Source organism: Plesiocystis pacifica SIR-1, assembly GCF_000170895.1.
Lineage (GTDB): Bacteria > Myxococcota_A > Polyangia > Nannocystales > Nannocystaceae > Plesiocystis > Plesiocystis pacifica.
On sequence record NZ_ABCS01000080.1, the window covers coordinates 1 to 45,510 of the forward strand.

At 70.1% G+C, this 45,510-nt stretch carries 39 protein-coding genes; 25 read left to right on the forward strand and 14 right to left on the reverse strand.

The features are described 5' to 3' along the window. Positions 1-5: 5 nt before the first annotated feature. Positions 6-641, reverse strand: coding sequence for an RNA polymerase sigma factor (locus PPSIR1_RS44265; RefSeq protein ID WP_006975013.1), 636 nt, complete (start codon positions 639-641; stop codon positions 6-8). A 243-nt stretch (positions 642-884) separates the two neighbouring features. Between PPSIR1_RS44265 and PPSIR1_RS30175 the strand changes: the two genes are divergently transcribed. The 5 genes from PPSIR1_RS30175 (at position 885) to PPSIR1_RS48450 (ending at position 5,386) form a co-directional block, all read left to right on the forward strand. Beyond that, complete coding sequence (locus PPSIR1_RS30175; protein WP_198154648.1) at positions 885-1,466, forward strand: sigma-70 family RNA polymerase sigma factor; 582 nt, start codon at positions 885-887, stop codon at positions 1,464-1,466. Beyond that, positions 1,463-1,822 (forward strand): anti-sigma factor family protein, encoded by a 360-nt coding sequence (locus tag PPSIR1_RS44270; RefSeq protein WP_006975015.1) that lies wholly within the window; start codon positions 1,463-1,465, stop codon positions 1,820-1,822. The genes PPSIR1_RS30175 and PPSIR1_RS44270 overlap by 4 nt, the downstream gene beginning before the upstream one ends. A 30-nt stretch (positions 1,823-1,852) precedes the next feature. Further along, positions 1,853-2,695 (forward strand): exodeoxyribonuclease III, encoded by an 843-nt coding sequence (locus PPSIR1_RS30185; protein WP_006975016.1) that lies wholly within the window; start codon positions 1,853-1,855, stop codon positions 2,693-2,695. 78 nt (positions 2,696-2,773) lie between these two features. Next, positions 2,774-4,660 carry a M2 family metallopeptidase gene (locus PPSIR1_RS30190; RefSeq protein ID WP_006975017.1) on the forward strand — a complete coding sequence of 629 codons (1,887 nt, stop codon included), beginning with the start codon at positions 2,774-2,776 and terminating at the stop codon, positions 4,658-4,660. A gap of 183 nt (positions 4,661-4,843) precedes the next feature. Beyond that, on the forward strand, positions 4,844-5,386 hold the full coding sequence (locus PPSIR1_RS48450; protein WP_157596122.1) for a ParE family toxin-like protein: 543 nt from the start codon (positions 4,844-4,846) through the stop codon (positions 5,384-5,386). Between the two features lie 74 nt (positions 5,387-5,460). Here the strand turns inward: PPSIR1_RS48450 and PPSIR1_RS30195 are convergent, their stop codons facing one another. Further along, positions 5,461-6,411, reverse strand: a complete 951-nt coding sequence (locus PPSIR1_RS30195) for an MDR family NADPH-dependent oxidoreductase (RefSeq protein WP_006975019.1) — start codon at positions 6,409-6,411, stop codon at positions 5,461-5,463. A gap of 54 nt (positions 6,412-6,465) precedes the next feature. After that, positions 6,466-6,888, reverse strand: a complete 423-nt coding sequence (locus tag PPSIR1_RS30200; protein ID WP_006975020.1) for a ribonuclease III domain-containing protein — start codon at positions 6,886-6,888, stop codon at positions 6,466-6,468. A 115-nt stretch (positions 6,889-7,003) separates the two neighbouring features. On the opposite strand from PPSIR1_RS30200, the gene PPSIR1_RS30205 reads away from it, so the two are divergent. After that, on the forward strand, positions 7,004-7,498 hold the full coding sequence (locus PPSIR1_RS30205) for a hypothetical protein (protein ID WP_157596123.1): 495 nt from the start codon (positions 7,004-7,006) through the stop codon (positions 7,496-7,498). Positions 7,499-7,503: 5 nt separating this feature from the next. After that, positions 7,504-8,541 (forward strand): MBL fold metallo-hydrolase, encoded by a 1,038-nt coding sequence (locus tag PPSIR1_RS30210; protein ID WP_157596124.1) that lies wholly within the window; start codon positions 7,504-7,506, stop codon positions 8,539-8,541. A 6-nt stretch (positions 8,542-8,547) separates the two neighbouring features. Here PPSIR1_RS30210 and PPSIR1_RS30215 read toward each other — a convergent pair whose 3' ends face one another. Beyond that, positions 8,548-8,928 (reverse strand): hypothetical protein, encoded by a 381-nt coding sequence (locus tag PPSIR1_RS30215; RefSeq protein ID WP_006975023.1) that lies wholly within the window; start codon positions 8,926-8,928, stop codon positions 8,548-8,550. Between the two features lie 84 nt (positions 8,929-9,012). Between PPSIR1_RS30215 and PPSIR1_RS30220 the strand changes: the two genes are divergently transcribed. After that, positions 9,013-10,626, forward strand: coding sequence for a phytoene desaturase family protein (locus tag PPSIR1_RS30220; protein ID WP_006975024.1), 1,614 nt, complete (start codon positions 9,013-9,015; stop codon positions 10,624-10,626). Here the strand turns inward: PPSIR1_RS30220 and PPSIR1_RS30225 are convergent. Both PPSIR1_RS30225 and PPSIR1_RS44275 read right to left on the reverse strand, forming a co-directional pair. Beyond that, positions 10,613-11,473: a mechanosensitive ion channel domain-containing protein gene (locus PPSIR1_RS30225; protein WP_006975025.1), complete on the reverse strand. Its 861-nt coding sequence runs from the start codon at positions 11,471-11,473 to the stop codon at positions 10,613-10,615. The two genes, PPSIR1_RS30220 and PPSIR1_RS30225, sit on opposite strands and share 14 nt — an antisense overlap. Beyond that, complete coding sequence (locus tag PPSIR1_RS44275) at positions 11,470-16,968, reverse strand: amino acid permease (protein ID WP_006975026.1); 5,499 nt, start codon at positions 16,966-16,968, stop codon at positions 11,470-11,472. The genes PPSIR1_RS30225 and PPSIR1_RS44275 overlap by 4 nt, the downstream gene beginning before the upstream one ends. 201 nt (positions 16,969-17,169) lie before the next feature. Between PPSIR1_RS44275 and PPSIR1_RS30235 the strand changes: the two genes are divergently transcribed. Further along, the gene (locus tag PPSIR1_RS30235; protein ID WP_157596125.1) at positions 17,170-17,769 is read left to right on the forward strand and encodes a hypothetical protein; all 600 of its coding nucleotides are present in this window, start codon (positions 17,170-17,172) and stop codon (positions 17,767-17,769) included. 22 nt (positions 17,770-17,791) lie between these two features. On the opposite strand, the gene PPSIR1_RS30240 is transcribed toward PPSIR1_RS30235, so the two are convergent. The 3 genes from PPSIR1_RS30240 to PPSIR1_RS30250 all read right to left on the reverse strand — a co-directional run bounded on the left by PPSIR1_RS30240 (position 17,792) and on the right by PPSIR1_RS30250 (position 20,271). Next, on the reverse strand, positions 17,792-18,337 hold the full coding sequence (locus tag PPSIR1_RS30240) for a hypothetical protein (protein ID WP_006975028.1): 546 nt from the start codon (positions 18,335-18,337) through the stop codon (positions 17,792-17,794). Between the two features lie 103 nt (positions 18,338-18,440). Continuing rightward, positions 18,441-19,436 (reverse strand): haloalkane dehalogenase, encoded by a 996-nt coding sequence (locus tag PPSIR1_RS30245; RefSeq protein WP_006975029.1) that lies wholly within the window; start codon positions 19,434-19,436, stop codon positions 18,441-18,443. An 82-nt stretch (positions 19,437-19,518) separates the two neighbouring features. Next, positions 19,519-20,271, reverse strand: a complete 753-nt coding sequence (locus PPSIR1_RS30250) for an SDR family oxidoreductase (protein ID WP_157596126.1) — start codon at positions 20,269-20,271, stop codon at positions 19,519-19,521. A 36-nt stretch (positions 20,272-20,307) separates the two neighbouring features. Here PPSIR1_RS30250 and PPSIR1_RS30255 point away from each other — a divergent pair, with 36 nt between their 5' ends. From PPSIR1_RS30255 to thrC, 3 genes are read left to right on the forward strand one after another with little or no spacing between them, the layout of a single operon-like run. Then, positions 20,308-21,225, forward strand: coding sequence for a LysR family transcriptional regulator (locus PPSIR1_RS30255; protein ID WP_006975031.1), 918 nt, complete (start codon positions 20,308-20,310; stop codon positions 21,223-21,225). Between the two features lie 59 nt (positions 21,226-21,284). Next, entirely contained in the window at positions 21,285-22,742 is a 1,458-nt protein-coding gene (locus PPSIR1_RS30260; RefSeq protein WP_006975032.1) for a hypothetical protein, read from the forward strand. 15 nt (positions 22,743-22,757) lie between these two features. Further along, complete coding sequence (thrC, locus tag PPSIR1_RS30265) at positions 22,758-24,134, forward strand: threonine synthase (RefSeq protein WP_006975033.1); 1,377 nt, start codon at positions 22,758-22,760, stop codon at positions 24,132-24,134. Positions 24,135-24,158: 24 nt separating this feature from the next. Here thrC and PPSIR1_RS44280 read toward each other — a convergent pair whose 3' ends face one another. Then, positions 24,159-25,136 (reverse strand): M48 family metallopeptidase, encoded by a 978-nt coding sequence (locus PPSIR1_RS44280; RefSeq protein WP_006975034.1) that lies wholly within the window; start codon positions 25,134-25,136, stop codon positions 24,159-24,161. A 296-nt stretch (positions 25,137-25,432) separates the two neighbouring features. Here PPSIR1_RS44280 and PPSIR1_RS30275 point away from each other — a divergent pair, with 296 nt between their 5' ends. Genes PPSIR1_RS30275 through PPSIR1_RS30285 form a run of 3 tightly spaced genes read left to right on the forward strand, consistent with a single transcriptional unit; the run spans position 25,433 to position 27,571 of the window. Continuing rightward, positions 25,433-26,140 (forward strand): TIGR00266 family protein, encoded by a 708-nt coding sequence (locus PPSIR1_RS30275; protein WP_006975035.1) that lies wholly within the window; start codon positions 25,433-25,435, stop codon positions 26,138-26,140. A gap of 18 nt (positions 26,141-26,158) precedes the next feature. Then, the gene (locus PPSIR1_RS30280) at positions 26,159-26,857 is read left to right on the forward strand and encodes a TIGR00266 family protein (protein ID WP_006975036.1); all 699 of its coding nucleotides are present in this window, start codon (positions 26,159-26,161) and stop codon (positions 26,855-26,857) included. A 27-nt stretch (positions 26,858-26,884) separates the two neighbouring features. Further along, a complete protein-coding gene (locus PPSIR1_RS30285) occupies positions 26,885-27,571 on the forward strand; it encodes a TIGR00266 family protein (RefSeq protein WP_006975037.1) in 687 nt (228 codons plus the stop codon). 139 nt (positions 27,572-27,710) lie between these two features. On the opposite strand, the gene PPSIR1_RS30290 is transcribed toward PPSIR1_RS30285, so the two are convergent. Then, positions 27,711-28,319 carry a hypothetical protein gene (locus PPSIR1_RS30290; protein ID WP_006975038.1) on the reverse strand — a complete coding sequence of 203 codons (609 nt, stop codon included), beginning with the start codon at positions 28,317-28,319 and terminating at the stop codon, positions 27,711-27,713. A gap of 311 nt (positions 28,320-28,630) precedes the next feature. Here PPSIR1_RS30290 and PPSIR1_RS30295 point away from each other — a divergent pair, with 311 nt between their 5' ends. Together PPSIR1_RS30295 and PPSIR1_RS30300 are read left to right on the forward strand one after the other, a co-directional pair. Next, the gene (locus PPSIR1_RS30295) at positions 28,631-31,927 is read left to right on the forward strand and encodes an AMP-binding protein (RefSeq protein ID WP_157596127.1); all 3,297 of its coding nucleotides are present in this window, start codon (positions 28,631-28,633) and stop codon (positions 31,925-31,927) included. A gap of 335 nt (positions 31,928-32,262) precedes the next feature. Beyond that, on the forward strand, positions 32,263-32,988 hold the full coding sequence (locus tag PPSIR1_RS30300) for a potassium channel family protein (RefSeq protein WP_006975041.1): 726 nt from the start codon (positions 32,263-32,265) through the stop codon (positions 32,986-32,988). Positions 32,989-33,599: 611 nt separating this feature from the next. Here PPSIR1_RS30300 and PPSIR1_RS30305 read toward each other — a convergent pair. Next, positions 33,600-34,964, reverse strand: coding sequence for a patatin-like phospholipase family protein (locus PPSIR1_RS30305; protein WP_006975042.1), 1,365 nt, complete (start codon positions 34,962-34,964; stop codon positions 33,600-33,602). 174 nt (positions 34,965-35,138) lie between these two features. Between PPSIR1_RS30305 and PPSIR1_RS30310 the strand changes: the two genes are divergently transcribed. The 7 genes from PPSIR1_RS30310 (at position 35,139) to PPSIR1_RS30340 (ending at position 41,869) form a co-directional block, all read left to right on the forward strand. Beyond that, a complete protein-coding gene (locus tag PPSIR1_RS30310; RefSeq protein WP_045117056.1) occupies positions 35,139-35,996 on the forward strand; it encodes a fasciclin domain-containing protein in 858 nt (285 codons plus the stop codon). A 114-nt stretch (positions 35,997-36,110) separates the two neighbouring features. Beyond that, the gene (locus PPSIR1_RS30315) at positions 36,111-36,635 is read left to right on the forward strand and encodes an RNA polymerase sigma factor (RefSeq protein ID WP_006975044.1); all 525 of its coding nucleotides are present in this window, start codon (positions 36,111-36,113) and stop codon (positions 36,633-36,635) included. Further along, positions 36,632-37,717, forward strand: coding sequence for an anti-sigma factor (locus PPSIR1_RS44285; protein WP_006975045.1), 1,086 nt, complete (start codon positions 36,632-36,634; stop codon positions 37,715-37,717). The genes PPSIR1_RS30315 and PPSIR1_RS44285 overlap by 4 nt, the downstream gene beginning before the upstream one ends. An 80-nt stretch (positions 37,718-37,797) precedes the next feature. Further along, positions 37,798-38,712, forward strand: coding sequence for a serine/threonine-protein kinase (locus tag PPSIR1_RS30325; RefSeq protein WP_006975046.1), 915 nt, complete (start codon positions 37,798-37,800; stop codon positions 38,710-38,712). 299 nt (positions 38,713-39,011) lie between these two features. Continuing rightward, positions 39,012-40,178: an ADP-ribosylglycohydrolase family protein gene (locus tag PPSIR1_RS30330; RefSeq protein WP_006975047.1), complete on the forward strand. Its 1,167-nt coding sequence runs from the start codon at positions 39,012-39,014 to the stop codon at positions 40,176-40,178. A 371-nt stretch (positions 40,179-40,549) separates the two neighbouring features. Further along, complete coding sequence (locus PPSIR1_RS30335; RefSeq protein ID WP_006975048.1) at positions 40,550-41,515, forward strand: hypothetical protein; 966 nt, start codon at positions 40,550-40,552, stop codon at positions 41,513-41,515. A gap of 135 nt (positions 41,516-41,650) precedes the next feature. Further along, on the forward strand, positions 41,651-41,869 hold the full coding sequence (locus tag PPSIR1_RS30340; protein ID WP_006975049.1) for a hypothetical protein: 219 nt from the start codon (positions 41,651-41,653) through the stop codon (positions 41,867-41,869). 33 nt (positions 41,870-41,902) lie between these two features. Here PPSIR1_RS30340 and PPSIR1_RS30345 read toward each other — a convergent pair whose 3' ends face one another. Then, positions 41,903-42,682 carry a purine nucleoside phosphorylase YfiH/LACC1 family protein gene (locus tag PPSIR1_RS30345; protein ID WP_006975050.1) on the reverse strand — a complete coding sequence of 260 codons (780 nt, stop codon included), beginning with the start codon at positions 42,680-42,682 and terminating at the stop codon, positions 41,903-41,905. 28 nt (positions 42,683-42,710) lie between these two features. Here PPSIR1_RS30345 and PPSIR1_RS49655 point away from each other — a divergent pair, with 28 nt between their 5' ends. Then, the gene (locus PPSIR1_RS49655) at positions 42,711-44,678 is read left to right on the forward strand and encodes a pentapeptide repeat-containing protein (RefSeq protein ID WP_006975051.1); all 1,968 of its coding nucleotides are present in this window, start codon (positions 42,711-42,713) and stop codon (positions 44,676-44,678) included. A gap of 15 nt (positions 44,679-44,693) precedes the next feature. Here PPSIR1_RS49655 and PPSIR1_RS48455 read toward each other — a convergent pair whose 3' ends face one another. Then, on the reverse strand, positions 44,694-45,437 hold the full coding sequence (locus PPSIR1_RS48455) for a YbhB/YbcL family Raf kinase inhibitor-like protein (protein ID WP_006975052.1): 744 nt from the start codon (positions 45,435-45,437) through the stop codon (positions 44,694-44,696). Positions 45,438-45,510 lie beyond the last annotated feature (73 nt).

Below are 45,510 nucleotides of genomic sequence, written 5' to 3' on the forward strand. Positions count from 1 at the left end.
TTCAGTCAGGCTGCGGCCGCGGCCTGGCTGAAGCTGCCCAGGGCAGTCGCCAGAGCTTTGTAGCCCCGGTGCGCGCGGACGCGGAGCGTGCCCTCGCGGACCCCGAGCTCCTCGGCGATCTCGGCCATGGTCCGACCCTCGAGCTTGTGCTTGGTGACGACCTCGCGCTGGCCCTTGGGCAGGGACGCGAGCGCCCCGCGGATGCGGGCAGCGATCGACAGCTGGCGCTCGTGCTCGACGACCATGCCCTCGCTGTTGGGCGCGACGTCGGCGAGGCCCTCGAGCAGACGCGCGGTGTCATCCCCGGCGGTGTCGACCTTCACGGCGCGCTCTCGATAGATGCGGCGGACGTGGTCGATGGTGGCGTTGCGGGCGATCGCCGAGTACCAGACGATGACGGCCCGATCGGGGTTTGCGCCCTCGGGCGCGGCGTAGCGCGTGCGTGCTCCGTGGGCTTTCATGAACACGCTCTGAACCAACTCGTCGGCGGTGGCGGGATCGCTGATGCGCGCGCGAACTTGGGCGCGCACCATCGGGCTGACTTTGCGATAGAGGGCGTTGAACGCCCGCTGGTCACCGTCGAGGTAGCGGCCCATGAGCACGGCGAGTCCCTGATAGCGGTCCTGGTTGTTCTGGCTCATGTCCTTCCTCCTCGCTTTCGTGTTCTTTGATGCGAACTTCGGCGAAGGGTTACGAAAAACTCGGGGCCAAAAAATTCGATGACAAAAATCGAAACCCTCGATGGGTCATGTGACAGATCGACCAACTTTCGTGCTACTCAGGCGATGCCGGGCTACCACCGGCATCTCGCGTGAGCGGGGTCACCACCTCGAAGCATGGACACGCCAAGCCCATCGTCCCAGACGCCCGATGACGCGAGCATCGTGGCGGGTCTGCGGTCTGGGGACCCCCGGGCCTTCGAGGCCATGGTCCGGGCCCACGTCGGGCCGCTGCGGGCCGTGGCGCTGCGCCTGCTCCGCAACGAGGAGGACGCCGACGACGCCGTCCAGGAGGCCTTCCTCAACGCCTACCGCAGCCTCGACCGCTTCCGCGGCGACGCGCGCCTGGGCACCTGGCTGCACCGGATCGTCGTCAACGTGGCGCTGGGCCGGCTGCGCAAGCGCGAGAGCGCCAAGCGCGACGGCGAGCAGGTGCAGATCGACGCGCACTTGCCCCAGTTCCACGAAAACGGGATGAGCCAGCGCTTCCATCAGCGCTGGACCGTCGGCGCCGACGAGCTCGTGAGCCGCGCCGAGACCCGCGAGGTCGTCCGCAATACCATCGACAAAGTCCCGGAGCCCTATCGTACGGTGTTGGTCCTGCGCGACATCGAGGAGCTCGACACGGCCGAGACCGCCGAGCTCCTGGGCATCAAGCCGGGCACGGTCAAGGTTCGTCTCCACCGCGCTCGGCAGGCCCTGCGAAACCTTCTCGAGCGCGAGCTCGAACTCACCGGCGAAGCATGAGCGAGCACGATCATCCCAAGGGCGACGGCCACCCCTCCTGCGGGCACGACTACGGCCTGAAGATGAAGGTCCACGGCCTGACCTGCCAGGAGATCAGCCAGTTCATGATGGACTACCTCGACAGCTCGCTCGACGACGGGGCCAAGGACGAGTTCGAGCGCCACGTCGGCGTGTGCCCGCCCTGCCTGCACTACCTCGACGGCTACAAGGACACCGTCGAGCTGGTGCGCCGCTGCGGCAAGGTCGAGCTCGACGCCGAGGCCAAGAAGGTCCACGGCGAAAAGCACGGGCCGCCCCCCGAGGGCTTGATCATGGCGATCCTCGCGGCCAAGCAGGCCATCGACGGCCAGGCTTGACGCGCCCTTCGCCATGGGCAAAGTCCCCGGGTGGCTCCGCCCAAACAGCGCAAGACCAAGACCAAGACCAGTAGCGATGCGCTGACGGTCCTGTCGTGGAACATCAACGGTCTGCGCGCGGCGGCCAAGAAGGGCTTCGGCGCGTGGCTGGCCGAGTGCGGCGGCGACATCGTCGGCGTCCAGGAGATCCGCGCCTTCAAAGAGCAGCTCGACGACGCCACCGCCGAGCCCGAGGGCTGGCACAGCCACTTCCGCTCGGCCGTGCGCCCGGGCTACAGCGGCGTCGGCCTGTACAGCCGGGCGCCCGCCGACAAGGTCGAGGTCGAGCTCGGCGAGGCGCGCTTCGACGACGAGGGCCGGGTGCAGCTCGCTCGCTTTGGTCGGCTGTTCGTCGCCAACGTCTACTTCCCCAACGGCAACGGCCGCGACCGCGACAACTCCCGCGTGCCCTACAAGCTCGACTTTTACCGGGCCGTGTTCGAGCTCGTCGAGCGCAAGCGCCGGGGCGGCTACCGGGTCCTGGTCATGGGCGACTTCAACACCGCCCACGAGGCCATCGACCTGGCCCGGCCCAAGCAGAACGTGAAGACCTCGGGCTTTTTGCCCGAAGAGCGCGAGGAGCTCGACCGGTGGATCCGCGCGGGCTGGATCGACACCTTCCGCAGCCTCGAGCCCGGGCCCGGGCACTACAGCTGGTGGTCCCAGCGCGGGACCGCCCGCGAGCGCAACGTCGGCTGGCGCATCGACTACGTCCTCGCCTCGCCCAACGTCGAGCCCTTCCTGCGCGAGGCCTTCATCTGGCCCGAGGTCCCGGGCTCCGACCACTGCCCCGTCGGCGTGCGCCTCGATCGCGCCGTGCTCGCCCGCGGTTGAGCGAGTTTCGTCCGTCAGGCCGGAGCGACGGGAGTTTTCCCGCGGACGACCCGGCCGCGGGTCGGGTAGCGTCGAGCCATGGTTCGCAGCTCCACCCTCGGCATTGGTCTGGTCGCGCTCTCGCTCGCGGCTCCTCTCTACGCGTGCCAGGCCAAGTCGGGCCCGGCGGCGGAGACGGGCGCCAAGGCTGAGGGCGACGCCGCGAAAGCGGAGGGCGCCGAGGCCAAGCCCAGCGCCGAGGAGGCCAAGGCCTACGTCGCCGAGGTCGACGCGAAGCTGCGCGAGGTGTGGACGGCCGAGTCCAAGGCCCAGTGGGCCCACGCCACCGACATCACCGACGAGCACGAAAAGGCCGTGGCCGAGGCCAGCGTGGCGTCCATGACCTACCTCAACGGGGCCATCGCCGGCGCGACCAAGTTCGCGGGCGTCGAGGCCGACGCGGACACGATGCGCCAGCTCCAGCTCCTGCGCATCGCCTCGAGCCTGCCCGCGCCCGCCGACGAGCAAAAGCGCAAGGAGCTGGCCGAGGTCGCGACCAAGCTCGACAGCATGTACGGCACGGGCAAGTGGGACTGCGAGGACGAGGCCAAGCAAGACTGCAAGGACATGGGCGACGCCGTCGAGGTGCTCGCGACCAGCGACGACTACGACGAGCTGCTGAGGGCCTGGGAGGGCTGGCGGACCATCTCCCCGGCCATGCGGCCCAAGTACCAGCGCTTCGTCGAGCTCTCCAACGAGGGCGCCCGGGACATCGGCTTCGCCGACACCGGCGAGCTGTGGCGCTCGGGCTACGACATGAGCGCGGCGGAGTTCGAGGCCGAGATGGAGCGGCTGTGGCAGCAGGTCAAGCCGCTCTACACCCAGCTGCACTGCCACGTCCGCGCCAAGCTGGCCGAGACCTACGGCGCCGACAAGGTGCCCGCCGACGGGATGATCCCCGCGCACTTGCTCGGTAACCTGTGGGCGCAGGAGTGGCCCAACGTCTACCGGCACATGGAGCCCCACCCGGGCCAGCCCTCCATCGACGTGACCGAGGGCCTCAAAAAGGCGAAGTTCGACGAGCTCGAGATGGTGAAGACCGCCGAGGGCTTCTTCACCTCGCTGGGCCTCGATCCTCTGCCCGAGACCTTCTGGGAGCGCTCGCTCTTCCTCCAGCCCCCGGACCGCGACGTGCAGTGCCACGCCTCCGCCTGGGACGTCGACTTCAACAACGACCTACGCATCAAGATGTGCATCAAGGTCGGGATGGAGGACTTCGTCACGATCCACCACGAGCTCGGGCACAATTATTACTATCACTATTACTACGACAAGCCCGTGCTCTTTCAGCAGGGCGCCCACGACGGCTTCCACGAAGGCATTGGCGACACCCTCGCCCTCTCGGTCACGCCCAAGTACCTCGTCGACATGGGCCTGCTCGACGAGGTCAGCGAGGACCCCAAGGCGGTGATCAACAAGCAGATGGCCGACGGCCTCGAGAAGATCGCGTTCTTGCCCTTCGGCCTGCTCATCGACCGCTGGCGCTGGGGCGTGTTCTCGGGCGAGATCGAGCCTGCGGAGTACAACGCGGCCTGGTGGAAGCTGCGAAACGAGTATCAGGGCGTCGCCGCGCCCGTCGAGCGCACGGAGGACCACTTCGATCCGGGCGCGAAGTATCACATCCCCGCGAACACGCCCTACTCTCGCTATTTCCTCGCCAGGATCCTGCAGTTCCAATTCCACAAGGCCCTGTGCGCGGCGGCGGGCCACGAGGGCCCCTTGCACACCTGCTCGATCTACGGGTCCAAGGAGGCCGGCGAGAAGCTCCAAGCCATGCTGGCCATGGGCTCGAGCAAGCCCTGGCCCGACGCCCTCGAGGCCGTGGCCGGAACGCGGCAAATGGACGCTGGCGCCCTGCTCGAGTACTTCGAGCCGCTCCAGTCCTACCTCGAAGAACAAAACGCCGGCCGTACCTGCGGCTGGTAGTGAAACCCAAGCCCCCAAGGGAATTCCCAAGCTCGCGGGCGAGCGAGGGCCAAACAGTCTGGCGCGGGGGGCGGATCCAATGGCTATGATCTGCTATGCGCACATTGATTGGACGCACCGAGCCATGGCATGCAGCGGCGCTTTGGCGCTATCCAAACGCGAAGCTGAGAATGCTGGCACGTCGTGATCCCTGCGTTTGACCGGGCTGAAGTCGGCTCAGCGGCCAACTGGCCGCCCATGCTCCAACTGGCGCGCGGCTTTTTCCTCATTGCCCACGGGCACGCGGGTAAGCTGGTTTACTTCCCTAAAAAGTGGCCCGCTGCGAGGAAGGCGCAGGTTTGCCAAGTTTCAATGACGTCGTACAACTACACTGCGGAAACGGAGCCCAGGAGACAACGGATGGCTAGAAACAAGGGTAAGAGAGCAAAGGCAGGCAATGAAGAGAAGGCGCGTTGGAAGGCGACCTTCGCCGATGACCCCATCGACCTTCAGCACCTGCCGCAAAAGAGCCTCGTTCTGCGGGCCCGGGCGATCCTCGAAGCCGTGAGCAACGGCGCGCCCTGGCACCAGTTCAACGGCAAACGCCTCCGACACGACCGCGACGTGGTCAGTGTACCCCTCGGACGGCGTTATCGCATTTTGTTCCGCACAGATGACGGCTCCCCCCAGCCCGTCTCGGTCATGTCTCACGAGTCCTACAACGGCACCAAGCCAGGCAATCGCTGAGACCTATCGCACTGCCATCCGGCAGACCGAGCTCAAACGCGCGCTCTCATTGGATATGGGGCGCGCGTTTTAGCTCAAGGCGTGAGCACGACCCGGCCGCGGATCCCCGGCTGTTCGGAGAGGTGCAGACCGTCGCGCCAGTCGTCGAGGCTGACCTGGGCCTCCACGCGTTCACGGAGGTTCAGGGTCACGAGCTCCTGGAGCGAGGCCTGGACGTACTCGGGCCCGGCGGCGCGGGCCCAGCGGTACAGCCAAAAACCGCGGACCTGGATGTCTCGAAACACCAGCTGCGCGACCGAGAGCTGCACGGGCATGCGGCTCACGGCGCCGTAGACGATGAGCTCGCCGGTGGGCGCCATGCAGGTTGCGAGCAGCTCGCTGGCGACCCCGCCGCTGCCGTCGAAGGCCATGCGCGGGCTGGGCAGGCCCAGCTCGGCGAGGCGGTTGGGCAGGCTGGGCTCGCGGACCAGGACGTGGTCGGCCCCGAGGCCCCACAAGTCGGCGATGGGCTCGCGGCTGCCGACCAGGGCGATGCTGTGCATGTCTCGCAGACCCCCCAGAGCGGTCAGGTAGCGGCCGACGGCCCCAGCCCCGGGTGAGTGGATGAACCAGTCTCCGGGCGCGAGGTCGTCGAGGAGCACGGCGGCGGTCAGGGCCTCGATGCGCAGGGTCGAGGACTCCGCCGGATCGCGCCCCGGCGGGATCACGACGAGCTCGGCCACCGGGACGCACAGGCGCTCGCGCCAGGCCCCGCAGCGCACGGGCAGGATGATCATCGAGCCGACCGGCGGACCGCCACAGTCGGGCCCGAGCTCGAGGACTCGGGCGACGCCCTGGACCCCGGGGATGTTGTCGGCGAAGGGCAGGGGGTAGAGGCCGCGCAGGCCCAGCCGGTCGGTCGGTGAGATCGGCGAGGCGAGGACCTCGACGAGGGCCTGCCCCGGCCCCGGTTTTGGCTCGGGCAGCTCGACGAGCTCGAGGACCTCGAGGGGGTGCCCCGGACGGCTGAAGCGAAGGGCTCGCAAGGTCGGGAGTGTCGCATCCTGGCCAGGCTTCGCCCAGCCGCGCAGAGGCCTGAGTCAGTCCCCGAGTTGGGCGTCCACGCGGGCCTCGATGGCCGGGATGATCAGGGCCTCGAAGCGCGCTCGTTGGCCGCCCAGGAGCCACCAGGCCATGAGCGCCTCGAGGGCCGTCGCCGCCCGATACTCGCGCACCGTGCCCCGCCGGTGACCCGCCCCACGCAGCGCCGTGTTGCGCCCGCGCCGGACCACCGCCTCCTCGGCCTCGTCGAGGACACCTGCTGCCAGGAGCTCGGCGAGCAGCTCGGCCTGCGCGCCCGCGTTGACGATGCGCGCCCGGGCCTTGTCGAGGCGGTCGACGGAGTAGTCGCCGCGCCGCGCCAGGCGAAGCCGAACCTCACGCTCGAACTCGGCGTCGCCGAGCCACGCGAGGGTCTTCACGGAGCGCTGGCGCAGGTGTCGGTCGTCGGCCTCCGATTGCACGCTGCATGTTTACTCGGTGAGCTGGATTCCTTCCCGTACAGCGCATCTAAAAACCATTTTTGCGTGTGATTTCAACGGCTTGCGCGGGACATTGGCGATCCCCTAGGCTCCACCCATGGTCCGCCTTGGTCTGTGTCGCGTGGTCTTCGCTGCCTGTTTGTTCGCGCCCTTCGCCCTCGTGGCGACGGCCGGCCCCGCGCAGGCCGAGGAGGCCGACGCGGAGGGCAGCGACAAGGCGGGGGTCGACTCGGCCTACGTCAAGGTCACGCTGACCAAGGGCGAGGACAGCTTCGCGCACCCGGGCTTTCGCGTCGCCATCGATGAAGAGGGCGTGTTCGTGATCAACTGCGACGGCAAGGACCACGAGGTCGTGGTCACGATCCGCGAGGCCAGCGAGACCAACTTCAAGATCGAGGTCGACTACAGCGTCAACGGCAACGAGCAGCTCAGCGAGTCCCTCGACGCGACCGTGGGCACGCCGGTGGAGCTGCGCAAGGGCAAGACCGCCCTCGCCATCGACCTCGACCCGCGCGGGCAAAAGGACACCTCGCGCAAGGACGGCGAGAAGATCCTCGGCCCCGACAGCGACGATCCCCTGGGTGGGATGTGATGCGCGTGCGCGCGCTGACTCCGATCACCCTCGCGCTCGTGGTCTCGCTCGGCTGCGCCGACTCGTCTGGCGACACGGACGAGGCCGGCGACGAGATCGGGGTGACGGACACCGAGGAGGGCTCGAGCGAGGACACGACGAGCTCGGACAGCTCCGACACGGTCACGGACACCGACACGAGCGACACGGGCACGGAGTCGACCACGGGCATGGAGAGCCTGTGCCCGGCGGACATCGAGGCGGCCTTCCCCGAGGCGTGGATCCACGGGGCCGACTGCGCCTTTGAGCCCGACATCCAGGTCCACTGGTACGACTCGGACACGGTGATCCTGCGCCAGTCGCTGTGCACCAACTTCGAGGGCCCGTTCATGTTCATGCTGTTCGGGGAGGACGAGGTCCTGCTCGAGGACACGGGGGCCGGGGGCATCGCCATCGCCGCCACCGTCGACGCCGTGATCGAAGAGTGGCTCGAGGCCAAGGGGCGCGCGAGCATCGAGCGCGTCGTGGTCAACTCCCACGCCCACGGCGACCACGTCCAGGGCAACGGCCAGTTCGTCGGCCAGCCCAACACGGCGGTGGTCGGGACCTCCGTGTCCGAGGTGTCGAGCTTCTTCGGCATTCAAAACTGGCGCGACGACATCGCCAGCTACGACCTGGGCGGCCGGGTCATCGACGTGCTGCCGATCCCCGGGCATCAAAACGCGCACATCGCCTTGTTCGACGCCAGCCGCGGCTGGCTGCTGACCGGCGACACCCTCTACCCCGGGCGCCTGTACATCGCGGACTTCGGCACCTACGTGACCTCGATCCAGCGCATGGTCGACTTCGTCGATGGCAAGGAGGTCTGCGCCGTGCTCGGGACCCACGTCGAGATGACGACCACGCCGGGGGTCGACTTCGAGTTTGGCTCGACCCACCACCCCAACGAGCACGGGCTGTGGCTGGGCCTCGAGCACTTGGTCGAGCTGCGCGACGCCGTGGTCGCGATGAACGGCACGCCCGCCTACGAAGTCCACGACGACTTCATAATCTATCCGCTTTGAGCTCCCTCAGTCGGACCAGCTGCCCAGGAACACGCCGTCGGTGAAGGTGCCGCGGCCCTTGGCCAGGATCTCGCAGCGGGGCATTCGCTTCGAGAGCGCGAGCAGCTCGGCGTAGACCCTGGCTCGGTCGCCGTTGGCGTGGCGCTCGAGGCTTCGCAGCGGGACGAGCAGGTTGCGTAGATTCGGGAGCGCGGCGAGCTCGGTGAGCCCGGCGGGGCCGACGGAGGTCTCGTGGAGCTGCAGGTCTTCGAGGCTACGCACGGCGGCGAGGTGCGGGGCGCAGGCGTCGGTCAGCAGGTGGTCGTCCTCGAGGTGGGCGCGGCGTTCGGGGAAGAAGTGATCGGCGTCGGGGCCGAGGGTTTGGCCAAGAACGACGACGGCAGCCATCACGCCTGATCTAGCATTGCGGCGAGGCTGCGTGGCATTGGCGCCAGGCTGGAAATAACGTCGTTTTTTGGTACATCTGTGGCCATGGCCGGGAACAAGATTGGGAGCTCGTACAAGCAGACCGAGGTCGAGGATCGCTGGGACGCGATCGTCGTGGGCTCCGGCCTGGGCGGGCTGACCTGCGCGGCCTTGCTGACCCGCGCCGGCAAGAAGGTGCTCGTGCTCGAGCGCCACTACGTCATCGGCGGCTTCACCCACGTGTTCAAGCGCAAGGGCTACGAGTGGGACGTGGGCGTGCACTACGTCGGCGAGGTCCACCGCGAGCGCAGCGTGCTCGGCCAGCTCTTCGACGACGTGACCGGCAAGCAGCTGAAGTGGGAGAACATGGGCGAGGTCTACGACCGCATCGTGTTCGGGGACGAGGAGTTCCCCTTCCGCGCCGGGGTCCAGAACTTCAAGGACGGGCTGCGCGAGCACTTCCCCGACGCGGCCGACGGCAAGGCCATCGACGCCTACGTCGACACGGTGTTCGCCGCGTCCAAGGCCGCCCGGGGCTTCTTCGCCGAGAAGGCCGTCGACGGGATCAAGGGCAAGGTCGCCGGCGGCCTGATGCGCCGGCCCTACATGAAGTTCACCCGCCGCACGACCCACGAGGTGCTCAGCGCCCTGACCTCGAACCAAAAGCTCATCGGCGTGCTCACCGGGCAGTACGGCGACTACGGCCTGCCGCCCAAGCGCAGCGCTTTTGCCATGCACGCGTCCGTGGCCAAGCACTACTTCCAGGGCGGGAATTACCCGGTCGGTGGATCCGTGCGCTTCGCCGAGACCATCGCCCCGGCCATCGAGGCCGGCGGCGGGAAGCTGCTGACCAACGCCGAGGTCGCCGAGATCATCCTCGACAAGGGCAAGGCCGTGGGCGTGAAGATGGCCGACGGCCGCGAGCTGCGGGCGCCCATGGTGATCTCCAACGCCGGGGCCGCGAACACCTACGGCAAGCTGCTGGGCTCCGAGGCCAAGTCCAAGCTCGGCTTTCGCCAGGATCTCGACCGCATCGAGCCCTCGGCTGGGCACCTGAGCCTCTACATCGGCCTCGAGCACACCGCCGAGGAGCTGGGCCTGCCCCGGGCCAACTACTGGATCTACCCCGACGGCGCCTACGACCACGACCAGACCGTGGCCAACTTCCTCGCCGACGAGAGCGCGCCCTTCCCCGTCATCTACGTGTCCTTCCCCAGCGCCAAGGACCCGGACTTCCAGAGCCGCTACCCGGGCAAGGCGACCATCGAGATCATCACCCTGGCGCCCTGGGAGCGCTTCGCGGACTGGGTCGACAAGCCCTGGCGCAAGCGCGGCGAGGACTACCAGGCCAAGAAGGACAGGTACGCCGAGCGCATGCTCGAGGTGCTGTTCCGCTACGAGCCCCAGCTGCGCGGCAAGATCGCCTACAGCGAGCTGTCCACGCCCCTGAGCACCCGCCACTTCACCGACTACCAGCACGGCGAGATCTACGGGCTCAACCACGACCCGGGGCGCTTCGAGGGCCGCTTTTTGCGGCCGCGCAGCCCCATCCCCCAGCTCTACCTGACGGGCCAGGACGTGATCACCTGCGGCATCGGGGCGGCCCTGTTCTCGGGCTACCTGACGGCCTCGTCGATCCTCGACCAGAACCTGGTGATGGACGTGCTCAATCGAGCCTGAAGCCCGGCCGCGGCGGGGCGAAGGCGGCGGGCTTGGCCCGGGCCGGGCTCGAAGCGTCGGCGGGCTGGGCCTCGAGTGAGGCCGCGAGCTCGCGGACGGCGGCCTCGATGACCACGCCCTGCTCGCGCCCGAGGGCGTAGACGTGCACGCGCACCCGGCCGCCGCCGAGGGCCTCGAGCTCCGGCGGGCGGACCAGCGAGGACCAGTGCGAGGCGAGGGCGGCCTGGCTCAGGGCGCGCAGGGCCGGCGAGGGCTCGAGGGACGCGGGCAGGGCCAGCTCGAAGCTGTGGCGGTGGGAGCCGGCGCGGGCCTGGGTGCGGACGATGGACTCGCGCGAGAGCTGGCCGTAGGGGATGAACACCTCCTCGCCGGACTCGCTCTCGAGGGTCAAAAAGCGGTGCCCGAGGTGGCGGACCACGCCCACGCGGCCGCTCACGATCACCCGATCGCCCTCGCGGCACAGCTCGCCGGCCTTGATGAACACGCCGTTGACCAGGTCGCGCAGGGTCGCCCAGGACACGCCGATGAGCCCGAAGGTCAGGGCCATCAGGCCCAGGGACACGGGCGTGAACTCGAGGTGGTCGTCGAGCACGGCCGGGAGCGCGAGCAGCAGGTAGGTGGTCGCGACGACGACCTCGAGCACGGGGCGCAGGCGGATCAGGGTGCGCCGCCGGCCCTCGCTCATGGGCAGGCGATCGACGAGCCAGCGCAGGCCGCCCATGGCCGTGAACAGGATCAGCCCGCCGAGCACGACGAGGACCAGGCCGAGGCCCGAGAGGCTGAGGACGTGGAGGTCGCCGAGGCCGACGAGGGCGAGCCCCACTCCGAAGTTCAACCCGAGCGTCATGCCAGGTACCCCCGCTCACGCAGCTTGGCCACGAGCAGGTGGTGCACGTAGCGGTTGATCTCGATGGCGCCCTGCTTGCCCTCGACCAGCAAGCCCGCGCGCAGCAGAGCGTCGAGGCCGTGCTCGAGCTCCTGGGCGTCGAGGCCGGTGACCCGAGCGAGGCGGGCGCGAGTCAGGCGCTTGTGGACGCAAAACTGGAGCAGCAGGGCGATCCAGTCGAGGTGCAGGTCGTCGAACACGGCGGCCTCGGGCCGGGTCGGGCGGCGCAGCTGCAGGGCCTCGCCGTCGACGGCGTCGACGTGGGTGATCCAGCTTTGCAAGGCCACGCCGACGTAGCCCGAGGAGAACTCGAACAGGTCCGTGAACAGCCGGGCCTTGTTCCACGCCGGCAGCTCGTCCTCGTCGCGCTCGTCGAGGGCGTAGCGCATGCCCGTGGAGCGGTGGCGGATCTCGATGATGTCCTTGAGCTGCTCGGCGGGCACGGGCCGGCACTCGACCACGGCCAGGGCCTGGTCGGCCAGGGGCACGAAGCGGTCGATGAAGCAAAAGGCGTGCACGTTGAGCTCGAGCACGAACAGCAGGCGGTCGCCCCAGCGGGCGATGAGCTCGATGAGCTTGGTCAGCACGGCCGAGCCCCCGGGGCTGCGCTCCCACCACAGCTCGAGGTCGTGGATGAGGATCACCGAGCCCGCGGGCGCGGCCCCGAGGATCTGGTCCCAGTCCCGGGCGCCGTCTCCGGTCACGCCGAGCTCCTTGGCCAGGCGCGACTGGAACAGCCCGAGCTCCGCCGAGCCGCCCCGGGGCGGGAGCAGGCTGTACTTGTTGCGCTTGTCGAACAGCTGGCGCACGGCGTAGCGGGCCAGGGAGCTCTTGCCGCTGTGGGGCTCGCCGACGATGACCAGGGCGCCCGCGCGCCCGCGCTTCCAGTTGCGCACGGCGAGGTTGAGCTCCTCGAGCTCGGCCTCGCGCCCGACCCAAAACTCGACGCTGACCCGGGACTGGCCGAGGAAGGGCTGGGAGTAGAAGAAGGGCAGGGCGTCGAGGATCTCGGGCCTGGGGCTGTTGGCGTTGACGACCGCGAGGCTGCGCTCGACGAGGCGGCCCCCGGTCGCCCCGAGCACCTCGCGCTGGCTCTCGCGGACCTCGAGCACGCTCGCGGACCAGCGGTAGAGCAGCTGGACCAGGGCCTCGCGGGACAGGCCCTGGGCCCAGCGGGTCGCGCCGCCCAGGCGCGAGAGCGCCGTCCCGCCGCCTTGCTCGTGGCGGACGTACTGCTTGAAGCTGTCCTCGGAGCCGGTGATCGCGTAGGCCTCGGTGCGGTCGAGGACCTTGCCCAGCTGCACGTCGATGCCCTCGCCGAGGGCGGGGACGAGGGCGCGCAGCTGCTCGAGCTCGGCGTCGATGCGGCCGATGCCGTTGTCGAGCACCGGGCCCATGCGCGCGGCGAGGGGGCTCTGGGCGCCCTCGCCCTCGTCCTCGTCCTCGTCGGCGTTGGGGCCCTCGGCGTCGGTGTTGTGCTCGCCGAGCTCGCGCTCGTGCTCGTACTCGGACAGGTTGAAGGACAGCAGGTGGAGCACGTCCTGGGCCACGCCCACGGCGCGCTGCTCGGCCATGGCCACGCGCGAGGCGTGCTCGCGCAGGCCGCTGAGGAACTCGGCCTGGACCAGGAAGTCGGCCAGGCGGCGCAGGGACACGGTCAGCACCTCGCTGTCCTCGAAGGGGTGCTCCTCGAGGTGGGTGAAGGCGTCGTCGCCGATGACCTCGATGGCGTCGGGGAGCTCGGTGCTCGCGGCCTGGACCTCGCGGGCGAGGTCCTCGACGAGCTTCTTGTCGTCGAACTCCGAGCGCAGCTCCTGGCCGAGCTTGGTGGGCGAGAAGCTCGGGGCCTCGCTGGCCTCGGCGTCTTCGCCCGCGCCCTCGCTGGCGGGGGCCTCGAGGGCCGCGCGGTACTCGACCAGGGACGCGCGCAGACTTTCGTAGCCCCGGACCACGCCGCCTTGGATGGACTGGGCGGCGGCGTCCTTGCTGCGCTCGACGATGGCCCGCAGGCGGTGCTGGAAGCCGGCGTTGTGCAGCTCGAGGGCGGCGCGGGCGAGGACCAGCTTGCGGTTGCGTCGCCAGTGCCCGGCGACCTCGAGCAGGGCCTGGTCGAGGCCCTCGCTGCCGGGGGGCAGGCGACGGCTGCGGCGGATGACCGCGGGCGCGTCGAGGCGGTCGATGTCGTTGGCGAAGCTCTGGGCCGCGGTCCGGGCCGCGCGGGCGAGGGCGTCGCGGCTCTGCTCGGCGCGCTTGAGGGTCCGCCCGCCGAGCTTCTCGAGGCGCTCGAGGACCAGGTCGCGGCGCTCGTCGATGCGCGCGGCCAGCTCGCGCTTGGCTCGCTCGTGGGCGTCGAGCTTGGGGGCCTCGCCCTCGCCTTGCTCGTCCTTGCCCGACTTGTTCGCCGGCCGGGCCGAGGGCGGGGGCAGCTCGAGCAGGCGCAGGGCGAACTCGTCGAGGGCGTGGCGGGCCTCGGAGATCGAGCGCCCGAGCTCGAGCACGGCCTGGTAGGAGTCGACGGCCATGTCCTCGAGCACGCCGCTGAGGGTCGGCAGGTTGCGCCCGCGCAGGTAGTGGGCGTAGAGGGGCGCGACGCTCAACGAGTAGCTCAGCTGGCTGCCCTGGAGCAGGTGGCGGCGACGCAGGCGACGCTTGACCCGGCGCAGGGCGGGGCTGTCCTCGGGCTCGAGCTCGAGCACGCTCGGATCGCGGGTCACCGTCAGCGTCTTCGGGGCCTCGCGCTCGAGCTCGACCGAGCGCTCGATCCACCCCTCGATGCGGTGCTCGAGGGCGTCGACCTGGGCCGCGAGGCGGTCGGTCTCGAACTCCGAGAGGATCCGCCGGGCCTGGAACAGGAAGCCGCTTTGGACCTTGTTGAGCTGCTTGCGCTGGCGGATCGCCGCGCGCTCGCGCAGGGCCTTGCCGAGCTGGTCGAAGGCCCGCTCGACGACCCCGCGCAGCTGCTCGATGAGCGCGGCGTCGTGGCTGTAGATCAGGCCCACGCACTCGCTGTGGAACTCGGCCGCGAGCTCGTCGAGGGCCGTCGACAGGTCGCGGGCGGCGACGCCGAGCTCGGGGGGCTCGGGGGCGCGCAGGGGCGCGAGGGAGCCGGCCTCGAAGGCGACCTCGGCGATGCCCTCGAGGTTGATCAGCTTGCTCGACTCGCGCCGCTCCTTGACGACCTGGAGCACGCTCGGGAAGCGGCTCGAGGCCCGGCACATCAGCACGCTGCCGATGTCCCCGAACAGGTCGTCGAGCTCGGCGATCTGCTCGCGGTCCTTGGCCAGGCTGCGGTTGGGCAGGCCCATGACGACCAGGTCCGCCGAGGCGCTCTCTTGGCGCACCCAGTCGCGCAGCGGCCGGTTGCCGATGGCGTTGTTGAGCACCTTGACCGTGGCCTGGACGCGGGCGTCGGCCAAGGCCCGCTGGGCCGACTTGAACAGCGCGTCGCCCCGGCTGGGGTCGTCGTTGAGCAGCAAGAAGCGGACTTGGGAGCGGCGCCAGTCGTCGGTCAACGACAGGAAGCGGACCAGGTTGAGGCTGAGCTCGAAGCTGCCCCGGCTGGGCGTCCACCACAGGTCGACGTGGCTGCGGTCGCCGAAGTCCCGGGTCGGGTCGCGGGCCAGCAGCAGCACGTTGTAGTCGAGCTCGACGAGGGCGTCGACGGTCTCGGCGAAGCCGGCCTCGCCGTGGCGGTGCTCGCCCCAGTTCATCAGCACGGTGTTGGGCTCGAGGCCCGCGAAGCCGTGGAAGCGGGCGATGGCCTGGGCCGTGCCCCAGGGGTCCTCGGTCTCGAGCCGGCGCTCGAACATCCCGGCGACGGTGGTCTCCTCGCCCAGGTTGCCGCGCAGCGAGCCGCCCGCGCCCCGCCGCCGCGCCCGGCGGATCGCCGAGTGCTCCATGCTCTGGCTGCCGTCGACGCTGAGCTCCTCGCCCTTGCCCTCGTCCTCCTCCTCGCGCTTGGCGTCCTTGGGCGTGCGCAGGCGGAAGTCCGTGAGCACGCCGCGATCGCGGATCAGGTCCATGCCGAAGCCCAGCAAGACGCCGCGGTCCTGGAGCTCGCGCCAGCTCAGGGCGATGACGTTGGGCCGCCAGTTGCGCTGCTCGCCGCCGTCGCCGTGCTGCAGCTGCTCGAGGCCCCAGCGGACCAGCGAGGACCACACCCCCTCCCAGGTGTCGCCGGACTCGAGGGCCAGCTCGCGGCGCTTGAGCACGAAAAAGAGCAGGCCGAAGACCAGCGTCGCGCCGATCGTCGCCGGCAGGTCGAGCTGAATCATCATCAGCACGCAGACCAGCGCTCCGATCACGCTGACCGTGCGGGGGATGCGGAACTCGGGGCGGAAGTCCGTGCTCGCCCAGCTCTCGATGGCGCAGCTGAGGTTCAGGAAGCCGTAGGTCGCGATGAAGAAGATCGAGACCACCCGGGCGATGACGTCGAGCTCACCGATGAGGATGCCGGCCTCGCCGATGAGGAAGGCGACCATCAGCGCGCGGCGCGGCTCGTTGTCCTTGCCGTGGCCCTTGGCGAAGAACACCGGGGTGACCCGGTCCGCCGACAGGGCCTGGAGGATGCGCGGCGCGCCCAGGATGCTGCCCAGGCCGGAGCTGAGCGTCGCGCCCCAGATGCCGCCGACCACCGCGTAGGAGCCCAGGCCCCACAGCGACTCGCTCGAGATGTCGACCAGGATGTTGGTGTTGTTGAGCAGGCCGTCGGTGGGGATCTTCCAGGCCAGGAAGATGGCGAGCGTGACGTACACGACCAGGCCCACGCTGATCGCCGCCATGGTCCCGACGGGGATCGAGCGCTTGGGGTCGCGCAGGTCCCCGGACATGTTCACGCCGGCGGTGAAGCCGGTGACCGCCGGGAAGAAGATCCCGAAGATCACGGCGATGGGCTCGGCGCCCTCGGGGGCCGTCAGGTGCATGCCCGCGGTTGGAGGCGCGGTCGGAGACAGGCCGATGGCGAACAGCGAGGCCGCGATCAGCCCGAGGATCACGTACTGGGTCTTGATCGCGAAGCTCGTGCTGATCAGCGTCACGACGGTCAGCGCGATGATCGTGCCGGTCCCGTAGATGCGGATGTTGTCGATGGTCGGCTCGATCTCCCAGTAGGCCAGGAAGCTCTCGCAAAAGCCGATCACGTAGAGGGAGATCGAGAACGAGAGGCCGACGAACAGGGCCAGGCCGAGGGTGCCGCCGATCGGCAGGCCCAGGGAGCGGGACACGATGTAGTAGGGCCCGCCCGCGCCGACCTTCTTGTCCGTGGCGATCGAGGAGATCGACAGGCCGGTGCTCACCGAGATGATGTGCGCGGCGGCGATGACCCCGAGCGCCACCCACAGGCCGCCGTTGCCGACGACCCAGGGGAGGCGCAGATACATGATCACGCCCAGGATGGTCAGGATCGAAGGCGTGAAAACACCGCCGAAGGTGCCGAACTTGGTGCTCTTGTTGGCCATGCGGCGCTGGAGTCACTGTACCGGTGGCGGCGGCGGGCCGACAGCCCAAGGCGCGCACGCGCTGAGCTGGCGTTCAGCCTCACCAACTCGGCAGGTCACCCAGGGGCGAGCCCGATGGCTGGGCCGTGGCTCCGCGTGACTCTCATGGGGGGCCCTCGATGGGGCTGCCCGGCCTGTTACATACGGGGTATGGCTCCGATCGTGGCCAAGCCAGCGCTGCGCGAGCACCTGGCGACGGTGGTCCTCTATCCCGTCGCGGCCTTCATGGTCCTGGCGATGACCATGGGGATCGTCTCGAACATTTCGCCCGGGCTGATCCGCCCCGGCGCCCACAACATCGGGTGGATGGCGGGCGTCGTGCTGGCCATCGCCGCCGCGCTGTGGGCGATGACCTGGCACGCGAACCGCCACCGCTACTACGCGCTGCACGGCGATCGCCTGGTCATCGGACGCTCGGGGGCCATCGCGGTGCGCTTTGAGGACGTCGTTCGCGTGCGCGTCGGGGCGCCCATGCCTCAGGCGACTCGGAAGGTGGCGCGCTTCAACGCGGCGATCGGGCGCTTTTCCGCCAAGAACGCCGGCGCGGCCGAGCTGCTCGCCCGGCAGTACGCCGGAACCATCGTGCTCGACGAGGGCGAGCGCAGCGTGGTCATCAACCTGTCGACGGTCGAGGGCGGCCAGGCGGTGCTCGACGGGCTGCGCGCGGCGCTGCGCGAGCGCGTCGGGGTCAGCGAGTACAGCCAGGAAGAGCGGGCGCGCTTTGGCAAGTTCGTGCCCGGGGTGTACGCCAGGTTGGGCTGACGGCTCGGACACGACTCGGACACTACTCGGACTCTGGGGCCCGCACGGTCAGGTCGATGGAGCCGCGGAGGGGGTCGTGGTTTTCGTAGTACATCAGGTCGACCTGGGGCTGCCCGGGCACCTCGGGCCAGTCGCAGGCGGTGCTGTTGTCTGGCCCGTCGCCGATCTTGTAGCAGCTCCCCGGGCCGAGCAGGACGTCGTAGCGCGCGATCATGTCGTCGAGGGTCTTGCGCACGAGCACCGCGTTTTGGGACTCGCCGTTGAGGCTGACGCTGAAGCCCTGGATCTTGCCGGCGTCGTCGAGGCGAAAGCCGATGAAGTAGCCGTTGACCCCGGCGTTGTCGCCGACCTTGCGGCGCAGCTGCTCGAAGCCAGCTTCATCGCGGACCTCGAACACGTCGTTGTGTTTGGCCTTGACGTCGTCCCAGCTGTCGCCGAAGTCGTAGCCGCCGATGACCCCCTCGGAGGGGAACACCACCGCGTCGAACTCGACCGCGTCGATGTCCTTGGGCCCGCACAGGGAGATGGTGACCAGGGCGAGGGGGACGAGGATGGCAGCGCTCTTCATCGGGGGGGAGTCTCGCGCGTTGCGTGGTCTGTGTACAAGCGCGGCGTTTCGAGTTGGAAATTCCTCCCCAGAACTCGCCGGATCTTCAATGGCCGCCGTAGGTTCATTCGTCGATCCCGTCGAGCCAATCGACGATCGCTTCCCCGATGGCGTGGGGGTGGTCTTCCTGCAAGAAGTGGAGCCCCGGCCCCACCTCGACGCTCGTGATGTTGGGCAGGTTCGCCTGGGCCCACTCGACGTCGGCGGCCGTGTTGAGCACGCCAGGCGTCCCGTAGAGGTGGAGCTTGGGGACGTTCGAGTCACGCAGTGCGTCGACGTACGCGACCTGCATGGCATGCACGTCGGCCGGCTCGCCGCCCACGGGCAGCTCCCGGGGGAAGCTCAGCATCGGGGCGCGCGTGTCGGGGTCGAGGAAGGGCTCGCGGTAGGCGTCGTGCTCGGCCGGGCTCAGCTCGCGCATGACCATCGCGGGCAGGAGCGCCTCGATGAACATGTTTTGCTCGAAGATCATGGCCTCGCCGACGCCGGGGGTCCGGATCGCCTCCATGAACGCGGCGGTGTCTGGATCCCAAAAATCGTAGCCGGGGATCGGCTGCAGCATCGCCTCCATGAACACGATCGCGTGGATCTGCTCTTGGTGCTGCATCGCGTAGTCAAAGCCCAGGAAGGAGCCCCAGTCGTGGACCACGAGGGTCAGCGGCTCGTCGAGGGCGAGGGCGTCGATGAAGGCCTCGAGGTAGGCCGCGTGATCGACGATGCGGTAGTCGATGTCGGGCTTGCCCGAGCCGCCGAAGCCGATCAGGTCGACGGCGATCACCCGGCGGTCCTCGCTCAGGTGGGGGATGACGTTGCGCCACAGGTAGGCCGAGGCTGGCTGGCCGTGGAGCAGCACGATCGGCGGGCCCTCGCCCTCGTCGACGTAGGTCATGGTCGAGTCGAGGACCGCGAGCTCGTGGCGCTCGAAGGGGAAAGCCTCGCTGATCTCGGGGCTGGTCTCCGAGCTGGTTTCGCTTTCAGTCTCGTCCTCGGGGTCGGACACGCACGCCAGACCGAGGGAGAGCAGGGCGGCGAGGCTCGAGGGGATCAGAGTTCGGTACATGGTGTTGGCTCCTGGGCTGGAAAGGGCTGAGTCGAGGACGTGGGGCAGGGAGGGCGTGGCTCGTCCTCGACGGCAAAAACAGTCAGATGAGGCGGTGGCCGCCGTCGATGACGAGGGAGGCCCCGTCGACGAACTCGTTGTCGAGCAAGAAGGCGACGGCCTTGGCGACCTCGCGGGCCAGACCCGGGCGGCCGACGGGGAGGGCGTCGGCGACCCCGGCGAAGTGAGCCTGCTTGCTCGCGGCGTCGAGCAGCCCGTCCCACACGGGCGTATCGATGACGCCGGGGACGACGGTGTTGATGCGGCGGGGCGCGAGCTCGGCGGCCCAGGTGCGACCGGCGGCCTCGATGGCGGCGCCGACGGCCGCGTAGGCCGAGGCGCCAGGGAGGACCTTTTGGGTGACCGTGCCCGAGAACAGCACGACGGCGCCGCGGGGATCGAGGTGGGGGATGGCCGCCCGCACGGCGTGGTACTGGCCCCAAAACTTCGACGCGACGAGGGCCTCGACGGCGTCGAGGGGGACCTCGGCGAGGGGCCCGAGGACGGCCGAGGCGGCCGTGCACACGAGGTGGTCGAAGCGGCCGATCTCGGCGAACACGGCCGCGAGGGCGGCGGGGTCGGTCACGTCGACGGCGCGGCCTTCGACGCCCTCGCCGAGCTGGGCGGCCACGTCCTGGGCCCGCGCGAGCTCGCGGCTCGTGATGACGACGCGGGCGCCCTCGTCACGCAGCAGCGCCGCGGTCGCGCGCCCGATGCCACGGGTCGCGCCCAAGACGACGCTGGTCTTGCCTCGAATGTTGGTGAGCATGCCGAGGAGATAGATCGCGTCAGGCATCACGACCATAAATGTTCATGTATATTGAACATAGACATGGCTGATATCGACGCGCTCGACCTCAACCTCCTCAAGTCCCTGCGGGCGCTGCTCGACACCCGCAGCGTGTCTCGGGCGGCCGAGGCGATCGGGGTGTCGCAGCCAGCGATGAGCGCGGCGCTGCGGCGGCTGCGGGCTGCTCTGGGCGACGAGCTGCTGCTGCGCCAGGGCCACCAGATGATCCCCACGGCCTACGCCGAGAGCCTCGTCGAGCCCTTGACGGACGCGCTGGGGCAGCTCGAGGTCGCGCTCTTTCAGCGCGCGGGCTTCGACGCGTCGAGCTGGGCGACGACGCTGTTCATCCTCACGACCGACGACGTCATCGAGGTGCTCGGCGGGCCGCTCCACGACGCCCTCGCCGAGCTCGCGCCCGGGGTGACCCTGGCCTTTCGGACGCTGACCAGCGACTACGGCAAGGGCCAGCTGCAGCGCGGCGACGCCCACCTGGCGATCACCGTCGACTGGACCGCGCCGCCGGAGCTCAAGCGCGTGCGCCTCTACGACGATCGCTTCGTCTCACTGGTCCGCGCCGATCATCGCTTCGCTCGCCGTCGGCCCTCGCGGGCGGCCTTCGCCCGCGCCGAGCACCTGCTCGTGGCGCCGCTGGGGGGGACCTGGGGCCCCGTCGACGACGCCCTCGCCGACGATGGGCTCGGGCGGGCGATTCGAGCCGTGGTCCCGACTTTCTCGAGCGCGCCGGGTTATCTCGTGCGCAGCGAGCTGGTCTGCACGCTCCCGCGTCACTTCGCGCGGGCGGTCGCAGGGGTTCATGGGCTGAAGCTGTTCGAGACCCCCGTCGCCCTCGCGCCCCTGCGCTACGACCTGTTTTGGCACCCGCGCTTCGATCGCGACCCCGGCCACGTCTGGCTGCGCGGGCTGCTGCGCGAGGTCGCCGACGCGACCCTGGAGGTCTGACGTGCCAGATTGGGCTGCGTGAGGGAGTAGGGGTCTCTCGGGCTGCTAGGCTGTCCGCGATGCGCCGGGAGCTCGTCTTGTTCGCCGCCCTCGTGGCGGGCTCGATTGGATGCGGTGATTCAGCAGGCGAGGGCGACGACGAGGCCGGGGTCGCCAGCGGGTTGCTCGGCTGCAGCGAAGACGGAGCCGAGTGCACCGTGGTCGTCGTCAGCCAGATCCTCGACGACCGCGTCGAGTTCTACGGCGCCCGCGGGCCCGGCTCGGGCTACCGCGGGGCCCTCGACGTCGACCTCAAGCCCAACCCCGGCGGGGACATCGTCGGCGATCGCCTCGACGAGCCCTACGGCCTGGCCTGGGACGGGCAGCGACTGCACGTGCTGCTGAGCCACTACCCCGAGGTCGAGGCCGGCTCGCTGCTGAGCGTGCACGCCGAAGCCCTCGCCGAGGTCGGGCCGGGGGAGCCCTTCGACGTCGGCGCGGCTCTGGGCCTGAGCTCCCCCGACGCGGATCCCGAGCGCGTCCGGCTGACCGAGCTCGATCGCGTCGAGCCCCTGAGCCTGGCGACCCACCCCAGCGACGACGCCCTCGGCGAGGTGCTGCTCGTCGGGGTGTTCGCCAACAGCCTGTTCGTGCCCGAGAGCGTGTGGGTCAACCCGAGCGCCCTGCTCACGGTCTCGACCCTCGACTTTGGCGACCCGGCCGAGCCGGTGCAGATCGAGTCGACGCCGGTGGGCTGCGCGGGGGCGTGGACGATGGCCGCGCTGAGCGAAGAACGCGTGGCGCTGGCCTGCGACGGCGACGAGGCCCTGGCGATCCTCGACGTGACCGAGGCGCGCACGGGCGCGGCCGCGGCTCCGCACTGCTCGACGGCGCTCGGCTTCTCGGGCAAGCGGGTCCGCTACCTGGCCCCCGACGGGCTCGGCGGCGTGCTCGTGGCCGAGAGCCCGATCGTCGCCAGCGACGTCGAGCAGTCCCGGCTGTGGTGGTACGACGGCGACTGCCAGCTGCGCGGCTTCGCGACCTTCGACGACGGCGAGCGCTGGCCCCTGGGCGAGCTGCGGGCGCTCCCGAGCGAGCTCGCGGCCGGGCCCCGGTGGTTGATGATCCGCCGCGACCACGAGCAGCGAGGGGTCTACGCCCTGCGCGGGGATCCGGGCGCGGGCTCCGTCGAGGTCTGCGGGCAGGTCTCGGCCCTCGACGCGGCCTCGGCCTGGGCACCGGCGGCGGCCGACCCCGAGGCCCAGACCCTCGAGCCCCGGGCCCTCGCGCTGCGCACCGACGGCTCGGCCTTCGCCCTGAGCACGGCGCCCCGGGACACGCTGAGCGACGCGGCGGGCTTCGGCGGGCTGTGGTGGGTGGAGCTCGATCCTTCGACCGGCGCGCTGGCGGACCCGTGCAGCCTCGACCTTGGCGCGGCCGCGGTCACGGATCTAGGCGCCAGCGCCCCCTCGACCGATCCCGAATTGCCCCAGACCTGGCGCCGGGCCCCGGACGTGCTCACGATCGTCGAGCTGTGATACATCCTGAGCGCTATGCAGTACCGCGCTTGGTTTTCTTGCGTCGCTGGCTGTCCCGGACAGCACCCCCTCAACGAGGTCCTCTACCGCTGCCCGATCTGCGGCGCGTTGCTCGAGGTGACCCACGACGAGGAGGGCCTTCGCAGCCGCTCGGCGGCGGCGTGGATGCGCCTGTTCGATGAGCGTTATCTGCGGACGCGCTGGCCCTACGGCAGCGGGGTGTGGGGCAAAAAGGAGTGGGTCCAGCCGCACATCGCCGACGAGAACGTGGTGTCCCTGTTCGAGGGGGGGACCAACCTGTTTTGGGCCGAGCGCTACGGCAAGCAGCTGGGCGTCGAGGACCTGTGGGTCAAGCAGTGCGGGACCAGCCACACGGGCTCCTTCAAGGACCTGGGCATGACCGTGCTCGTGTCCACCGTTCGCCAGATGCGGGCCGAGGGCAAGCCGATCCGCGCGGTCGCGTGCGCGTCCACGGGCGACACCTCGGCCGCGCTCGCGGCCTACGGCGCGGCCGCGGGCATCCCCGTCGTCGTGCTCTTGCCGGCCAACAAGATCACCGCCGCCCAGCTGATCCAGCCCGTGGCCAACGGCGCGATGGTGTGCAGCCTCGACACCGACTTCGACGGCTGCATGAAGGTCGTGCAGCGGCTGACGGACACGAGCAAGGGCGACACGGGCATCTACCTGGCCAACTCGATGAACTCCCTGCGCGTCGAGGGCCAAAAGACCATCGCCTTCGAGATCGTGCAGCAGTTCGACTGGGAGGTCCCGGACTGGGTGCTCGTCCCCGGCGGCAACCTGGGCAACGTCTCGGCCATCGCCAAGGGCTTCCTCGAGATGCAGCGCATGGGTCTGATCGCCGCGCCGCCGCGCCTGGTGTGCTGCCAGGCGGCCCAGGCCAACCCCCTGTTCCTCGCCTACGAGCGCGCCCGCGCGGCCGGCCGCGACATGAGCCTCGACGACTTCGAGGCCGTGCAGGCCCAGCCGACGCTCGCGTCGGCGATCCAGATCGGCAACCCCGTGAGCCTCAGCAAGGCCGTCAAGGCCATCGTCGAGACCCGCGGCATGGTCTTGCAGGCGACGGAGGAGCAGCTCGCCCACGCCGTGGCCCGGGCCGACCGCACCGGGCTGTTCTCGTGCCCGCACACCGGCGTGGCCCTGGCCTGCCTCGAGCAGCTGATCGAATCCAACACGATCCAAAAGCAGGACCGCGTCGTGGTCATCTCCACGGCCCACGGCCTCAAGTTCACCGAGTTCAAGGCCGGCTACCACCGCGAGACCCTCGGCTTCGAGAGCCGCCTGGCCAACCACCCCGTGAGCATGACCGGCGACCCCGAGCAGGCCGTCGGCGAGCTGCACCGCTTACTCGACGATTACGAGCAGGCGAACTGAGTCGGCCGGATTCGTCCGGACCTTTCAGTGACAGCGCAGATCGTCCGGGGGATCAGGGAGATCTCGCGTGGCCTCGAAAGTGGCCGCGATCTCACGCGTGGTCTCGGCGCGCTCGCCCGGGTTGGGATGGGTGGATAGCAAGATCGCCGCGCCCGGGAGCTCGCCCTGGAGGGCCTCGAGGCGCTCGAAGAAGGTCGCCATGCCCGTCGGGTCGACCCCAGCTGCCATCAACATGGTGCGTCCGCCCTCGTCGGCGTCGCGCTCTTGCTCGCGGCTGTGCGACTGATTGGCCAAGCCCTCGGCAGCGAAGGCCACGGCCTCGAGATCGGTGCCGCCGAAGATCATGGCGACGAGGGTCATGCCACCGACCCGTCGCAAGACCGCCCGCATGCCGTGACGGTGGGTCACGTGGGTCATCTCATGCCCGATCACGGCCGCGACCTCTTCTCCGCTCTCTGCCGCTTCGAGCAGGCCCATGTTCACGGTCACGAAACCGCCAGGGAGGGCGAAGGCGTTGATCTCCTCGGACTCGACGACGACGAAGCGAAACTCGAATTCGCGCTCGTCCTCGGGCAGGGCGTCGATCAGCGGCTGGGACAGCGCCTCGACGTAGGCGAGGGGCCCGGGGTCGGTGCACTGGGCCTCCGGGGGGGCGAGCTCCTGCCAATTCTGCTCCCCGAGCGCGACGTCGACCTCCGTGGGCACGAAGTCCACGAGCTGCTCCGCGATGGCGCCGAGGAGCTTCAGGACGCCCCAGGCGAGGACGGCGAGGACGACGACGATGATCGCGGCGTTCCGCCACAGCTTCTTGCGATGGGCCGGATCGCCGAAGCCTCCCGCTTGGCCTTCGGACGGGGGCGGGGCCGAGCTCGGGGGAGGCGGAGGCGGGACGTAGGTCGAGCTCCCGCCCTCGGGGCCGCGGGAGAAGCCCTGGGGCGCCGGCCCGGGGGGCTCGACGGATCCGCCGGAATTTCCCGGCGTGGGGTGGGTCGGACGGCCCATCCCGCTCCGGGGCCTCGACCCTTGGACCATCGACGGATCGGACAGATCGGGCGACGAGCCGGGCGCGGGGTGTCCGGCCGAAGGACCCGACGGATAGGTCGTCGAGGGACCAAAGACCAGGGGCTTGCCAGCGGGAGAATCGTTGGGATGACGCGGGTCAGACACTTGAACCGACCCTCACTATAGCCGATTGTGTGCCCTGCTCCGACGGCCCCTCCGGGCCGCGCCGGAACCCCTCACCCCACCGACACTCGATCAAACCGCAGCGACCTCGCTCGCCTGCGACGGAGATCTCGATGCAGCACCAAATCGAACACGGACCGGCCTTCGCCTGGCTCAAGGTCCAGCTCGCACCCAACGAAATGCTTCAAGCCGAGGCTGGCGCCATGGTCCGCCAGACCCCGGGCCTTCAGATGGACACCCGCCTCAACGCGGGCCGCAACGCCGGCTTCTTCGCCAAGGTCAAGGCCTTCTTCGCCGCCTTCGCGCGCAAGTTCCTCGGCGGCGAGACCATGTTCGTCAACGACTTCCACGGCGCCCAAGGTGGCGAGGTCGTGCTCGCGCCGTCGCTGTCCGGGCAGATCATGCACCAGCAGCTCGACGGGCAGCGCACCCTGTTCATCCAGTCGAGCGCCTACCTGGCCAGCACCGGCACCGTCGACACCAAGCTCCGCTTCGGCGGCTTCAAGTCGATGATCGGCGGCGAGGGCATGGTCTTGCAGGAGTGCACCGGCCAGGGCGACGTGTGGATCAACAGCTACGGCGGCATCACCGAGGTCCCCGTCAACGGCACCTTCATCGTCGACACCGGCCACATCGTGGCCTTCGACGGCAACATGACCTTCAAGGTCAAGGCGGCCGGCAGCTCCGGCGGCTTCAGCCTCAAGTCCTTCCTGTTCTCGGGCGAGGGCCTGGTGTGCGAGTTCTCGGGCACCGGCCGCGTCTGGATTCAGTCCCGCAACCTCGGCGCCCTCGTCGGCTGGATCACCCCTTACCTGAGCTGATCCGAAGGAGTCACCGACATGGACATCCAAATCCACTACCGCCCGGCGCACAGCCTGGCCCAGGTCAACCTCAACGCCAACGAGATGATCCGCGCCGAGTCCGGCGCGATGGTCTCGCACACCCGCAACATCGCGGTCGAGGCCGCCGCCAAGAACCCCAACGAGGGCGGGCTCGGCAGCCGCCTGCTCAAGGGCCTCAAGCGCATGGCGCTCGGCGGCGAGTCCTTCTTCACCAACACCTACACGGCCCAGGGCGGCCCCGGTCACGTGACCTTGGCCCCCAGCCTCACCGGTGACATGGTCGTCCACCCCCTCCAGGGGGAACAGCTGGTCATCCAGGGCAGCAGCTACGTCGCCGCCCCCGACAGCGTCGCCATCGACACCAACTTCCAGGGCTTCAAGGGCTTCTTCTCCGGGGAGTCCCTGTTCTTCCTGACCGCCACCGGCAACGGCCCGGTGCTACTCAACGCCTTCGGGGCCATCGAGACCATCGACCTCAACGGCGAGATGATCGTCGACACCGGTCACCTCGTGGCCTTCACCGGCGGCATCAACTACACGGTCGAGAAGGCCTCCAAGGGCCTGATCTCGAGCTTCCTGTCCGGCGAGGGCTTGGTCCTCAAGATGGCTGGCCAGGGCCGCCTCTACATCCAGAGCCGCAACCCCAACGAGTACGGCGCCACCGTCGGCGCCATGCTGCCCCCGCGCGCGGGCTGAACCCCGGTCGAGAGAGGAACCAGAGCCATGCAACACCAGCTCATCGATACCCCCGACTTCGGGATGCTTCAGATCACCTTCGACCAGCCGAACGAGAAAATCGTCAGCGAGTCGGGGGCCATGGTCGCCATGGACACGGCGATCAAGATGGAGACCTCCATGCGCGGCGGTCTCCTGGCCGCGGCCAAGCGCAAGCTCATGGGCGGCGAGTCGCTGTTCCAGAACACCTTCACCTCCACCGCCCCCGGCCAGCGCCTGTTCCTGGCCCCCGGCCCCGAGGGTGACCTGCGCGCCATGAACTTGGCCGCGGGCCAGAGCTTCTTCCTGCAAAGCGGCGCCTACGTGGCCCACGTCGGCGAGGAGCTCAACCTCGACACCAAGTTCGGCGGGGTCAAGGGCTTCTTCGGCGGCGTCGGAGCCTTCATGCTCAAGGTGACCGGCCCCGGCACGGTCTACTACTGCTCCTACGGGGCCCTGCACGAGGTCGACTGCCCGCCCGAGGGCTACACCATCGACAACGACCACCTCGTGGGCTTCACCGAGGGCCTGCAGTTCAACGTCCGCTCCTTCGGCGGCACGCGCGGGCTGTTCTTCTCGGGCGAGGGCCTGGTCTGCGACTTCTCCGGTCAGGGCAAGATCTACCTGCAGACCCGCAACGCGGGCGCGCTGGCGGCCTTCCTGCAGCCCTTCCGGCCCGTCGAGACCAACAACTGAGAGCGGCCCCGAGCTGCGTGGAGAGGGCGAGGCCGCCGCGGCCTCGCCCTCTTTCGTTGCTTGGGCTTGGGGCGCGCGCGCGGAAAAAGAGCGGCTCTGCAGACGCAGGGCCGCTCTCTTCATGGGGAACGGGTGAGCTTCAGCCGGCTTGGTCCGCGCGCTTGGCCGAGCGGGCCTGGAGCGCGGCGAGGGTCGCCTGGATCTCGCTGTTGGTCTCGATCACGTCCTCCGGCGACACCTCGATGTGGCTCGTGGGCGAGAACATCGAGTTGTAGCGAGAGCGCTCGAACTCGGGGGCCTTGCGGTCGCCGGTGACGGACACGGGCCCGTGGGCGTCGCGGATCGAGACCAGCTTCATGCGCAGCGCCGGGATCAGCTTCTCGTCGTCGCAGATGCGCTGGCAGGCCATCTTCACCTCGGACCACTGGAAGGAGAGCATGTCCGTGCCCAGCCAGGACGCCGCCTTGGCCAGGGCGAGGTTGTGGCGAGACTCGGTCACGACCGACGCCGGGATGTCGCGGTCGCGCATCGTCCGGGTGGCCCGGCGCCACTGCTGGTGCGAGGGCTGGATGGGCCCCGCAGCGCAGATCAGCACGCCCTTGACTCGCTCGTCCGCGACCGCGGCCAGCCAGTCGTTCCACAGACCATCGGCAAGCTCGACTTCCGTGTCGACATAGGTGAGTAGGCTGGAACTCACCCGCACCCAGCGGAGCTCTCGAGCACCTTCGTAGGGGACCTTGTTGCCCATGGATTTAGCCTACTGAGCTTCGGGCCGAGATCGAGAAAAAGAAGCTGAAAGATATACATTTCGCGAATATTGAAATCGTACCGCTTCGCCCGGGCTGTCCCACACTGACCGGCTCAAACGGGGCATAGTTCCCCGTATCCGAGGAGATGGGTCTAGGTCCTCGAATTCGCTCGCGCGCGCGTCGCTATTTCTATGATTATTTGTCGTGTGATGTATTCGTTGGGGCTACATTTGCATGCATCGCGTACATCTGCCTCTCCATGCCAGTTACACACGCGGCCAGCCCGCCAAAACGACGCCCAGGATGCGCGGTGGACGCCCTCGTCTCGGGCGACTTCGAACGGCCCCGCGTTGATAGCCTCGCGCTGTCCATGGCCGAGCAAAAGCGCCGCCCGAAGTCTCGACGATCTCGCTCTGGCCTGCGCGGGGGTCTGCGACGCATGCGGGCCTCCGTTCAGAACGCCAAGGACCTGATCGAGTTCGGCCGCCTCGGGGATCCCTGGGGCTCGCCCTACGAGATCGTGCACAGCTCGCGGCGCTATCGATTGAGGCGCTACGCCAGCGCGCACACCAGCGAGCCCGGCGCCAGCGAGCGCGAGCAGGCGACGACGCAGGTGCGCGCGCCCGTGCTGTTGATCCCGCCCTTGATGGTGACCTCGGAGGTCTACGACGTCGCCCCCGACGTCTCGGCGGTGGCCTTCCTCGTCGGCGCCGGCCTCGACGTGTGGCTGGTGGACTTCGGCGCCCCCGAGCGCGAGGAGGGGGGCCTCGAGCGCACCTTGGATGACCACGTGCTCGCCATCGACGACGCGATCACGCGGGCGCGGGCCGAGGCCGACAGCGACGTGCACCTCGTCGGCTACTCCCAGGGCGGGATGTTTTGCTACCAGACCGCGGCTTACCGCCGCTGCGAGGGGGTGGCCTCGATCATCACCTTTGGCAGCCCCGTGGACATCCACCGCAACCTGCCGGCGATCGACGCCGAGGTCGGCAGCCGGGTGATCGGGGCGGCCCGGCGCGCCGTCGCCAAGCCGCTGGCGCAGATCGAGGGCCTGCCGGGGATCCTGACCTCGTCGGCCTTCAAGGTGGTCTCGCTGCGCAAGGAGCTGCAGCAGATCAGCGACTTCATGACCAAGCTCCACGACCGCGACGCGCTGATCAAGCGCGAGAGTCGGCGGCGCTTTTTGGGCGGGGAGGGCTTCGTGGCCTGGCCCGGGCCGGCGCTGCGGACCTTCGTCGACGAGTTCATCGTCGCCAACCGGATGAGCGCGGGGGGCTTCGTGATCGCCGGGCGGACCGCGACCTTGGCCGAGCTCGACGTGCCGATCCTCTACTTCGTGGGCGAGCGCGACGACATCGCCCGGCCGGCCTCGGTGCGCGGCATCGCCAAGGCGGCGCCGGCGGCCGAGAGCTACGAGCTGCCCCTGCCCGCCGGGCACTTTGGCCTGGTGGTGGGCTCGACGGCCAATACGCGCAGCTGGCCGGCGGTGGCCGAGTGGGTGCGCTGGCGCGAGGGCGCGGGCCCGCGGCCGGAGGCGCTGCCCGATCCCGAGGCCGCCCGCGTCGCCGCCGAGCGCCTGCGCCAGGAGTACGACGACATCGAGGCCTTCGACGTGGAGGCGGACTTCGAGCCCATCGTCGACGTGGTCGGCTCCCTCGCCCGCTCCTTCCTCGCGCGCGTGGAGGACCGAAGCCGGGAGCTCGGGGACAGCTTCGACGACATGCGCTATCAGCTGCCGCGGCTGCGCACCCTCGAGCGCCTCGCGCCGGATACGCGCATCAGCCTGGCCTTCGAGCTCGCCGACCGAGCCGCGCGCTCTCCCGACCGGACCTTCTTTTTGTGGAAGGGCCGGGCCTTCTCCTACGCCGAGGCCGACCGCCGCGTCGACGCGATCGTGCGCGGCTTCATCGACCGCGGCGTGCGGGCCGGGCAGCGCGTCGGCGTGATCATGGACGGGCGCCCCAGCTACCTGTCGGTGGTCGCCGCGCTCAACCGCCTGGGCGCGGTCGCGGTGCTCTACAAGCCGCACCTGGGCGGGCCCGTTGCTGGGGCCGGGGCGGGCGCGGGCGCGCGCTCTGAGCGAGACGACGAGGATCGGCATGCCTCTGCCCGGCTGCTCGGCGAGGCCCTGGCCCAGGGCGAGCTCGCGGCCGTGGTGGCCGACCCGCCCAACGCCGCCGAGGCCGTCGAGGCGTGGACGGTGGCGCGCCGCGACGAGCCCGTGCTCGTGCTCGGCGGCGGCCCCGAGCGCGACCCGAGCCGCCCCTTGCCCGCCGGGGTGTTCGACATGGAGGCCATCGACCCGGCCCGCGTCGAGCTGCCCGCGTGGTACGTGCCCAACCCCGGCCGGGCCCGCGACCTGGCCCTGGTGGTCGTGACCGTGCGGCCGTGGGCGGGGACTCGGGAGGCGCGGATCAGCAACGCGCGCTGGGCCGTGTCCGCCTACGGCTCGGCGGCGAGCTGCCTGTTGTCGAGCAAGGACACGGTCTACTCGGTGCTGCCCCTGCACCACCCGGCGGGCATGCTGGTCGCCGTGGGCGGGGCGCTGGTCGGGCGCTCGCGCCTGGCCCTGAGCGCGGGCTTCGACCCCGAGAACTTCTGGGCCGAGGTCCGCCGCTACGGCGCGACGGTGGCCTTTTACGCGGGCGAGCAGTGGCGCTTGCTCGCCGACGCCCCGCGCTCGCCCTCGGAGGGCAACCACCCCCTGAGGCTGATCGCCGGCTCGGGCATGCGCGCCGATCTGTGGCGCCGCGTCGAGGCCCGCTTCGGCCCCATCGGCATCCGCGAGTTCTACGCCTCGACCGAGGGCAACCTGGTCCTGGCCAACGTCGCCGACAAGCCCGGCGCCCTCGGCCGGCCCATGCCCGGGACCAACGAGCTCGCCGTGGTCGCCTACGACTTCGCGGCCAACGACTTCGTGCGCGACTCCCAGGGCCACGCCCGGCGCTGCCGGGTCAACGAGGCCGGCCTGCTCATCGCCAAGGTCGACCCGACCCACCCCGGGCTGCGCGAGCCTCGACCGGCGGGCCACCGCGGCGAGACCTTCCTGTCCAGCGTGTTCGGCAAGCGCGACACCTGGTTCGTGACCGGCGACCTCGTGCGCCGGGACGCCGAGGGCGACTTTTGGTACGTCGACCGCACCAGCCACCTCATCCACGGGCCGCACGGGTGGATCGCCAGCCGGGAGATCGAGGACGTGATCTACGCGGGCACGGGCCAGACCGGGATCGAGGGCGACGACCTCGGCAGCGTGCGCCTGGTCGTGGTCCACGGGGTCGCCCGCGACGAGCTGCCCGAGGCGCTCGCGTCCGCGGGGGTCCCCGGGGCCCACGAGTTCCCGATCGCGACCCTCGTCGTGGCCGACCCGGCGCGCTTTGACCCCCGCAGCCTCGAGCGCGTGGTCGGGGGGCTGCGCCCGGAGCAGCGGCCGATCTGGGTCCGGGTCCGGGCGCGCGTGGCCCTGAGCGACGGCTACCGGCCGCTCAAGTCGCCCCTGCGCGCCGAGCCCATCGACCCCGGAGAGGCCCACGCGCTGCGCTGGGATCCGGGCGGGAGCCGCTACCTCCCGCTCGAGGGAAGTCAGGCTCAGGGGAGCGGCCCGGGGTGAGCCCAGGCGCGAGCGCAGGCGGCCCTCGGTCAGCGTCATCGAGACGCCCGCCCTGCGAGAGCAGGCTCGAGGCCACGTTCATCGACGCCTCACAGACAACACGACCTGCGACGAGGCGACGGGCGTCGGCTACGTCAGGGCCTGGTCGATGTGCGCGTCCAAGGCCCAGTGCGACTGACCGCGACGACTCGAGGCGCTCGCGAGGAGCGTCACCGACCCGCAGCCGAGACCGCCGTCGCCCGTGACCCGGCGCACTCGGGCACGGCCGAACCCACCCAGTCCTCGCTGCACTGACCCGTCGCGCGGCCATGGAACGGGATGGAGAATGCAAGGAAGTGGAGTGCAGCTCGGGCTGGCTCCGGGTGTACGAGTGGCTCGGCTACATCAACGACGTGTTGCTATTGCCGATGTTCACCCTGCTGATCCTCGAGATCAGCCACGGCAGGAGCGATGTGGCCGTCGCAGGCCTCAACGATTTTCTGTGCGCGATGTTCTTTGGCGAGTGGTTGCTCGGCTTGGCGCTGGCGAAGGAGCGCTGGGCCTACCTGCGCTCGCCCGAGAAGATCGCCGATCTCCTGTCTGCGATCCCGTTCACCGCGCTGGCCCAGAGCCTGCGCGCGCTTCGGCTGTTGCGCCTGTTCCAGGTCGCGCGCCTGGCCATGCGCCTGCATCGCTTCCGCGGCAAGGGCACCAAGGCCCTGCGCGCCTTCGGCTTCACGGGCGCGATCGTGCTGACCGGGGCCCTCGCCTTTCAGATCGTCGAGCCCCAGGGCAGGAGCTTGGAGGACGCGCTGTGGTGGTCGCTGGTGACCCTCAGCACCGTCGGCTACGGCGACATCACCCCGACCACGACCGCTGGCCACATCGTGGCGGCGTGCATCATCGCCGCGGGGGTCGGAGTGTTCGGCTACTTCGCGGGCTTCATGGCGAGCGTGTTCGTCGAGGCCGAGGAGGACCAGACCCTGGAGGCGCTGGCGCGCGTCGAGGACCAGCTCGCGGCGCTCCAGCGGACCCTCGAGCACGTCCGGCCCGAGCTTCGAGGGCCGCGCTCAGGGCTGTGAACGAATCCACGCCCCTTCAGGGGGCGAAGAAAGCCCACGCGGAGGCACGAACTCCATTGCCCACCAAGCCAAAGCGGAGGAGCGGAGCGACGAAGCGCCCCCGGTGCCGAGACGCCGACGGGGGCAAGGCAGAACTCAGAGGGTCGGCCAGAATGAGCCGCGCCGCCTCGCTTGTTCCTGACGACGAGGCTCGTCGTCGCCGAAGCTCGAAGTATGCTCGAGACGCCCTCGCTTCGGCTCCTCGATCTCGCCGCCAGGTCTGGCGCGAGGCGACGCGCGTCCTTCTGGCCGACTCTCTCAGATCAGCCATCACCGAAGCGAGGCTTCGGCCTACCAGAGATGAAACGGCGCCCAGGCCAGCTACCGCTCGGTCAGTTTCTTATCAGCCATCACCGAAGCGAGGCTTCGGCCTACCAAGGATGAAGCGAGCCCTCGCTGACTACCGAGTGGTCAGTTTCTTATCAGAGCAGTGAACGAATCCACGCCCCCGCGAGCGGGGGCGACCACGAGCCTTCTCGAAGGCACGAACTTCATTGCCCACCAAGCCAAAGCGGAGGAGCGGAGCGACGAAGCGCCCCCGGTCCCGGGCGGCTGTGGGGGCAAAACAGAACTCAGGAGGCGTCGCCGACCCGGAGCCGCGGCCGAGCGCGGGCGCGCTCGTTGGCTCGGCTCGGGGGTAGGTTCGCGGCCACGTTCCAGCCGCGCTCGCGGACGATCTGCGCGGCGCGCTGGGCCGCGGTCACCTGGCTCATGCGCAGGCCGTGGGCGTGGAGCAGATCCTCGAGGGAGTCGAAGTTCTGCTCGATGGTGTGGCGCACGGACTCGAAGCCGTGGCGCAGCGCGACCTCGCGCTTGCCGAAGTCCATGGGGTTGAGGCCGAAGTAGTCGAGGTCGTACTCCTTGGGCTCGAGCACCACGATGTCGCCGCGGAAGGTCGGGTGGTGGCGGTACTTCTCGAGGCCCAGGCGCAGGCGCGACTGCAAGAGCGTGCGGAACACCTGGTTGAGCACGCCCTTGAGGCCCTGATCGGTGATCCGCCGGCCGCCGAGCTCGGCCGGGAGCTCGAGGTCGACCTCGTTCCAGATCGGCCGGAAGGGGTTGTAGCAGATGACCAGGTCCGCCCCGCGGTCGATGGCGACGTCGATGTTGGCGGTGTTGCGCACGCCCCCGTCGACGTAGTCGACGCCGTCGATGCGCGCGGGCTGATAGAAGATCGGCAGCGCCGTCGAGGCCTGCACGGCCTGGGAGATCGTCGCGTGCTCGTCGTGGCGGCCGGGCCCGAACACCGCGCGCTCGGCCGTGTCGAGGGCGCAGGCGGCGATGTAGAGCTCGCGCCCGCGGGCGTCGCAAAAGCCGGGGAAGTCGTTGGGCAGGCCCAGGCCCTCGAGGTTGGCGCGCAGCCAGGCCTCGAGGGGGGCGTTGGTGAACAAGCCCGTGGGCACGGCGTCGCTGAGCGAGGGCAGGGCCTTGCGCGGCGCGACGCCGGCCCGGAGGCGACGCAGGGTGCGGCGCAGCTGGGCGCGGTCGGGGGAGCGCAGCAGCTCACCGAGGGCGTCGTGCAGCGTGCTCGGGAGCTCGGGGAGGCTGAGCAGGGTGTCGGCGACGGTGCTCGGGAACCACGCCGCGATGTCGCGCGCGACGGTCGTCGGCCGGCCGACGATCTCGCGCACGTTCGGCGTGTACAGCTGACGCGGCCCCACGGCCGAGAACTTCGACGAGGTGCCGTCGAGGACGCGGATCATCTCGTCTGGAGACAGGCCCGCGGCGAGGGGCACGGACAGCAGCGAACCTGCCGACAGGCCGACGTAGATGTCGAAGTCGATGATGTCGCGGCCGACCAGGAAGTCGTTGAGGGCCTTGAGGCCGCCGAGCTTGAAGGCGCCCCCCGTGATCGCGCCGCCGGCGAGGACTAGAGCGATCTTGGGACGGTCTTTGGCGAGCTTGCCCTTGGTGTTGCGAATCAGGGTCAGGCCCACAGCTCATTTATATCGCGTCAATTTGGGGTAGTCACAATTGCGCCATTTACGCGGCCTCATCGGCGGGGGGCGCCCGGACCGATCGAGGCGCGATTTTTTGAAGATTTCTCGGCTCGAGGTGCATCCGGATCACGCTCGCCGACGAACACCGCTGCGATGACCCCGGTTGCGTCGATGCGAGTCCGTCCCCTCCCGGTCCACCGTGCTGCGCCGCTGACTCCGCGCGGCTGGCCAAGCCGCGCGTCCAGCCTGCTCCTGCGCCTCACCGCTCAGGGCGCGGGGGCCTTTGGGCGCGCCCTCGACGAGGGGGGTTTTCTCGACGAGCTGGGCAGCGGCGCGACGATCCTCGCCCCCAGCGACGAGGCCTTCTCGGAGCTCGCCGAGTGCCTGGGCCACGACCGGGCGGCGATGCTTCGTTCCCTCAGGCTGCACGTCTCGCCGCGTCCGGGGCTGACGGTCGCAGACCTCGAACGCCGGGGTCGGCTGGACTCGATGCTGGGTCAGCGCCTCTACGCCGACCTCGACGACGAGGGCTCGGTGCGCGTGGACGGGGCGCAGCTGCTGCAGACGGACCTGCGGGTCGCGTCGCACCCGGGGGTGGTGATTCACATCCTCGATCGGGCCCTCGCCCCCGCCGAGTTCGACCTGCTCGAGCTCCTGCACCTGTCCGACAACTTCGGCCGCTTGCTGCACGCTTGCGAGGTCCTCGACATGGAGGCGCTGCTGCGGGGCTCGCTGCCCTACACCCTGCTCGCGCCCCGGGGGCTCATGACCTTGCCGACCTGGGAGTGGCACGAGCTGCTTCGCCCCGCGGCGCGGCCGACCCTCGAGACCTACCTGCACCGCCACATCGTTCCGGGGCGCTCCTACCTCGACGAGGGGGCGCGCCTGCGCAGCCTCGGGGGCCAGCGCATGGACGTCGAAGGCGCGGGCGCGCGGCTGCACGTCGGGGGGCGGCGCGTCTTGGTCCGCGACGTGGAGGCGCGCAACGGCCTCATCCACGTCATCGACGGCTCGTTCGGGATCGGCTGATCGGGTCGAGGGTGGGGAAAATGCATGGTCGAGATCGATGGAGTGTTCCGCCTGCGCCAGGAATCTGTTACTCACAGTTTCCTGACTGCGCGGGAACAGACGCTCCTCGGTCGCGTGGCGGCGGGCGACGCTGCTGCGGTCCGAGCATGCATTGCGGAGCACGGCCCGCTCGTTTGGAGCGTCGCGCGGCGCTTCTCGGCGAGCTCCGCCGAGGCCGAGGACGCCGCCCAGGACATCTTCATCGAGCTGTGGAAACACGCCGGGCGCTTCGACCCGAGCCAGGCCTCGGAGCGGACCTTCGTGGCGATGATCGCCCGTCGGCGGATGATCGATCGGCTGCGCGCAGCGCAGCGCCGGCCCGCGCTCAAGCCCATGCCCGAGGCCATGGCGGGCGACGAGCACGCGACCCTCGAGCGCAGCGCCGAGGCCATGCTCGCCGCCAGCGCCCTGGCGACCCTCGACCCCAAGCAGCGCCGCGTGCTCTCCCTGGCGATCGGCCAGGGCATGACCCACGGCGAGATCGCCGACGCCCTGTCCATGCCCCTGGGCACGGTCAAATCCCTCGTTCGTCGGGCCCTCGTCGCGGTCCGCAAGCGCCTGCTCGCCGAGCGTGCCAACACTCGGGGTGACGCGTCATGAGTGATCGTCGCAAACGCCTGCACACGCTGCACACCGATCGGGCCACCCAGGGTCTCGACGAGCGTCAGCGCGTCGAGCTCGAGCTCCTGCTCGGCGGCGAGCCCGTCGACGCGAGCTACGAGGAGGCGGCCGCGGCGATCGAGCTGGCGCTCTTGCCCCACGGCGAGGCCATGCCGGAAGGGCTCAACGCGGCGCTGCTCGCCCAGGCCGGGGACTACTTCGGCTTCACCGACGCGCGCCAGCACGAGCAGACCCGCGGCAAGCCCCTCGCGCCACAAATCGGCGAGCGCGAGGACCGTCCCCAGCTGCGCGAGGGCAAATCCAAGTCTGGGCCCAAGTCCGGGCCCAGGGCCTACCTCGACCCCGAGTCCGAGCTCGGCGAGATCGGCGAGGACGCGATCCTCGTCAACTCGATCATCGCCGACTCGGTCAACGAGGTCATCGACGCCTCGGTGCTCGCCGACAGCAGCGCGAGCCGCAAGGCGGCGACCTCGTCCCTGAACCCCGCGGCGCTGAGCTCCGCTGGCCTCAGCGCCAGCGAGGTCGGGCTCAGCCAGGCCGGGCAGAGCGTGATCAGCCGCAGCGCGGCCAACACCGCCCGCTACGCCGCCTACTTCAGCGCCGTCGCGGCCCTCGTGGTCCTGGGTCTGGCGCTGTGGCTGTTCAGCCAGCGGGGCGCGGCCGAGCTCGACCCCGAGGCCCTCCAGGCTCAGGTCCAGGCGTCCGAGGACGCCCTCGAGTGGAAGTTCGCGGCGACCGACGACGCCGCCAACGGCCAGGGCGCGGGCGGCTCGGTGATCTGGAGCTCGGAGCTGCAGGCCGGCGTCATGAAGATCCAGGGCCTCGAGATCAACGACCCCACCGAGCTGCAGTACCAGCTGTGGATCGTCGACAGCCAACGCGCGGGCCACCCCGTCGATGGGGGCGTGTTCGACATCGACGGCTCGGGCCAGCTCACGGTGCCGATCGACGCCAAGCTGCTCATCGGGGAGCCGGGCGCCTTCGTGATCACCGTCGAAGCCCCCGGCGGTGTGGTGGTTTCGAGCCAAGAGCGTGTCGCCATGGTGGCCAAGGCTGGTTGACCGTCCACGCGGTGGGCGGGGCCACTCGACGGGGCCAGTCGTGATGGAGCCTCGCCCTCGTCGCGGCGTATAATGGGGCCATGAGCGACGCGCCGCTGCCCGAGTCGATCGGCCGCTACAGCGTCTACTCCCTGGCAGGCGCGGGCGGCAACGCGATCGTCTACGCCGGCTGGGACGAGGAAAAAGATCGCCCCGTCGCGCTCAAGCTGCTCCGCGCCGAGCGATCGCAGCGACCCGATCAGCGCGCACGCTTTTTGCGAGAGGCCAAGTCCCTCGCCCGCCTCGACCACCCGAACATCATCGAGATCTACGAGGTCGGGACCCACGACGGCGTCACCTTCCTCGCCCTCGAGTACGTCGAGGGTCGATCGCTGCGCGAGTGGCTCGACGCCGAGAAGCCGCCGCGGGCGGCGATCGTCGACGCCTACCTCGCCGCGGGCAGAGGCCTCGCGGCGGCCCACGAGGCCGGGGTGATGCACCGCGACTTCAAGCCCGACAACGTGATGCTCGGCGACGATGACCGGGTGCTCGTGACCGACTTTGGCCTGGCCCGGAGCACGCGCGGCACGGACAGCTTCCAGACCCTCGACAGCATGACCCCCGGCCTGCTCGACGCCCTCGAGTCGGCGCCCGATCTGCTCTCGACCCTGGGGCTGTCCGGGACGCCGGCCTACATGGCCCTCGAGCAGCACTTCGGCCGGGAGGTCGACGCGCGCGCGGACCAGTTCGCCTTTTGTGTGTCCTTGTGGGAGAGCCTCACCGGCGAGCGGCCCTATCCGGGACGAACCTCCGGGGAGATTTCGCGGGCCATCGAAGGCGGCGAGCTGCGCGATCTGCCCGCCCGGGTGAAGCTGTCTCGGAGCCTCTCGAAGGCGCTGCGGCGTGGACTGGCCCCGGAGCCCGATGCCCGCTGGCCGACCATGGGGCCGCTCCTCGACGCCCTCGAGCACGAGCGATCCCGGGGCCGCGGCCTGTTCGCGCGCTGGTTCCGCTGACTGGCCGGCTGGTGTTTATGACCGGGGCTGCGAGGGTGACCCCGCGGCCGGGTTGGCCTCCCTAGCTTTGGAGGGGACTGAGTCGTGGACGTGGGGCAGGGAGGGCGTGGCGTCGTCCACGACGGATAGAAAAGTCAGAGACTGTGAATTCATTCACAGTCCCTGAGTCGTGGACGTGGGGCAGGGAGGGCGTGGCGTCGTCCACGACGGCTAAAATAGACAGGGACTGTGAAAACTTCACAGTCCCTGAGTGCCGAGAGTGCTGGCGTGAGGGCCCCAAGTCGCTCTACGCTAGGACCGTGCTCAGCGAAGACGCCGCGTGGGACCGGGTCGCCGGCTGCATGCACGGGCTGCTCATCGGGGACGCGCTGGGCTGCCCCGTGGAGGGCTGGACGCCGATGGCGATCGAGCGCCGCTTCGGCACGCTGATCAACTACGAGCACGTCCCCGGACCGCACTGGCGCCCGCGGGGTCTACACAGCGACGACGGACAGCAAGCCCTCGCCGTCGCCGACGCCATCGCCCTCGACCCCAAGGCGCCCGAGCGCGAGTTCGCCAAGTTGCTGGTCGCGCTGCGCGAGGCCGGGCCGCAGCAGGTCGGTCGCTGGGGGCTGCACCGCGGCGTGGGCAGCAACCTGCGCCAGACCGTGCGCGGGCTGATGGCCGCGACCAAGGACGACCCCCTCGCCTTCGGGGTCCGCAGCGGCGGCAACGGGGCGGCCATGCGGATCGCGCCCGTGGGCCTGTGGTGGCGCGACGCGCCGAGCAAGCGAGACCACTTCGCCGCCCGGATCAGCGCCGTGACCCACAGCGATCTGCGCGGCATCGGGGCGGCCCAGGCCGTCGCCATCGCCGTGTCCGAGGCCTTTTGGGAGCCGCCGTTGCCGATCTTGCGGCCCGAGTTCGTGGGCGCGGTGGAGCGGGCGCGGTGTCGGGCCCGGGACACGCTCGAGCTCCCCGACGACCGCCGCTTCGGCGACCTGCTCGGGGCGCTGGTCGAACATCGGGCGCGCTGCGACGACTTGAACGAGCTGCTCGACGGCATCGCCGAGCGGGCCAACGCCACCGGCGGCGCCCACGGAACGGTCAAGGCGACCAACGGCTTCGCGCCCTGCAGCGTGCTCACGGCCCTGACCGTCGCCGACCTCGTCCCGGAGTTCGAGCGCGCGGTGATCACCGCGGTCAACCTCGGCGGCGACGCGGACACGATCGGCGCGATGGTCGGAGCCATCCAGGGGGCGCGGCGGGGGCTCGGCCAGATCCCCGAGCGCTGGCTCGACGGTCTGCACGCCACGGGCTCGATCTTCGAGCGCATCGAGGCGCTGTTTTGGCGCGAGCCCGGGCCGGCGCACCCGCCCCTGGTCGTGCTCGAGGGCAACCTCGATCGTCTGTTCGAGGACCGCCCGCGAACCATCGGGCGGGGGCTGAGCGAACTGTCCCGGACGCGCGGGCTCGGCTCGAGCTGAGCGCTGTTTTGCCCCCGCAGAGGTCTGGGGACCGGGGGCGCTTCGTCGCTGTCCGCTCCTCCGCTTTGGTCGTGGGGCAATGGAGTTCGTGCCTGCGAGAGGGCATGTGGTCGCCCCCGCTGGCGGGGGCGTGGGTTCGTTGACAGCCGCTGAGTCGGGACGTGGGCCAGGGGCGCTGAGCAAAACCTCAGTGCCGTCGGGAGTGCTGGGTACAAGAAATGAAGGGAACGGCGCCCGCGGACATGCACGGGATCGGTCCTCTCGCGGTGTGCGTGGCGAACTCGCGGCGGTGCTCCCTCCGAGCCCCCTTGGTTCCAGTTGATCTCTGCGCAACCTTTGACGGCCCCCAACGCCCCGTGCAAGATCGACTCATGCGTCCTCGCCTCGGCCTCGGCATCGCCTCGCTCGGCCTCGTCTCCCTCACCCTGGGCTGCGGGCTGCGGACCGACCCCGACTACACGCCGGTGTGCGTGGACGAGAGCAACGCCAGTGGCGGCGGTGGTGGTGACGCCACCGACGGCACGGACGGCACCGATGACGGCACCGACGACGGGATGATGAACTCGGATCCGCGGGCTGGCTCGTGCCAAAACCCCATCGACCTGCCCGCCGGCGAGACCATCGTGGTGCGCGGACAGCTCGGCGGGTGCTCGGGCACCGAGGGCTGGTGCGGCGGCTCCGGGGGCGAAGACGTCTACCGCATCGGCGCGGTCTCGGACGACGTGTTCGTCGACTTCCTGCCCACGGAGACCGACTTCAACCCGGTCCTGCGCGTGGTCCGTGGCGACCCCTGCGAGCCGGGGGTGATCGAGAACAGCGAGGTCTGTGCGCCGATCAAGAACTCCGTCCCGGGTCGCGCCTACTACGACCAGGGCGAGCCCGGCGACGTCTACTACATCATCGTCGACACCGAACTCGGCGAGTCCGGCGAGTACGCCTTCGAGCTCCGCTTTGGGCCCGAAGCCAACGACAACGACTGCTTCGACGCCCTCGAGGACCAGCTGATCGAGCTCGGCAATGGCGGCAACTTCGAGTGGGAGGCCGACGTCGACGACGTCCAGGGCCGCGTCGACAGCCAGTGCGGCGCCCCCGGCGATGACGACATCTTCCCCATCGCGCTCAACGGCTCGGGGGTGCTCAGCGCGACCGTCGAGGTGCTCGAGGGCGACATCCAGCCGATCGTCTCGATCCGCTCGGACTGCGCCACGACCTCCGAGATGTCCTGCGGCGTGAACGCGATCGCCTCCTTCGCCGAGTCGGCCACCGCGCTGCTCGTCGTCGACAACGTCAACGCGGCCGAGGGCCGCTACCGCCTCGTCGTCGACTACGGCTCGTGAGGCCCGTCCAATGCGCCATGTCCGCATGTGGCACATGGACGATTGATCGGGCCTTGTGAGACATGCTAGCTTCGCCACTCTAGCTCGGTCTGGGAGGTCCAGACCGTGCAGCGCCCCCATCCGTCCGGAGCACACATGTCCCGCACAGAGATCCAAGACAACAAGTGGGAAATCGAGGCTAGCAAGCCCCCCATCACCACCCCCGCCTCCATCGGGATGATGATCATGATGGGCGGATTCACGCTGTTCTTCGTGGGCATCTTCATCGGGTCCGTCGTCGGGACCTTCACGGACCCGGCCGAGATGGACTTCGACAAGACCCAAAAAGAAGGCGACGCCTCCAACAAGGAGTAGCCCTCGGGTTGCCTTGGCGTCACCGCTTTGGCGTTAGAGGCCGACGAAGCTGAGGTGCTGGCCGATGCCAGCGCCGTCGCGTCGGTACGAAAAATAGCGATCGGGATGCGCGTGGGTGCAAGCGCCCACGCGTTCGATTTGGTTGGCAGGTAGGCCCGCGGCCTCGAGCTGGGCGCGGACGCAGGCGACGAGATCGACGTGGGGCTTGGCGTAGCCCTCGCGGGCGACGAGGGGCTGGGCGAGCCCGAGCTGGTCGGCGATCGCGTCGAACTGCGCGGCGACCTCCTCGCCGACCTCGAAGGCGTCGAGCTCGATGCAGGGGCCGATCGCCGCGAGGAGATCTTCGGGCCGAGCGCCGCCCGGGCCGCACAGCTGGGCCACGGCGACCCCGGCGATGTCGGCTGCGGTGCCGCGCCAGCCCGAGTGGACGGCGGCGGCGACGGTGCCCTGGCGATCGACGAGCAGGATGGGCACGCAGTCCGCCGTCATCACCGCGAGCACGGGGCGCTCGTTTGCGGGAGTCTCCGCTCCGGCTTGGATGCGGTGCCAGACGCCGTCGGCCTCGCTGCCTTCGACCACCTCGCTCGCCGGGATCACCGCGGCCCCGTGGACCTGGCGGACGCGGACCAGCCTGCGACCGGCGTAGCCGCCCATGTCCGCGAGCAGGCGCAGGTTCTCGGCGACCTTGTCCGGCGCGTCGCCCCAGCGCCCGCCGAGGTTCATGGACGAAAAGCGCCCCGAGCTGACCCCGCCCAGGCGGGTCGAGAAGCCGTGGACGACACCCTCGGGGAAGTGACTCGCGCGCTCGATCACGGTCCGGAGCGTACAGCATACTGTCGCCGTGGGCTTTGAGATGTCCGCGCTGGTCAGCGCGCCGATCCCCCCAGCGCTCAAGCTCGAGCTGACCCGCGCGGCCCTCGAGCGCTGGCCCTTTTTGCGCTTGCCCCGGGTCGACGCGCACCCAGAAAGGGTCGTGCTCGGCGGCGCCGAGCGGCGGCGCTTCCTCGAGCCGGTGCTGCCCGGCCCGTGGGGGCACGAGCTGATCCAGATCTTCGACGCCCGGGTGATCGACGAGCTCGCGGAGTTCTCCGCCGCGTTCCCGGGGCTGAGCTTCGCCTTCGTCTACACCGACTGCTTCGGCGGCGTGTGCCAGGACTACGGCGGGGTGTGGCGTGACGGCGAGGTCCTCGAGCCCTTCGACCGCACCCGCGAGGTCAGCCTCTCGGCTTGCCTGGGGGCCGTCGAGCTCGAGACCGACGGCTACTTCGACCCTTTCGTGCGCGAGCACTTCGCCCCGGCCCTGAACCCGGCGGGCTTTGGCGCGGCGCTCGTCCCCGTGTTCGCCGGCTTGCGCGACGCGATCGACGTGGACGAGCCGAACCTGGCGGACGCCGAAGATCTCGGCGTCGGTCCGACCGAGGCCGCGCGGGCCCGCGACTTCCTGGCCTGCCGCGACCGCCCCCAGCGCCTGCGCATGCTCGTCGCTTCGGCTCGTCAGCTCCCCCATCACGCGACGGTCTGCGGGCCCCGAGCGCGACGCGGGCCGCTGATCCAGCTCGGGCCCCAGGCGTCGACATCGACGGCTCCCGGCGAGGCCGACGAGGCCGAGTGGACCTGGTGCCTCGACGCGGGCCTGCCCGAAGACGACGCGGGCCGAGGCGCGCTGTGTGAGCGGATCGCCGGCTCCATCGAGCCCCTGGTGCGAAGCGGGCGGCCGCCGCAGAGCGTGGTCGTGGCGCTGCCCGGGGAGGTGAGCGAAGCCCACGCGCGGGCGCTCCAGCGCAGCTGGGAGGGGCGGCGTCCCTTGGGGCTCACGAGCTTCGCCTGGCCCGAGCTGACCGTCGTCGACGGCCCGAGCCTGGCCGAGTCGAGCCGGGCCGTGCACGCGCGGGCGGACGAAGACGGCGTCATCACCCCGGCGCTGTGGCTCGCGCAGACCCTCGAGAGCCGGCGGACGGGCGGAGCTCTGGACCCGCGGGAGCGCGAGTTCATGGCCAGCTTGGACCGCGAGCTGGGCGAGGCCGGCGAGCTCGAGGCGATGGCGGTGTTCGGCGACTGGCTCGGCGGCCAGCCCGAACGGACACCCGGCGGGCCTGCGGCCGTGGAGGCGCTGGCCATGGACCTGCGTCAGCGCGAGAGCGGGGAAGAGAGCCTCGGCGCCTCGCTGGCGACGCTGCGCGGCCAGTGCTGGAGCGAGCCCGAGCGGGCGCTGGCGACCTTCGCCGCCCTGGGTCGCGGGCGCGAGCACCCGGCCTCGGCCTTCGACGCGCACTGGTGGCCGCACATCGACGCGCGCTGGGCCGGCCCCTTCCTCACCCGGCTGATCGTGCGCTCGGCGTGGACCAACCGCTACCGCGCGGGGCACGTGGGGGTCGATCAGTGGACGAGCTACGACCGGCCGACCCACGCCCACGACGCCATCGCGGCTTTTTTGAGCCTGCCGATGGCGCGCTACCTGAGCGAGCGACGGGTGATCTTGCTGAACTCGCCGCTGTGCCCCGACCTGTCGGGGGCGCGCCTGGGCGGCCTGCGCCTCGACAAGGCCGAGTTCATTCAGGCTTCGATGGCCCGCGCCCACCTGCGCGGCGCCGACCTACGCCGGGCTCGCTTCAACCATGCCGACCTCAGCGGCGCCGACCTGCGCGAGGCGATCGTGTGGAACGCCGACTTTCGCCGGGCAGACCTGCGCGGGGCGGACCTGCGCGGGGCCTCCCTCAGCGAGGCGGACCTGCGCTTCGCCGATCTACGCGGCGCCCGGCTCGACGACGCCGACCTGGACGACGCGCGCCTCGACGGCGCGCTGCGCTGAACCCAGAGCCTCGGCTCAAGGGGGGTCGAACATCCCGTCGAGGGTGACCTGCTCGAGGGCGTGGGCCTCGAAGGCCGCCTTGACCTGGCCGAGCCCCGAGTTCTCGTTGATCTCCCCGTCGAGGGTGTCGACGTCGAGGGCGTAGAGGATGAACTGGTAGGTGTGCTCGGCGGGCGGGCAGGGACCCGCGTAGCCGTGCCAGCCGGCGTAGGACTCGGCCTGGATCGCGCCCGGGACGTCGGCGGGCATGGGCATCTTGTCGACGTCGGCGGGCAGGCCCGTCGCGCCGGCGTCGATGTTCCAGATCGCCGAGTGGTCGAAGGAGAAGGTCAGGTCGGTGAAGAACACCGCGAAGCTCTGGGTCTCGGCCGGCGCGTTCTCCCAGTCGAGCTGCGGCGACACGTTGGCGCCGAAGCAGGTGTTGTCGTCGGGGATCACGCCGCCGTCGTCGTAGGCCGGGGAGCTCAGCGTGAACGGCCCGCCGCCCGTCTCCGTCTCCGTCGTCTCCTCGGACTCGGACTCGGACTCGGACTCGGTCTCGGTGGTGTCCGTGGACTCCTCGGACTCGGTGGTCTCGGTGGTGTCCGTGGACTCGGTCGACTCCTCGGTGTCGGAGGACTCTTCGGTCTCGGTGTCCTCGGTGTGGGAGTGCTCGTCGGCGTGCTCGTCGGCGCCCTCGTCCGTGTCGTCGGAGCTGCAGGCGCTCAAGGTCAGCATGGCCGCGCTCGCGAGCGCAGCGGTGATCGAAAGCCATCGCATGGGCGCACGCTATCAGGCTTTGGGACCGAGCCTCGGTGTCGAGTCCCCGGCCGGTGTGGCGGACGGAGGGGGT

What these genes read in the sequence shown, in the direction of transcription:
- PPSIR1_RS44265 (WP_006975013.1), bottom strand. Translation starts at nt 641, where the DNA reads ATGAGCCAGAACAACCAGGACCGCTATCAGGGACTCGCCGTGCTCATG.
- PPSIR1_RS44270 (WP_006975015.1), top strand. Translation starts at nt 1,463, where the DNA reads ATGAGCGAGCACGATCATCCCAAGGGCGACGGCCACCCCTCCTGCGGG.
- PPSIR1_RS30190 (WP_006975017.1), top strand. Translation starts at nt 2,774, where the DNA reads ATGGTTCGCAGCTCCACCCTCGGCATTGGTCTGGTCGCGCTCTCGCTC.
- PPSIR1_RS30205 (WP_157596123.1), top strand. Translation starts at nt 7,004, where the DNA reads ATGGTCCGCCTTGGTCTGTGTCGCGTGGTCTTCGCTGCCTGTTTGTTC.
- PPSIR1_RS30215 (WP_006975023.1), bottom strand. Translation starts at nt 8,928, where the DNA reads ATGGCTGCCGTCGTCGTTCTTGGCCAAACCCTCGGCCCCGACGCCGAT.
- PPSIR1_RS30220 (WP_006975024.1), top strand. Translation starts at nt 9,013, where the DNA reads ATGGCCGGGAACAAGATTGGGAGCTCGTACAAGCAGACCGAGGTCGAG.
- PPSIR1_RS30225 (WP_006975025.1), bottom strand. Translation starts at nt 11,473, where the DNA reads ATGACGCTCGGGTTGAACTTCGGAGTGGGGCTCGCCCTCGTCGGCCTC.
- PPSIR1_RS44275 (WP_006975026.1), bottom strand. Translation starts at nt 16,968, where the DNA reads ATGGCCAACAAGAGCACCAAGTTCGGCACCTTCGGCGGTGTTTTCACG.
- PPSIR1_RS30240 (WP_006975028.1), bottom strand. Translation starts at nt 18,337, where the DNA reads ATGAAGAGCGCTGCCATCCTCGTCCCCCTCGCCCTGGTCACCATCTCC.
- PPSIR1_RS30245 (WP_006975029.1), bottom strand. Translation starts at nt 19,436, where the DNA reads ATGTACCGAACTCTGATCCCCTCGAGCCTCGCCGCCCTGCTCTCCCTC.
- PPSIR1_RS30250 (WP_157596126.1), bottom strand. Translation starts at nt 20,271, where the DNA reads ATGCCTGACGCGATCTATCTCCTCGGCATGCTCACCAACATTCGAGGC.
- PPSIR1_RS30255 (WP_006975031.1), top strand. Translation starts at nt 20,308, where the DNA reads ATGGCTGATATCGACGCGCTCGACCTCAACCTCCTCAAGTCCCTGCGG.
- PPSIR1_RS30260 (WP_006975032.1), top strand. Translation starts at nt 21,285, where the DNA reads ATGCGCCGGGAGCTCGTCTTGTTCGCCGCCCTCGTGGCGGGCTCGATT.
- thrC (WP_006975033.1), top strand. Translation starts at nt 22,758, where the DNA reads ATGCAGTACCGCGCTTGGTTTTCTTGCGTCGCTGGCTGTCCCGGACAG.
- PPSIR1_RS44280 (WP_006975034.1), bottom strand. Translation starts at nt 25,136, where the DNA reads ATGGGCCGTCCGACCCACCCCACGCCGGGAAATTCCGGCGGATCCGTC.
- PPSIR1_RS30275 (WP_006975035.1), top strand. Translation starts at nt 25,433, where the DNA reads ATGCAGCACCAAATCGAACACGGACCGGCCTTCGCCTGGCTCAAGGTC.
- PPSIR1_RS30280 (WP_006975036.1), top strand. Translation starts at nt 26,159, where the DNA reads ATGGACATCCAAATCCACTACCGCCCGGCGCACAGCCTGGCCCAGGTC.
- PPSIR1_RS30285 (WP_006975037.1), top strand. Translation starts at nt 26,885, where the DNA reads ATGCAACACCAGCTCATCGATACCCCCGACTTCGGGATGCTTCAGATC.
- PPSIR1_RS30290 (WP_006975038.1), bottom strand. Translation starts at nt 28,319, where the DNA reads ATGGGCAACAAGGTCCCCTACGAAGGTGCTCGAGAGCTCCGCTGGGTG.
- PPSIR1_RS30310 (WP_045117056.1), top strand. Translation starts at nt 35,139, where the DNA reads ATGCGAGTCCGTCCCCTCCCGGTCCACCGTGCTGCGCCGCTGACTCCG.
- PPSIR1_RS44285 (WP_006975045.1), top strand. Translation starts at nt 36,632, where the DNA reads ATGAGTGATCGTCGCAAACGCCTGCACACGCTGCACACCGATCGGGCC.
- PPSIR1_RS30325 (WP_006975046.1), top strand. Translation starts at nt 37,798, where the DNA reads ATGAGCGACGCGCCGCTGCCCGAGTCGATCGGCCGCTACAGCGTCTAC.
- PPSIR1_RS30335 (WP_006975048.1), top strand. Translation starts at nt 40,550, where the DNA reads ATGCGTCCTCGCCTCGGCCTCGGCATCGCCTCGCTCGGCCTCGTCTCC.
- PPSIR1_RS30340 (WP_006975049.1), top strand. Translation starts at nt 41,651, where the DNA reads ATGTCCCGCACAGAGATCCAAGACAACAAGTGGGAAATCGAGGCTAGC.
- PPSIR1_RS48455 (WP_006975052.1), bottom strand. Translation starts at nt 45,437, where the DNA reads ATGCGATGGCTTTCGATCACCGCTGCGCTCGCGAGCGCGGCCATGCTG.